Below are 57671 nucleotides of genomic sequence, written 5' to 3' on the forward strand. Positions count from 1 at the left end.
TAAAAATAAATACAAGGGCGATAATTTCCCAATTCTAAGTTCTGAATTAGAAAAAATAGAACAAAAAAAAACTATCGAAAGGTAATTATGAAAAGAAAAAATATTTTAATTTTAGGTTCAATATTAGCAATGCCTTTAATTCCTTTAAGTGCTATTTCATGTGGTAGTGATATAGCTGAATATAAGTGAAGTACAGCAGACAAATATGGTAAACCAATACCAAGAGAAGCAAAAGATTTACATAAATATTTAAAATTTATCCCAATTGAAGAATCGATTCAATCTGTTAGTGCTAAAAACGCACAAGATGTTTTAAACAATGCTGATTTAGATATGAAAGTTAATGCTTTAAAGTCATTTGCATTGCCAGAAAATGAATTAATGCCAGAAGAATTTGACTATGACTTAAAAGCAGAAGCAAATGGGAATTCTTTAAACATAACATTGTTTATCACTGAAAAGAAAAATGGTTCAAAATCTTCAATGAATATTGTTTTAAATGGATTTAGAGATGATTTTGAATTAAGCGATAAAGATCAAGAAATTATTAACAATAATATCTTAGAAATTAATGGATTAAAATACTTAATTGATGGAATTGATAAATCAAAACTTAATGCAACTGAACTAAAAAATAGAACTAATGCATATAAATGAAGTCAAAAAATCATTAATAAATATAATGAATTAAAATATCCAGAAAATCCTATTGCTAATTTCTTTTATGCTTCTACTTACGATAATGGAATTAAAAAAATAGTTTTTGCTAATGACTATTTTAAAAATATTTTTTCTTTATTCAACTCAAACACAAGCGAATTAGTAAAATTAATAGATTCAAAAATAACAAATAAAAATGATGAATTATTAAAGAAACTTAAAGAGTTTGAAACCCAAAAAGATACCGTTTTAAAATTAAACTCAACAGCTAAATATTTAGAAAAAACTAAAGAATTTACTAAATTAATTTCTCCAAGTTCTTTAGACGCTACCACTAAAAAAGAAATATTAGCAAAATTTGCTGATCATTTTACAAAATCGACTATAGTAGAGTTAAATAAGTTTTCAAACGCTAATAATAAAATAGCAACCAATCAAAAAACTTTAAGTCCTAAACTGAATGAATTTAAAACACAAATAAATCAATTAAAAACAAGTTCTGATTTTAATTTACTTGATTCATCTCTTACAAATTTAAATAGTATTATTTCGTTGATTATAGAACAAGTAAATATTGATAATGCAATTAGTATTCAAAATGCAGAATTTTTAGCATTGCAAGGTGCTTATGATTTAATTAATAAAAAAGAAATTCAAGTAGTAAAAAATAATGAAACTGGTGTTATTGTAAATCCTGGTTATTCAGATGCGCCTTATGTAAGAACTGCATTACAAAAAATGTTATTTATAGCACAAGCATATCTAATAAATGAACCTGATAATAAGTTGTATAAAAATCAAGATCTTAAAAAAATAATTATTCAAGTTATGGATGATTTTGCTAAAAAATATTACTTTAGAAATCAACAACAATTTGTTAATTGATGGTTTTATGAAATTGGAATACCACGTGAGTTAACAAAACTTCTAGGAGTTTTAAATAAAGTTTTTAATGAAGAATTAAAAACAAATGAATTTAAAGATAAATTCGAAAAATGAAGTGATGGTATTAACTACTTTTTACCAAATGCACGTTATGGTGGTGCTGCAAAAACAGCCATTATTAATTATGTACCTGTTACTAAAAAAAGAATTCAAACTGGTGCTAATGTAATTGATACTGCTAAACCAATTTTAGCAACTGCTATTTTAAATAAAAATACAAGTTTAATTCAAGATGCTCTTATGGCTATGTATGATAACTTATTTAGAGAATTTGTAAAAACTAAAGATGGTTTTTATAAAGATGGTTCATTTATTCAACACGATAATTTACCTTATGCTGGTTCTTATGGAGAAGTTTTATACACTGGAATAGCTGATATATTTAAGTATTTTGAAAATTCAAGTTTTGATTTATCGAAAGATAAAAGATTTGAAAGAATCTATAAATTCACAGAATTAGCAGTTATGCCTTACGTGTTTAATCTATCAATTTCAGATGGATTAAGTGGTCGTTCATTAGTTCGTTTAGGACATGGAGATAAGCAAAAAGGTATGAATATTTTAGGAGCATTAACTATTATTGTTAAAAATGCACCTGAATTATATAAAGCAAGATTAAATAATTTTATAATCGAACAATTAAGTTTGTTTAGCAAAGAAGATTTAGTTAAATTTGGAAAAGATTACAAAATAAGAGATGTTTATGTTAATAATTTAATTGAATATAAAACTAAAGAAAAAATGACAGTTTTACCTAGAAACAAGGAAGATTGAGAATTTTATGAAACATCTTATTTTAATAAATATAATGAACCTTCAACAAGAACTGATTCACTAAAAGATAAAAACAATGTTCCAGTTGGAAGTGATTTAGCATTATCTAATAACGGTTTGGTTTTTAGTAAAAACCAAGATCGTTATGTTTGAAAAACAGATAATTTTATGTTTAATATCAACTTGCATGGACGCACAATAGGTTTCCCTGAAGCAACTTTAGGCGAAAACTTAGAATCATATTATTATGCCGATGGAGCAACTACATTGCATACAAAAGCAAACAATAATCCTTATGCAAATGAATATTGAACAATTTTAAATCCAGAATTAGTTCCAGGTACATCATCTATTCACACAAGTCAATTTGATAAATTATATGCTTATAACTTCCCTGATCAATTAGGAGCTGATGTTTCTAAATGAACTGATAAAACACTAAAAAAACAATATGACGATTTTACCGCAGCACTAAGAGATAAACAAAAGAAAATTGAAGATAACGTTTCATTACATACAAATGACTCATTTAATAACGGAATCATCTATAAACAAGATGGATTTGTAAAAAGTATGGTTGAAAACTGAAATTCAAGTTTAATCACCAGAAAAGTTTATTTTATGATAGATAATCAAATAATTACAGTAGGAAATGTACATTTTACAAATCCAAACAATATTGTTACAACAACTATTGAAAATAGAAGTCAAGCAAATGAAAACAGTGCTTCATATAAAAAAGAAAAATTCTTAAACAAAGAAATTTTTGTATATGAAAATAAAGATAACAATGAAGTAAATGGTTATGTTGTTTTAGACAATATTGCTTCTAGCAAGCTAAATAAAGAATCTAAATATCCAATATTAGCAAATGTCAACCGTTCATTTGCTAAAGAAAAAAATAAAATAAATAAACTTTATAATACTTTAACAATTGATCATAAAACAAATAAAAAATTTGCTTATTCTACTATTCCTAATTATGACAAAACTAAGAAAAACAATTATGAAACCAACTTAAAAAACTTCAAAATTATTTTAAATAATCATGATTATATAATTGCTTCATATACTAAATTAGTCGATGGAAAAGAATCAACTACTTATTATATAGCTTCATTTGTTGAAGAAAACAAATCAAAAATTGGAAAAGATAAAGACTATGATGCCAAAATAAAAACAGGTATTTATGTACCTGGTTTAGATACTAAAATTTACTTATCCAGTCCTACAACAATGGTTATTGAAACAGAAAAAAATTCTAATAGATGGAACATTATTTCTTCATCAGATTTAAATCTAAAAAATTATGAAATCTATTTTGATAAACAATTTAGTAATTTAGAATCAAAACTTGTTACAAATGACAAAATAGAATACTCAAATAAAGAAAGTAATGAAGTTAAACTTTTTGTTAAAAACGCTACCCAAAGCGGTGTAAGTGTGTTTAATAATTTTGCTTTAAATAACGATATAAATCACAATGCTTGATTTACATTAGAGGTAAAAAATGAAAAATAAATTTAAAAAAATGTCTTTAATTATATCTGCACCTTTAGCATTATTCCCAATTATTATTGCCTCTTGTGAAAACACAAGTTCCAAAAATGGTTCTGGTAATGATTGAAGTATTCCAAGCAATAAGCCTGGAAATGAAAAGAATTTAGTTTTAAGTGAAAAAGTTGATAATAAAACTGTAAATGATTATTTTAATAACGTTACTTTGTTAAGTAATAAACACAAAAATATTGACTCATGAATAAACGGGTTTAATAAGATATTCAACAATCAAGATTATCAATTTTCATTTAATAGAACTAGTAAAGATGAAGCTGTTGATGTTTCAAAATATGCACAAATATCTGGTGAAAAAGTAAATAATCAAGTTCTAAATAAATATTTAAAATTTAGTGATTTTAACTTTCCACAATCAGTAGGAATTGACTTAAAAGCTAAAAAAGAAAACAATAAAATTTCAATTCTGTTTTCTTTATATAACCCTATTGCTAAAACTAATAAGTTAACTGAAAAAACATTAAGTTTTGATTTTACTGAAACTAAAATTACTTATGAAGATTTAATTGAACCAGTTAAACTAAATTTAGAATTATTAAACTCATCTAAAGATTTAAAAAATAATGAATCTACAAAAGCTTCATATGTTAAATTAGAAACTGAAGTAAATAACGCTAAAAAATTATTAGATTCTAAATCTAGTGATTCTGTAAATATTTCAAAGTCGTTAGAAAATATGCAAACGGCTTTAGATGCCTTAAATAATTCAATTAAGACGTTTAAACAATCAGATGTTTTTGCAGAATTAAAACTATTAGTTTCACAAATAAAAAACAAATATACTTTATTTGACCAAAACAACTCAATCAAAGCAATAAAAGCAAAAAATGATGAACTAAAAACTAATGTAGCAAACGCAGAAATATTTATCAATACAAAACAATTTGATGAATCAAAAAACACCAAGTTTTTAAGCGATTTAAATTCAAAATTAACTGAATTAGATACTTTAAATAATGGAGTAGAAGGTAAACTTGATGAATTTATTAAGAATTTAGGTTCTAAATTAAACTATAAAAACGATAATTTAGAAACGGTTGATTTATCAAAAGTGCTTTCAAGTGATTTTATTTTAAAAGAAACTGATAAAGTTGAAGATCTATCTTACACTTTAACTGTTGCTCCAAATTATGCGTATGGAAAAATATTGATTAGTGGACAAGCTAAATACGGAAAATTCAGTAAAGACATAATTCCATTTGGTTCAACTGAACAGTTTAAGAAAAATAATTTTTTGAATGATTGATATATTAAACAAAATTTTTCAGATTTAAATAATGTAAAAAATGGGACATGATCTAAAACTACGTTTGATTCAGAGAAAAAAATTGCCGATGAATTATTGACTAATATAAAAAAATATTTAACTAATAATGAATTAAAAGCAAACTTAACATCTGTTTGAATAATGTCTCAATTATTGATAAAAGACAAAGAAGAATCAAAAGCCTTAAAAAATGTTAAAGAGAATTTTTTAAACTCAAAATCTTCAAAATTAGAGTTTATTCAAAATGCATCAAGATGATATGACTTTAGAAGATTATTTAGAGTTTACTCATATGCAAATTTTAATCCTACTGGTAAAAAAGACAGTTCATTGGATTCATATAGAAATGATGAAACAAAAAAAATTATTAAAGATTGACTAAATGATTTAATATCAAACTATTATAATTCTAAAACCACTGAAGATTCTGGAAAATGAGCATTATTTGAATTCTATGCTCCTTTTAAATTTATAGAACTTCATTTGTTGATTAATGATTTTTTAGATAAAGAATTTAATGATAAATTTTTTAAAGCTATTAATAGATTTGCTCCTTCAGTTTCTAAATACGGATTAGTTGAAGGTGGAACAAGTAAAATATCAAATAGATATATAGATAACTTTTTATATGTACAATATACTTTTTTAGTAAGAAACTATACAAATTTATTTCTTGGCGATTTAACTAAATCATTACAAGATGCGACAGATTATTCAGACTATTTAAAGAATAATGATTTTACATTACTATTTAAAAACAAATCTAATGTTCAACAATTTCAAAAAGATATTGACAAAATAAGATTATTTAACAACATGTATACAGAACTTGCTAAAGATACAAATAAATCTGATTTAGGTATATTCAAAAAAGTTGATTTAACTAAATTGTTAAACTGATTCAAAACTGAATATTTAGCAAAAGAAATATCTTTTGAAAAATTAAATGCTGTTAAAGGTGAAGAGTTAATGAAAAATTTAGGAATAATTTATAGATTATTAACGATTAATACCAAATACTCTACCATGTTTTTAAATGAATTAAAAAATGGAATTTTAAAAGGTAAAAATGAATCAGATTTTAAAAATCTTTCAAAAATAAATTTTGGTTTTGTGATGAACGACTGAAAAAATATTTTTCTTAAAAAATAGCTATGAGTTTAAGTAACAAAAAAGATTTTGCAAATTTATTAAAAAAATTAACTAAACCTCTTTTAAAATATTACTCAAAAAACGATACTCAATTAAAATGAGGAAGTAGAAAAGTAGTTTACAATCAACACATTGTAGGAATAGAAGGTTTTAGTAGAGTTTTATGAGGATATTCTTCTTTATTTACTGATACAGATGAATTTACCAATAATCCTACAACAAAGGCATTTTGATTTAAAACAATTAATGGTTTAATAAATGCTACTTCAACAAATAACACTAAATATAATTGAGAAAAGCCAGAAAATTATAACCAGATTTATGTTGAGATGTGTTCAATTGCAGTTTTTATATTATTTAATAAAGATAAATTAAAAAAAGAACTATCACATAGTCAAATAAGTGATTTGTGTACTTATTTAAACAGAATAAATGATTTTGAATTTAGTAAAAATAATTGACAATTTTTTAGAGTTATGGTAAACATTGCTTTATTAAGTTTAAATTCAGAATTTTATAATGAAAATAAAATGCTAGAAAGTTTAGAAACAATTAATAAGTGTTATATAAAAGATGGTTGATATTATGATGGTAGGGCAAACCAAAAAGATTATTATATAGCTTGAGGTTATCATTATTATGGATTAATTTTTAATTATTTTGTTAAAGATAAATTTCCAAAATGAGCTAATTTATTTTTAAATAGAGCAATTGAATTTTATGATTCATATAAATACTTTTTTAACTCTAAAGGTTGTCAAATAAGATATGGACGTTCATTAATTTACCGATTTGCAGTTAGTTCTTATTTTAGCGCTTTAGCTTTAAACAATATTTACCCAAATGGAATTGAAGAACTAAAATGATTTATTACAAAAAATATTTCTTACTTTACTAATAATAAAAATAATTTTGATTCAGAAGGAAAATTAAATTTAGGATTTGACAAAAAAGATCATACTTTTTTAGAAGAATATAATTCAAATACAAGTCCTTACTGAACCTTAAAAACATTCATTATTTTAGCTTTAAACAAAAATAATGAATTTTGAAAAGCATCAATTAAAGAACCTAAGTGAGATAATATTAAAAAAATAGATGCGCTAAAAAGTATTATTATCAATACAAAAACAAATGAAAAATATTTAATAAATCCTGGACAATATGCTGTTTTTAATCCTAAATATAATCAAGAAAAATATACTAAAGAAATTTATAAAACCAGCAGCGAATTCAAAGTTTATTCTAAAAATTTATCTAATGATTTGGAACTATTCATTTCAAAAGATAATATTAATTTTTCTACTAAAAAACTACCACAAACTATAAATTTAATAAACGACAGTGTTGTATCTGAACACGAAATAGAACAAGTAATAATCAAAACAACAAAATGATTTGAACAAAAAAGTAATACTATATTTATTAAATACGAATTTTTAAATATAGAAAATGATATTTATATAAGTATTAAATTAAAAAATAAAACTTATATTAAAAAAACTATAAATAAGGAAAATAATTCAATTTTAATACCTTATAAAATCTAATAATTAACAAACAAAACCTGGAATATACTAGGTTTTTTTGTTAAAATTTAACTATGTTTAATGATGATAAAAGTGAAGAAATAATTACTAGAATTAAATCTCTTCCAAGTGAACCAGGTGTTTACTTGTGAAAAGATAAAAATGATGCAATTATTTATGTAGGAAAAGCAAAAAAGCTAAAAAATAGAATGCTTCAATATTTTGAAGGTAGACTAAATTCGCATAAAACAAATGACTTAGTTAAACAAATTAATGACTTTGATATTTATATAACAAAAAGTGAAAAAGAAGCTTTAATTCTTGAAAAAAGACTAATTGAAAAATATTCTCCAATTTATAATATTCAACTTTTAGATGATAAACGATATCCATATATAAAAATAAGTTTAGCTAAAAAGTTAAGCATTAAACTAGATCGTAAATTAATAAAAGATACAGAAAATAATACAAGTTATTTTGGACCATTTCCGCATGGATTTGGCGCAAAACAAATTTCACAGTTTTTAGAAAGTGAGCTTTTATACGAAAATGGCTTGCTTATAGACAAAAAAGACAATGATTTTTGATTTAATCAATATCAAAAAGCCATAGAAATTTTATCTTTTAAGGATAAAAAAATAATAGATAAAATTAATCAAAAACGGCTTGCTGCAGAAGACTTATTAAACTATGAACAAGCAAGAGATTATTTAGAATTGAGCAAATATTTTTTAAAACTTAAAGAAACGCAACAAATTGAACTAGAGAAAGAAAAAAATATTGACGTTATTGACTTTATACAAAAAGATAATTATTTACATATTACAGTTTTATACTATATTTATGGTGTTTTAATCAATAAAGATTCATGAACTTTTAAAATACATTCAAATGTTGAAGATGCAATAAGTGAATTTTTAAACTTTTTATATAACAAAAAAGCTTTACCAGATCAAATTTTATTAACTGATAATTTATTAACAAGTGAGTTTATAAGCGAATTCCAAAATAAGATATTTTTCCCAAAAATTGGTGCAAAAAAGGCAATTTTAGAAATTGCTCATAAAAATAATTTAGTTTATATTGAACAAAAAAAATCAAAATTAAACTTAAGAAATATTGAAGCTATTACACAATTAGCAGCACTTTTAAATATAGAAAAAATTCAAAACATAATCGCTTTTGATAATTCAAGTATGAACAATGATGCTAAACTTGGGGTTGCAATTGCTTATAGCAACGGTCAAAAAAACAAAAGTTTATACAAAAAGTTTGACCATAGCAAATATAAAGAACAGCTTTTATTTAACAGCGATGATGAATTTATGTACCAAAATGTTTTAAGATATTTTAAAAATAATTCCTTCAATGTTAATGATTTAGTAATTATTGATGGTGCTATAAGTCAGCTCAAAAAAGCAATAAAAGCTCTAAATGAGCTTAATATAAAAATAAATATAATTTCACTTGTTAAAGATGATAAACATAAAACTAGTCACATATTAAATAGTAATTTTAAAAAAATTGAAATAGTCAATAAAGATTTATATAACTTTTTAGCTTCAGTTCAAATAGAAGTAGATCGTTTTGCTAAAGAATATTTACGAAACAAACGAATTACTAGCACTTTTGAAGGCTCAATTGCTAAAATACCTGGAATAGGTAGTAAATATGAAACTAAATTATTGAACCATTTTAAAACTTATTCTGGTATTTTAAACGCAACACATGAGCAATTATGTAAAGTTGTACCAAAAAATATATGTGAAAAAATTATGAAAACATTAAAAAACAAAAATTAAGCCATTTTTGGCTTTTTTTATTCAATTTTTATCTACAAAACAACTAAAAAATACATTTTATGGAAATTTTACCATATATAATTGGATGCTAAATTTTTTAATATCTAAAAGAATATAATAAAACTTATAATAGAAAATAACTATTATTTAAAATAAAGAAAGGTATTAAAATGAAGTACAAATACGTAATGTCAAATGGAAAAGTTAATGTAATGGACAAACCAGAAAGCATTATTCGTCACTTAGATATAGATGGTAAATTAATTGATAAAAAATATAAACCACAACTAAGTAATGAAAAGCTTGTTGAAGCCTACAAATGAATGGTTTTATCAAGACAACAAGATGTTTATATGCTACAGTTACAAAGACAAGGTAGAATGTTAACTTTTGCACCAAATATAGGAGAAGAAGCATTGCAAGTAGCTACAGCTTTTGCAATGGACAAGAAAAAAGACTGATTTTTACCTGCGTTTCGTTCAAATGCAGCTATGTTAGTTTTAGGAGTTCCAATTCTAAATCAAATGATCTATTGAAATGGAAATGAAAAAGGATCAATTATGCCAACAGATAGCAATGTTATGCCAGTTAACATTGTTATAGCATCACAAATTTCGCACAACGCCGGAGTAGCTTTTGCACTTAAACAACAAAAAACAGGTGGAGTTGCAGTTACTTTTATTGGTAATGGTGGAACAACCGAAGGAGAATTTGCTGAAGGAGTTAACTTTGCAGCTGTTCAAGAATGACCAGCAGTATTTTGTGTAAACAACAATCAATGAGCAATTTCTACACCAAATCATTTTGAATCAATTTCTTCAACAATCGCTGCTAAAGCTCATGCTTTTGGATGTGCAGGATTATTAGTTGATGGAAATGACTTATTAGCAAGTTATGACGTAATTAAAGAAGCTATGGATTATGCAAGAAATGAATCAAAACCAGTTATTGTTGAATTTTTAACATGAAGACAAGGACCTCATACAACATCAGATAACCCAAGAATTTACAGAAGTGAAAACGATGAAAAAGAAAACGAAAAATGAGAGCCAATGCATCGTATAGAAAATTATCTAAAAAGTGTTAAAGCACTTGATGATGAACAAATTAAGAAAATTTGAGAAGAATCATTAGTTACAGTTAAATCAACATATGAAGAAAGTATGAAAAACATCAAAACTGATATTAACGATGTTTTTGATTACACATACGCTACAATGCCAGAAGAATTAAAAGAACAAAAAGATGAAGCAATCAAGTTTTGATCTAAACATGAAGGAGCTAAATAATGTCAGATAAAATTTTAGTTAACAATATTCAAGCTTTAAACAACGCTTTAGATTTAGCTATGAGTGCTGATGAAAAAGTTGTTTTATTTGGAGAAGATGCTGGATTTGAAGGTGGTGTTTTTAGAGCTACTGAAGGATTACAAGCAAAATATGGTGTAAAAAGAGTTTTTGATACACCTATTTCTGAAGCAGCTATTGCCGGAGTAGCATTTGGTGCTGCTGTTGCTGGATTAAAACCAATTGGTGAAATTCAATTCCAAGGTTTTTCATACCCTGCAATGCAACAAATTTTTACACAAGCTGCAAGAATTAGAAACCGTTCAAGAGGTAGATATACATCACCTATGGTTATAAGAATGCCTATGGGTGGTGGAATTAGAGCTCTAGAGCATCACTCAGAAGCTTTAGAAGCTATTTATTCACATGTTCCTGGAGTTAAAGTTGTTATGCCAGCTTTCCCATATGATACTAAAGGATTATTATTGGCTGCTATTAACGATCCTGATCCTGTTATTTTCTTAGAACCTAAAAAAATATATCGTTCAGGGAAACAAGAAATACCTGCTGGACACTACACTATAGAAATCGGAAAAGCAAATGTTTTAATTCCCGGAAATGACTTAACACTAGTAACATATGGTGCACAAGTACACGATGCACTTAATGCTATTAAAAAATTAAGAGCAGCCGGAAATAATATGTCAATAGAATTAATTGACTTAAGATCACTAAAACCTATTGATACAAAAACAATTGTTGAATCGGTTAAAAAAACAGGTAGATTACTTGTTGTACATGAAGCTGTTAAATCATACTCTGCAAGTGCTGAAATTATGGCTAGAGTAAACGAAAATGCTTTTGAATATCTAAAAGCTCCAATGATGAGATTAACAGGTTACGATATTACTGTTCCTCTTGCAAAAGGTGAACACTATCAAGCGATTAATGAAGATAAAATAATTGAAAAATTAAATGAATTAATGTCATTTAAATTCTAAAAATAAGGAGAAACAATGAAATTAAAATCAACACCTATTGCTCGTGCAATGGCTGCTAGAAACGGCATTGATATTGAGCAAGTTACAGGGACAGGAATTAATGGAAAAGTTATGATTGATGACATTAAAAACTTTTTAGCAAATAAAAGCGCTGCTCCAACAGCAACTCCTGCTCCAGTTGCAAGCGCACCTAAAGCTGCTGCTCCAACAGCACCAAGTGCACCAACTAAACCAGTTTTTGTAGCTGAACCTCACTCAGAAGCTGTTAGCCCAATGAGGAAAGCAATTGCAAAAGCTATGACAAATTCATGATCAAATGTTGCTTATACAAACTTAGTTCATGAAATTAACATGACAAGATTGTGAAATCTACGTTCATCAATTAAAGACTTAGTTTTAAAAAACGAAAATGTAAAATTAACATTTTTACCCTACATAGTTAAAGCAGTTTCTATCGCTTTAAAAGAATTCCCAAAATTTACAGCTAAATATAATGAAGCAAAAAGCACATTAGAATACCCAGGTGTAATCAATGTAGGAATTGCTGTTGATACTGAAGCTGGATTAATGGTTCCAGTTATCAAAAATGCTGCATCAATGAGTATTTTAGAAATAGCAAGTGAAGTTGTAAGACTAGCTGGCGCTGCAAGAAAAAGAACAATTAAACCTGATGAAATGAAAGGTGCTGGATTTACAATCACAAACTATGGTTCAGTAGGATCATTATTTGGAGTTCCAGTTATTAACTATCCTGAATTAGCTATTGCTGGAGTTGGTGCTATAATTGACCGTCCTGTAGTAGAAAATGGTGCAGTTGTACCAGGTAAAGTTATGTATATTACTGTTGCAGGTGATCACCGTTGAATTGATGGAGCTGAAATTGGAAGATTTGCTTCTAGAGTAAAAGAATTATTAGAAATGCCAGAAGTGTTAGGAGTTTATTAATATGTACAAATTTAAATTCGCAGATATTGGTGAAGGACTACACGAAGGAAATGTCGCTGAAATTTTTGTAAAAGAAGGTGACAAAGTAAAAGAAGGTGATTCATTATTTTCAGTTGAAACTGACAAAGTTACATCAGATATTCCTTGTCCTGTAACTGGAACAATTAAATCAATTTTAATGAAAGAAGGTGAAACTATTCACGTTGGACAAGAAATTTTCGTTATTGACGATGGATCTGGTCCTGATACAAGTGCTAGTGCAACTGTAAATGAAGCTCCTGCTGCATCTTCAACAAGTGCACCAGTAGCAACATCAACTTCATTTTATTCGTTTAAATTTGCTGATATTGGTGAAGGATTACATGAAGGAAATGTTGCCCAAATCTTCTTTAAAGAAGGTGATAAAGTAAACGAAGGTGATTCATTATTTTCTGTAGAAACTGATAAAGTTACTTCAGATATTCCTTCTCCTGTAACAGGGACAATTAAATCAATTTTAATGAAAGAAGGTGAAACTATTCATGTTGGTCAAGAAATTTTCTTAATCGATGATGGAAAAAGTTATGCTTCAAGTGCACCAGCAGCTAAAAACGATAGTTCTGAAGCTGCTAGTGTGGTTGGTGAAATGAAAGTTAATAATGATTTAATTGACTTTTCTGCATTTGCAGCTGCACCTGCTGTCTCGGAAGCTCCAAAAGTAGAATCACCACAAATGACTACACCACAGTCAAATACAACTAAATCTGCATATGTAGGTGAAGAAGGAAAAGTATATACAGGATCTATTAAAGAAGAATATGATGTTATAGTTATAGGATCTGGTCCTGGTGGATATTTAGCTGCTGAAGAAGCCGGAAAAAGTGGTTTAAAAACCATGATTATTGAAAGATGAAAATGAGGTGGTGTTTGTTTAAATACAGGATGTATTCCTACAAAAGCACTTTTAAAATCAACCGAAGCTATTCATGAATTAAAACATAGTAAAGTTTATGGAGTTGTTGCTAATTTTGATGATTTAAAAATTGATTATGAAAAAACATGAACAAACATACATGAACGTAAAGACAATGTCGTTAATAAAGTTGCTAATGGTGTAAAAATGTTAATGAAATCTTCAAAAGTAAAAACTATTGAAGGTGAAGCACACTTTGTTGGAGCTAGAGAAATAGAAGTAAATGGTGATGTTTATAGAACTAAAAACGTAATTATTGCTACTGGTTCTAGAGCAAAAAGACTAGATATGATTGAAGGTTTTGCTGAAGGTTATGAATCAGGTCAAGTTATTACAAGTAAAAAAGCAATTAATCACAGCGTTAATCTTCCTAAAACAATAGTAATTATTGGTGGAGGAGTTATTGGTGTTGAATTTGCTCAAATTTTTGCACTAAGTGGAACTAAAGTTACATTATTGCAAAACTCAGATAGAATTTTACCAATGGCTGATCCAGATGTTTCAAAAGAAGCATCAAAAGGTTTAGAAGCTATGGGTGTTAAAATTCTTTACAATGTTCAAACTAATAAACTTGTTAAAAAAGAATTACATTATACACATGATGGAAAAGAACACAAAGTTAAACCTGAATTAATTTTAACTGCTACAGGTAGAGGACCGGTTTCTGCTGGACTAGCTGAAGTAGGTGTTAAACTAGGAAAAATAGGTGAAGTTCTTGTTGATAAACACCAAAGAACAAATGTTAGAGGTGTTTATGCAATAGGTGATGTAACTGGGCAAAACATGTTAGCCCACGTTGCTTATGCACATGCTTTAGCAGCAATCTTTACAATTTTAGGCGATAAAGAAAAATCTAAATATGACCCTAAAGGTGTTCCAGGATGTATATACATTTCACCTGAAATTTCATTTATTGGTAAAACAGAATCTGAAGCAAAAGCAGAAGGTCGTGATGTATTTAGTTCAAAATACTTATTTGATTACTTAGGAAAATCAGTTGCTACAACAAATACACAAGGATTTATTAAACTAGTTGTTGATAAAGAATATGGTGAAATTTTAGGAGCAAGTATTGTAGGACCTAACTCAACAGATTATATTTCACAAATTGGTATGGCTATGGATCAAGAAATTTCAGTTCATGAAATTGCTCACACAATCCATCCACACCCAACATATAATGAAATTATTTGAGAAGCTGCAAGAAGCGCAAGTTTAAAACTTACATTAGATAAAAAATAATTTATTTGACTATACACAAGTGTGTATAGTTTTTTTATCCTCTCACTTTACCGGTTTAATATATGAAATTTATTTCCACAAATTGCACTTTTTTTGTGGTAAATATGGAAATAATAACTTTTTTCTACTTTTTTATTCAATTTTTAAAATATTTATATTAATATTTACTTATTAAATAAAAAAACAAAGAGGTAAAAAAATGTCACAATTAAGACAAGTATATGAAACCGTTTGCCACGCTTGCGACGGTCGTGAAGGAAAAGTATGATCAGATGATGGTCACTTAAAACAAGAAATTGATTTAATTAAAGCTGTTGGTGGAAAAGGTGAAAAATCTAACCCTGAACAATTATTTGCTGCTGGATATGCTGCATGTTTCTCATCAATTGCTTTATATACAACAAAAAGATTCAAACTAAATGTTCCTGAATTACCAGTAGGTGTAAAAGTAAAATTATTTAACCAAGAAGATAACGTATTTGCATTTAGCTTAAAAGTTGAAATTAGTGCAACAATTCCAGGTGTTAGCGATGAAGATGCTGTTAGAGTTATGAAAGAAGCACACAGAAATTGTGCATACAGCAACATTGTTAAACCAGGTGTAGTTGAAAAATTAACAGTTAACGGAATCGATATCCCAGTACACGAATAAAAAATAAAAAGCCATTTGGCTTTTTTTGTTTTCTTTTTAGCTTTATGATAGAGGTTTAAAGTTAGGAATAATTTTCTTTTTGGCTTCTAGAGAAGATTTTAATAATTTTGGAGAAATAATATTTTTTAATTTTTCGTTAGGCACTCAGAGTAACTTATTAAAAATTTCTTTAAGTTCTAACTGTGAATGATTTTTAAAATGTTCATAAATTAAAAATAAATCGTTATCTCACAAATTAAAATCTTTTTTATTGAATCCTTGTTTACCATTGTCAAAAAATACATCCATATGTTGTTCATAAAAATGAATACTTCCAACATTAATATCAAATTTTGCGGATAAATGTTGCTTTTGGTATTTTCACATACTTCTTTCTTTAGATGGAAGTGAAGATACATACATAGCCGCAATTATGCAATATAATTTATTCATTTTTTCGTTAATAGTCTTTTTCATACGAATATTATATACAAATGATTTTTCATGCGAAATCAATTTCGCTTTAGCAAAAAATTAAATAAAAATTCACAAAAATATTAATTGTTTAAAATAATTAGAAAAAAATTAACAAAAAAATACTATTTACATAGAAAAAAATAAAATTTTATGCTACAATAAAAATACAGCACACGCTGTATAAAAAGATGTAATACCCTTGAGGATTTCTTTTTATTATAAAATGTAAAATAAATCGCAGAAAAAAGAGCCTTGGCTCTTTTTTCTTTACTTGTGATTAATAAAAGCGTTTGAATTTATTAACATTGCATAATAAATATTTGCATAGTAAATAAGTGCTATTAAACCGCCAAATGTTTCTTCATTAAAGGCATCAATGGTTACTTCTAAGATTTTTATATTTGCACTAAATGAGGATAAATAATTTCTAAAAACTAAATACGAATCTTTTTTAAATTTATTTAGTGAATTAATTTCTAAGTGTGTAAATCCATCATTATGATCAACTTCACTACTTGGCTGATAATCGATTTTTTCTTCATTGATTGTAAAGTACAAAATAGATTTATTCTTGTTTCCATCAACTAACATTTGCCCTTGTGTATAGATGTTTTCGTTTCCATAAAAACCTATAGAAGCTATATCTTTGGAAATATTAAGAATGTTTTGATTAAACAAGTGTAAGTCTAATAAATGTTTCATATTTTTAGAATCAGAAGCAATTATATTTAAATGTGTTCGATCTAGGCCTAAATTATATAAATCATGAAATAAATGTGAAGCAAAACGAAGGGCTAAATTATTTTCTAGGTCTATACTATAGGCATTTAAACTAATATCTTTATATCCTTTTACAAGTTTCAGTATATCAATACCACATAAAGCAATTGGAAATAAACAAGACTCTGTAAAAAAAGTATTATTATCTGCTATGTTATCTGAGGTTACAAAAATATTTGAGCTATTTATATTAATATTTTTAAACAATTCTACTGTTGAATATTTTCCAATTATAAAAACATTTTTCTTTAAAAAACGAGCACCTAAATTCGATTGTACATCACTAAGTGACCTTTTTATTATTTTTTCAAAAGAAGGATTTTTCTTTAAATCTCCTAAAATAATAATTCCAAAATCTCTACGCGTTTTTGTATTTAAATAATCAATTTTTTCTTGTAGTGATGAATAAGACTCATGAAATTCTAAAAATGTAATTTTTAAAGCATGCTTTTTGTAAAAATAAGACTCACCTAAAACAAAATTTAATGCAGCCATTATATTATTTATTTGAAAAGATGGTGCAAAAATAAATAATTCTTTAAGCGATTCAACACAATTGCTTTTTAAATTATTACACATTTTTATAATTCTTTTTATTCCTGTAATTGAATAATTAAAGGCAATATCGTTAAATTCTAAATATTCAAAATCAGTTAAATTTTTACTTAGAAGCATTTTATTTGTTTCAATTAAATCATTTTGCACATCACTATTTTCGTTTTGATGTGAAGTAAAATTAATTGTTTTTAACTTTATCATCTTTATATTCCTTTATAGTTTGTTCAACACTTAATTTTAATTGTTTAAATCCACCAGCTGTTTCTTCAAGATCGTATTCAAAAGGACTACGGCTAAATTGAGGATGATTTAATTTAAATGAAGCTATTCCTTGTTTTTTGCTTTCTTGTTTTAAAACAATAAAATTAATTTTTTCACCAATTTTAAATTCAGAGAGTAAACTATTAACTTTTCAATCTGTAATATTATTTTTAGTAATGATAAAATTGCAACCGTCTTTAGTTGTTGCAATAATTTCTTTTTCATTTAATGTTGTTATAGTTCCATAAGCAACAGAATTTGGTTTATAAATCATAATTAAATTATAGTTAAAAAAGTTCTTTGTTGTTACTTTTTAACCAAATTAATATAATTTAAATAACTACTTATACATTTTTTGCATTAAAATAGGTGAATAAGGAAATGTTTAAGTATTAAAAATTTTTTATTTTATTCTTTTTAAAAACTACTATATTAATATAGTTAAATCATTAATAATAAATTGTAATTATAAATGGTCTAAAATTACACAAAAGAAATAAAAACTTGAAAAAATATTTATTTTAAAACCAAGTATTTCCTTTTATGCCTATGATAAAGCACTAAAAGGTTAAACAATTTATAATTAGATAGTAATATAATAATTATGTTAAGCACAAAAGTGTATTACGAAGGAGATATTATGAGAAGATTACAATGTACATACTCACCTGAAAAAAACAAAAAATATCCATGACAACTAAAACACCCTAAAGTTAAAAAAGCACTTGCTCACTTTAAAACTAGACCAGAAGCCATGGATTGATTCTTGCATCAAGAAATCGAATGTATTACTTGATTCCAAAATGAAGAAGGAATTTGAGGTGGTCAAGTAATTTCAGAAAAAGATGAAAAAGGAGTAATGGAACACGAAGTTGTTGTTGAAAACTTTGATGGATCAATTGGTTATGTTGAAACATTTTTAGAATTTCGTATAAACCCAAGAAACTGAACAAGAGACGAAGAAAAAGCAAAACCAAGATTTGAAGCAGTTAATGCAGATTATAAAAGAGTATTTGAAGATCCAAACACAGTTAATTACTTCCCACCTGAAGATAACTTTGAAAGACCAAAAAGAAGATCTAAAAAAGATGTTGAATTAGATCAAGCTAAAAAAGATATTGAATTATTAATTTTACAACTTAAAGAAAAATCTCAAGGTAGTGATCAATCAGACAAAATTAAAGCTCTAGAAGAACAAATTAAAGAATTAGAAGAAGCTGAAAAAATTAAAGTTGTACCAACAGAATTTATCGCTGTTCTTACACACGTTTCTGATGTTGAATTAAGAAATAAAATTATCGTTTTAGATATATATGTTTCTAAATTAGAATACATCACAAAACACCTAACTACAAATGAATGTTGTAAATCAGATGCTATGTTAATTAAAAGCAATTTTGATGGAGTGTTCAACTACTATTCATCACTTGCTAACACAGTAAAAGATAAAAAAGAAGAATCAGAACAAATTAAAGTTCTATTAGAAAACTTTAAAGTTCAAACAAACAAGTTTTCAAAAGCTGTTAAACCAAATCCAACACTTGAAGATACAGAAGCTAATGCAGTATACTACAATGATGAATTTAGTGAAAAAACTGAAAGAGTTGCACATGCTACATCATTTATTTTATTAGATGACAAACAAATAGTATTTGTACCTTTAGCAAAATACGAATACGAAGTTGTGCACTACAATCCAGGTAACATGCCTAAATATGGTTTAGTAAACGGAACACACTTAACAAAAGAAGTTGAAGCAGAACCTGTTAAAGAAAAAATCTTTAAAGTAGTTCAAGTTGCAGCACCAGCTCCACAAACACCAGTTGTTGTAAATCAAACAAAAGTTGTTGAAAGATATGTATACAAAGAAGAAAAACCTGCTAAAAGATCAGATATGATTCAATACATAATTCTATGAACACTACTAGTTATATTTATAATAATCTTAATTCTATTAATATTAGAATTAACAGGAGTTAGAATATTCTAATAATAAAAAGGCCAAATTTTGGCTTTTTTTATGCCTTTTTTAAGACTTTTAAAATTTTCAAAAATGTGGTAAATTATGGAATTACAATTCTATTTTTTACCCTTTTATATATAATATAAATAGTCATTTATATATTTAAAAAATGACATCAAAAACAAGAGGATATTATGATAAAAACTAAAAAAATATTACTTACATTAGGAACAGTTAGTGCATTAGGGCTTGTTTCTGCAGTTGCAATTTCATGTTCAAGTGGACTAGAAGGTGCAGCAAGTAAATTAGCTGACAAAGAAATTGGTACAGTTAAATTATTAAACGACGGTAAAAAAGAAGATGCTACTGTAAAAAATTCAGTAGTTATGATTACTGATGCTGGACACGTTAATGATAAATCATTTAACCAGTCAACATATGAGGGTGGATGATTAGCAGCAAATCAATTTAATATGTTGCCAAAATTCCATAATTTAAGACCTACAGGTCACGACAAAATTTCAGAACAATACGTTGAAGCATTATCAAACAACGTTAAAGTATGATTAACAAGTGGATTCTTACATGGTGAACCTGTTCAAAAATTCTGAGAGCAAAACAAGGCTGCTTTAGAAAAAAATGAAACAATTATTGTAGGAACTGACTTTGTTCCCGCTGTTACAGCTGGACATGGAATTGGAATTACATTTAAAGTTGAACAATCAGCATTTATCGTAGGATATGCTGCTGCAGATTACTTAGCAACAACATACCCAAGCGATGCTGCAAAACGTAGTGTTTATGCTTTTGGTGGTGGTGCATTTGATGGTGTTACAGGATTTATTCGTGGATTCTATGAAGGAATTAAAGCATTCAACAAAGCAAACAAAGGTAAAGAAACAGAAATTAAACTTTCTTCAACAGGAAAAGTTGACTTATCTTCAGGATTTGATCCTGCTGACCAAAAAATGACTGCTGCAGTAAATGCTGCTGTTGCTTCAGGAGCTACAATTATTTTACCAGTAGCCGGACCAGCAACAGGAGTATTGTTAAACAGCTTAAAAGGTGATGCTCAAAAAGATAAATTAGTTATTGGAGTTGACGTTGATCAATCATTATCATACACAAATGATTCAGCAAAATTCTTCAGTTCAATTACAAAACGTATTGCACAAGCTAACTATGATGTTTTAGCAGAATTATACCAAGGGCCAGCTAAATATGACTTATTAAAAGGTTTTGAATTAGGTAAGAAAAGCCATGTTGTTTTAGGAACATTTAAAGACAACTTAGTTGGATATGCTCCTTCTGCACTAGCAGGTGCTGAAAAAGGTAAAGCTGATGCTTCACTTGAAAAAGGTAAAGCTGCTTTAGAAAAATTAACAGATTTAGCTAAAGATTTAGATGATGCAGGTTATACAGCTGCAACAGCTGATGGTGCAAAATTAGTTGATTATTTAAGTAAATTAGCAACAGACGCAAAAGCAAAATAATAATTTTATAAATAATGAGATAAATTATGTCCATAAGCATAATTTATCTTTTATATGGAGGGGAATGCAAACAAAAATCGAAAATGCAGTTGAATTTGTCAATATGACTAAAGATTTCCCAGGTATTAGAGCCAATGATGATGTAAGTTTTAAAGTAAAAAAAGGTTCTATTCACGCTATTATAGGTGAGAATGGAGCTGGAAAAAGTACTTTAATGTCCATTTTATTTGGTCTTTATGAACCTACAAAAGGGTATATTAAAATAAATGATGAAGCTGTATTTATTAAAAATCCTAATGATGCAAATCGTTTAGGAATTGGAATGGTACACCAACATTTTAAATTAGTAGATATTTACACAAATTTAGAAAATATTATTATTGGTAGTGAATACAATAAATCAATGGTAATGGATCAAAAATTATCGAGAAAAAAAATAGAAGCTATTCAACATACTTATAATTTAAATTTTGATTTAAATCAAATAACTTCTGAATCTACAGTTTCAACTCAACAAAAAGTAGAAATTTTAAAAATGCTTTATAGAGACAGCGATATTTTAGTATTTGATGAACCAACTGCGGTTTTAACCGATGCTGAAATTCAAGGGCTTTTACAAACGTTTAAAAGATTTAAAGAATTAGGAAAAACAATTTTATTTATTTCACATAAATTAAATGAAATTAAAGAAGTAGCGGATACAGCAACAGTTATTCGTCACGGAAAAGTTATTGGAAATTATGATGTCAAAAAGACATCAATTCCCGAATTAGCTAAAGCAATGGTTGGAAAAACGGTTGTTTTACCAAAAAATACTTCAAAAGCAAACTTTGGTCATACCGTTATGAAATTTCAAAACGTCTATGCTAAAGCAACTAAACAAGTTACAGATTTAAATTTTGAAATAAAATCAGGACAAATTTTGGCAGTAGCTGGAGTTGAAGGTAATGGACAAGAATTAATTGAGTTTCTATGTTCAGGACTTTTAAAACCTAATAAAGGTAAAATACTATTTTACAAACAAAAACAATTAGCTAAAAATGATAAAGATCTTAAAAAGGGATTCTTCACACAAGAAGATATTAATCAAAATCCTTTGCAGGAAATTGATTTAACACATGCTTCAGTACAAAAGAAAAGCGAACAAGGAATTTCGTATATTCCTGGAGATAGACATAAATACGGTTTAGTTTTAGATTATACAATTAGCGAAAATGCAATTTTAAGACGTTTAAAAGATCCATTATTTAACAAATATAGCATTATTAACTTAAAAAATAGAAATGACTTTTCTAACGAAATAATCGAAAAATTTGACGTTCGTGGTTCTAGAGAGGGACGTTCAAAAGCTAGATCTCTTTCTGGTGGTAATCAACAAAAAGCTATTGTTGGTCGTGAAATGCTAACACCACACGATTTAATTATTGTTGTACAACCTACACGTGGTCTTGACGTTGGTGCTATTAATCAAATTCACCAAGATATTATTAAGGAAAAAGAAAATGGTAAAGCAATTTTACTAATTTCATATGAACTAGATGAAGTTTTAGCACTAGCTGATACAATAATGGTTCTTTCTGGCGGAAAAATTCAAGGTATGGCTAACAAAGAAAATGTAACAAGAGAACAAATAGGACTATGAATGGCCGATATAAAGCAAGGAGATAAACATGAATAAAATTAAAAATTTTAATGATAAATTATCTTCTTTCTTACTAAAAGGAGTTCATAACTTCAAAAGTGAAGAAAAAGGTTATGCAAGAAGAAGAATGTATAACTCACTATGAGCAGTTTTCTTTGGATTATTAATTTCTTCTATCTTTATTATCTTTTTAAAGAAAAATCCATTTGATATTTTTTCATTAATGTTAACAAAATCAATTTTTACAAACTTTTCATTAATCAGAAATCTATTTGCAATTAACTTAATTGTCTTAATTATAGCAACTTTAGGAATTTCCATAGGTTTTAAAGCAGGATTGTTTAACATTGGTATACCAGGTCAGATGATGGCTGGTGGAATGTTATCAATGGTTATAATCTTAACCTTCCAAAAAAACGGAATAACAATCAATGGTGGAATTTTTATTTTATGTTTAGTTCTATCATTAATCTTTACATTTGCTATAGGAGCATTTGTAGGATTCTTAAAAAGTTTTTTAAATGTGCATGAGGTTGTTGCAACAATTTTATTAAACTGAATCATTTTATATACATCATCATTTTTATTTAGTAATGGACCTGCTGGTTTTGGTAGAACTGATAATATAGGAAGTATTGCTATGGAAAATGCTAGTGCCTTTTCATATGGTAATGTTTGACCAATATTTTTAGTAGTTGCAATCGTTTTAGCATGTGCTGTATGATTTGTCTTATCAAAAACAACAATCGGTTATAGAATAAAAATGAATGGATTAAACAAACATGTAAGTAAATATGCAGGAAGCAATGAAAAAGTTTTAACCATTACTTTAATGGGAACTTCTTCAATGTTTGCTGGTTTAGCTGGTGTAATTTACTATGTTATTTTTAAACAACAATTTCCAATTGAAACACAACCTTTATTAATTGGATTTAATACTATTCCTATTTCTTTATTAGCTTATAATTCACCAATAGGATTAATCTTTTCATCAATTCTCTTTGCAATTATGACAACAGCTAATTTACAAGGTGCAGGAATTACAAATGAATCAACACAAGTTATTGGTGGATTAATAGTTTATCTAGCTGCTTTAAGTAATATCTTCTTTAACTTTAAAACAGTACAATTCTCACATAAATATATTTTATTAATGATTAGTAAAGCTTATTGAGAAAGACGTTATCACTATTTAACATTCAAGAAAAAAAGACATGCTCTTTATAAAAAAGATTTACATGATCTTAAATTAGAACTAAGTCACTCAAAAGAAGAAATTCATGACTTAAAAACTAAATTAGCTAAATTAAACAATGGAGTTAGTTTAAATCTAAAAATTGAAGATGTAAAAACTCATGAAGATTCACTAAACTACTTTACAGAGATTTCAATTGCTAAAAAAGAAATTACCAACCGTTTAATTGATCTAAAATATTATCATTTACAAGAAATTAAAATGGCTTATGCAGCTGATTTAAAAATTGCAAAAGATACTTATTCTAAAGAACTAGAAGATATTTATAACTTCCGTGTTAATTTAGATAAAAAACATAAAGCTCTTTTAAAAGAACTAAAACTTAAATTATCTAAAGATGAATATATTTCGGAAAAGAAAAAAGCACAAGAAACTAGAAAACAAACAATTTTAGAAAATAATAAAGCTGCACAAGCCTTACTTGATGCTGCTAAAAAAGAAAATCAAAAGGAGCAAAGTAAATAATGGAAACCTTTTTTATAATATTAATTAGTTTCATGATTCTATACTTCTGCATTCTTTCGATTGGTGGACTTAGTGGTCTATTTTCTGAAAGAGTCGGAATTATCAACATTGGTATTGATGGAATGATGATAATTGGTGCATTAACTTATGCTATTACTGCTCGTTTAATGGTAGGACCTTATGCAGCAGCATTTGGAAATTCTCGCCCTGGATGATTCCAAATTCCTCTGTTTGCTATAAGTATGGTCGTTTCAATGGCCTTTTCATGATTACATGGTTTAGCTACAATCAAATTAAAATCAGATCATACTATTTCTGGAGTTGCTATTAACTCATTAGCAGCCGGAATTGCACTAACAATGGTCTTTGTAGTTGCAAGACAAGACAAAATTGACTTTGCTATAGATGAATTAGCAGTTAGTCAAGATAGTATTGGAAGTTTTTTAAGTTCTATTTCACTTAAAATATTTATTGTACCTATTATTGGTATAGCAGCAATTTGAGTATTAAAATACACAAAATGAGGACTAAGATTTAAAGCTATTGGAGAAAATCCACAAGCAGCTGACGTTGCTGGGGTAAATGTTAACCGTTACAAATGACAAGGAATTAGTATTTCTGGTGCATTAGCAGGATTAGCAGGTGCTTTTATGGCTCAATATCTTGGGGCTCAATTTATCGGAAACGTTCAAGGTTTAGGATTCTTAGCAATAGCTATTTTAATTATGGGTCAATGACGTGGAGGATTAGTATTTATTGCAGCTTTAGGATTTTCATTTATTTATGGATTTAGTATTGCACTACAATCAGCACAATGAGAAATATTAAAACCAATAGTGCCTTATAAAGGTTTATTCACATTAATTCCTTACTTAATGACTCTTATTGTTTTAATCTTTACATCACGTAAATCTAAAGCTCCAAAAGCAGCTGGTATTAATTACGATAAATCAGTACGTTAGCAATAAATACTCAAAAATTTAATTATCAAAATATTTGGACTCAGTCCAGATATTTTTTACTTTCCAACTTAAAGATATTGAATTTACGAATAATCCTATACCATTGCAAAAAATGGAAAAACCTTATAAAAAATTACTATGTAAAAATCAATATATTATTCTTAAGAAGGAATGTGTTGACTTTCCAACTTAAAGACATTTAATTTACATATTTACCTATAATATAGGCATATATAATTTTTATAACTAATTATTACTATTGAATTATAATAAAAATCGCTAAAATATTCCAAGTTGTTTATATTATAAATTCTAAAAGCGCTATAACATAGACATTTTAGTTTTTTATCCGCAAAAATTACTATGTAAAAAAACTTCAAATTATTAAATATATATTGCAATTTTTAATGCAATAAATACCATAATTTTTAAGCAAAAATTAAGATTAAATAACTATGTTTTTTTAATATTGGTAAAATAAATAATACACAAAATAAGGTAAGGAGAATTATGCTAATAGGAATAAGTGGAATGATTAGTAGCGGAAAAAGTGTATTAACAAAACGTTTAAACTCACACTATACTAGTTCAATGATGTTAAAAGAATTTGAAGAAAATGATGAAGTTTTTAACACTTTTTTAAAATGATTATATGAAAAACAACCTAATTTAACAATTGGATTCCAATCATATGTTGTAGAAAATCATACAAGCAAATTAAATGAATTAATGAATGAATTTAATAATCTTAATTTAGACAAAAAAACAAATCATATCTTTTTAGATCGCTTCAGTATTGAACATTACATATTTGCTCATGTTAATTTACAAGTTAAAGGACAAAAATACTTAAATGGTTATGATGCTTTATTTAGCAAATTAATCACTAAAAACGAAACACCAGATTTAGCTATATATTTAGATATGAGTTTTGAAACATTTCAAAAACGTCTTTTTTCACGAGGAAGAAATGTTGAGGTTGATAACTTTAAACAAAATTATGATTATTTTTTAAACTTATATACTGTCTACAAAGATCTTTTTATAAAACAAGCAAGTAAATATAAGTTAAATTACGTAATAATTGATACTGATAATCTTACAGAAGCAGAAGTTTTTAATAAAGCAAAAACTATAATCGATCAATTCCAAGCAAAGGTTAATAATTAATGATTATTTCAATTAGTGGAATGATAGGTTCTGGGAAAAGTACACTTAGTTCAAAATTACATAATCATTTTCAAAATTCAATTATTGTTGAAGAATTCCAAAAGGATGATTTAATTTTTAACACTTTTTTAGATTGATGTTATCAACAAAAACCTAACATCGATATTAGTTTTCAAGCATATATTGTAGAAGCGCTAAGTCAAAACTTTTATGATCACCTAAAAATTTATAAAAACTTAGACAAAAACAGTAATAGATATATGTTCTTAGATCGTTTTACGTTGGAACATTATGTCTTTGCAAAAGTAACACTTCTTAAAAAAGAACCTAAATACTTTGAAGCCTTTGAAGCTTTATTTGAAAATATATTAGATGTAAAGACCAATCCTGATTTTGCAATTTATTTAGACGTAGACTTTTTAACTGCAAAGCAAAGAATTTTTAAAAGGCAAAGAGCAAGTGAAGTTGATAATTGAGATGCTAATGAAGCGTACTTTAAACAACTATCAGACATGTATAAGCAAGAATTTATTAAACTAGCCTTAAAATACTCTATTCCTTTTGCTATAATCGATGCTAATTCCTTAAATGAAGAGCAAATATTAGAACTGGCAATTAATAAAATTGCTTTATACAAACAAAAACAAATAAATTAATAATAAAACGTATAAAAAATATTCACTCTTGTGAATATTTTTTCAATTTTCTTATATTTTTTTAACATAAGGATACAAACTTGCTTTAATTAATTCATTATTTGTGATTAATATAAAGCTTTAAAAGAACAATTTTATTAATAACCTGTGTGTAAACCTGAAGGAACAAATCCAAAAGTTAATCTTAATGAGATTCTTTTTACTTTTCCTTTTATTAATTCAGCGACTTTTTCACGGTCAAAGTATGGTGTTACGTGTGGTACGTATTGTGATGAGAATTTAACTATTTGGAACAATAATTTTAATTTAGGTTCCGTTACAAAAGTATCTATGTGGTCTATTATGTCTCTTGTTTTTTCTAATATTCCATCTACATCTTTTATTCAGTAGAAGTATTTATCTAAAACTTTTAAGTATTCTTGAGTTTCTTCTTCAGTAAAGTTTATTCAAAGGTTAGCTCCTCATCATTCTGTACTGAATCTTGTTTTAGGTTGTACAAAACCTAATTCTTTAGCCACTTTTGTTTTTAGAGCATCAAAGTAGTAGTTTTCTTCAAATGTTAAACCTCTAGTTGCTGCTGCTTTTGTATAGTAATCTAATTCTTCTTGGTGTTTTGAAAGAGCTTTTGTAAAAGCTTCAAAGCTAACGTCTTTACGTTTTTCTTCTACCTTTCTAACATTTTTAACTGTTGTGCTTGTATCTGTATGTGGTGCCACTGCTGGTGGTAAGTATAAAAACATATTTTTCTCCTTTTTTTAGTAAATTTATGGTTATATTTTCATAACCCTATATAAATTATATTAACAATGTGTAATTTGACAATGAAAAACAACTTTTTATTAGTTTTTAGCTAAAATATAGCCAAATATTTTAAAAAGTTTAAATAAAATTGAATTTTTGCCATAAATTACCAAAAAAGAATGTAATAATTAATTTTTATAAAAATAATTTCAATAAAAGCTATTAATATCAAAAATTAATTTCAAAAAAAATTAAATTATAATAACTATTTTTAACAGTATATCTTTAAGGAGATAAAATCATTACATAACAGCTTTAAATTTAACAAAAAATAAATTTTTTTAGTACTAAAATATCTGTTAAACATTATTTATTTTTTTTAAACAAAATTGTTCTTAAAGACCTTGTTTATAAGGAATTAAAGAAAAATTTTCAAATTGTTTTTTCAATTAATATTAACTTTCAAAACACAAAAAATAATGACTAATAATTATTTAAAAAATAATTAAAAAAATATTTACAAAATTAAATTTTTTATGTATAATAGTAAAGCAAATAACAAATGCCCAGGTGGCGGAATAGGTAGACGCAAGGGACTTAAAATCCCTCGGTCGCAAGACCGTGCTGGTTCAAGTCCAGTCTTGGGCACCACCAATGTTCAAACAATGGAACATTATGCGCTCTTAGCTCAGCAGGTAGAGCAAATGGCTTTTAACCATTGGGTCAGAGGTTCGAATCCTCTAGAGCGTACCATTTCAAGAAATTGACCAAAATCACCTTCTACTTAGGGTGATTTTTTGTTATCTTATAATTATAATAACAGAAGATAAGTTTTTACCATAAAAAGCAAATATTAAATATTATTGAAAGTAAGATTAAAAATTACTAAACTATTTAAATAAAAGTTCTAATGTGATAATTTAATAATAAAAAACAACGTTTGAGCGTTGTTTTCCTGTGTTTCCAAGTTATTAAAGAAATTACAATTGGTGTATATCTATAGATATACATTTTTTTATTTTTTTAAAAAATATACATTGTTTACTATTGAATATGGTATAATAAAGGTATGCATGATAAATGAATAATAATAAAAGCTAAAAGAAAAGATAAAGTATACGTAAGCGCTTGTATATCAAAAGGATTTGGTAAAGGTGTTTTTCGAACTATAGGATTAGGCAGTTTAGAAGAATTAACTAAATTGAACAAAGAAGCTATTGCAACATTGAAAAATAAATGTCTAGAACTAAGCACAGAAACTCCTAATGAAGTTGTAAAACAAGATCTACTAAATTCACTCTCTTCATCTGTATTTGAGCATGAAATAGTTAATTATGGAATTTCTAGTTTATACAAAATGATTAATAAATTAAATTTATTTAGAGATTTGCCAAAAACAAAACACAAAAATATAGAAGAAATAATTGAATATATTATTGCAAAGAGAATAATCGATCCATCGTCTATTATTCAATCATTCAAGGATAAAGATAAATTTCAAAATGACATTAAAAATAAAAAAACAACATTTTATAATTGTTTAGATTTTGTAGAAAATCATAAAGATATAATTTTTAAATCTGTTAATAATGTAATAGCAAGTGAAACAAATCGAAAAGTTAATATTGTTTTTTATGATGTTACAACAGTTTATTTTGAAACATTTGTAAGAAACGGATTTAGAAATCCTGGTTATTCAAAAGACGGAAAATTTAAAGAAGATCAGTTAGTAGTTGGTATGGTTACAGATTTAAATGGAATTCCTATTCACTATAAATTATTCGAAGGCAATAAACCTGAGATGAAAACATTTGTTCCGTTTATTGTGGAAATGAAACAAAAATATAACTTAAATAATGTAACAATAGTTGCTGATAGAGGAATGAATATTAACCCAAATTTAAGATTTTTAGAAAGCAATAATATTGATTATATTATTTCATATCGTTTAATGTCTGCAAGTAAAGAAATAAAGGAAAGTGCTTTATCTATAGGTGAATATGAAAAAAATAATTCTTTTTTATCTAAAGAAGTTTTGTATGAATCTAATTGAAAAAAAGGACGCTTGAATGGAAAAATTAGAAAAAAAGTTTATACATATTCCAGCAAAAGAGCACTCAAAGATGAAAATGATAGAGAAAATTTAATAAATAATTTTGTTAAAAAGCAAGATAAACATGGAATAGTAAACATAGATAAAATGTTAGGTTCTAAAAAATGTAAGTATTTTCAAAGTGTTGGTGATTCGAAATTTATGTTAAATCAAAATAAAATATTGAATGATGAAAAATTCGATGGTTATTACGTTTATGAAACATCTAGAATAGATATGACTCCAATTCAGATTGTTGAAACATATGCCAAACAATGACAAATAGAAGAAAATTTTAGAACTTTAAAATCAGCTATACAAATTAGACCGGTTCATGTTTGAACTAATGAACATATAAAAGGTTATTTTACATTATGCATATTATCATTAATAGTTTTTAAATACTCTCTTTATATAGTTAATGATTTTTTAAATAAAAATGGAGTTATCGACAGAATAACTAACGATAGATTCAAAAATGCTTTAGCAAATGCTAATTATACTGTTGATAAAGTTAACGGAAAAATAGTTGATACTAAAAAGATTACAAACTCAAACAATCCTTTATTAAATGATGATTATTCAATAATTAATATGTCATTTAACAAATATTTCAATAGTAAATAAATATCAAAAAATACACATTCGCCTATTTTATAGGGGAATATGTATTTTTTTATTCTCTAACTTGGAAACTCAGGTAAGTTTTTACCATAAAAAGCAAATATTAAATATTATTGAAAGTAAGATTAAAAATTACTAAACTATTTAAATAAAAGTTCTAATGTGATAATTTAATAATAAAAAACAACGTTTGAGCGTTGTTTTGGACATAAATGATATGGTGCGAACAAATGGACTTGAACCATCGACCTCACGATTATCAGTCGTGTGCTCTAACCAGCTGAGCTATGCTCGCATAAGCAATACCTATAATGTAAAATAGATATTGAATTATTGATAAAATTAACGTTTTGAGAATTGTCTTGCACGACGTGCAGCTTTTAAACCTGGTTTCTTACGCTCTTTAGCACGTGCGTCTCTTGTTAACATTCCTTCAGGTTTTAATTTAAGTCTGTACTCTTCATTAGCTTCAAGTAATGCTCTTGCAATACCTAATCTAATTGCACCAGCTTGACCGCTTAATCCTCCACCTGCTACTTTAACAGATACGTCGAATTGTCCAACTGTTTCTGTTAAACCAAATGGTTGATTTGCGTCTTTTAAGTAAATATCAGATGTTAAATATTCTCTAGCATCACGACCATTGATAACAAATGTACCTTTACCTGGTCTTAAAATAACTCTAGCTACTGATGATTTTCTTCTACCTAATCCACGGTATTCAACAGTTGTTTTTTTTGTTGCCATAATTATTTAACCTCTAATCTTTCTGGTTGTTGTGCTTCATGTTTGTGGTTTGTTCCAGCATACACAAATAAGTTACGACGTTGTTTGTCTCCTAATTTTGTATGAGGAATCATTCCATAAATTGCTTTTTCTACTAAAGCTGTAGGTTTTTTTTCTCTTAATTTAGCAGCTGTAATGCTTTTTAATCCACCTGGATAACCTGAGTGTGAGTAATAAACTTTGTCTTCTTCTTTGTTTGCTGTTAAAACGATTTTTTCAGCGTTGATAATGATAACATTATCTCCCATGTCTGCATTTGGTGTAAATGTAGTCTTGTGTTTTCCTCTTAAAACGTTTGCAACAAAAGCAGCTAGACGTCCTAAAACTTGACCTTCTGCATCGACAATATATCATTTTTTAGTAGCTGTTATATTAGTAACTATTGTAGTTTGTCTCATTGCATTCTCCTTTTGTTAATTTTTTATTAAATTTATGCCAATGTATAAATTGCTTATTTATTATAACATGAAATTAAAAATACAAAATTTATTTTTATTAATTATTTTCATCAAGCTGACTTAGCAAATATATGCTTGCGGTTTCAGCTCTTAAAATTCTCTTTCCTAAATAAATACACTTGTAATTATTTTCCAGAGCATAATCAATTTCACTTTGATCATAGCCTCCTTCTGGTCCTACAAAGAAAATAACATCGCTTTTAATTTTGTCTAATTTTGAAGTTTTTTGTAGATCGATTTCATGTGCAATATATTTATTATTTATATATTTATATTTATATATAGCTTTTTTGTAGTCCATAATCGGGTCTAAAGTGATTAATTTATTACGAAATGATTGTTCAGTAGCAGATTTTATAATGGTATTGAAACGATCATATTTCTTAGCAAATTTATCATGCTTATAAATTGAACCATCAGTATGTTTTGAAATAATTGGCACTATTTTTGTAGCACCTAACTCTATAGCTTTTTGAATTAGCCACTCATAACGTTCGATTTTTATAATACTAGCAGCTAAAATAACTTCATATCCTAGTTCATTATTTATATCTAAAGGTTCAATAATTTTAGCTAAATTATTTTCTAAGCGACATAAATAAAACTTTTCTAAGTAATTAATAATAAAAGGTTTTTGTTCAATTCTTATTACAGCTAAATGTTTTAATGTTTCTTTATCAAGCTCAAAATAATTTTCATTTATTTGACTAGTAGCAAAAAATCTATTCATATTTATATTGTACAAAATAAACAAAAAACGGCTAGAAACTAACCGTTAAATAATAATTAATCTAAATTAAGAATTAATTCTCTATTTTATAATAAAGTCTTCGAAACATCAACTGGAAATATTATTAAACGTCGAATCAAAGTCCTGATTTTTCTTTATTATCATTTGCTTTTTGTTCATTATTTTCATTTGCTTGCGTCTCTTCAAAGTTAACATAATTGTTAATCTCTGATGTTGTAGCTTGTTTGTCATAAGTTCTTGCACGTCTTTCAACTTCTTGATTATCTTCAAAAACGTCAAAGCCTCTAAAAGTTTCAACTACATCGATTTTTTCTACTTCTTTATTTAAAGTGGCAGCAAAATCAGGTTGTACTTTGTTTGAATTATCTTGTTCAGTAACTTTTCCATCAACTCCAGCAGCAACAATTGATACTTTAAAATATTCAGAAACATCAGGAATTGTTTCATGTCCAAAAATGATATCAACATCTTCATCGTCCTCGTCTACTCCTAAGTGTTGTCTTATAGTATCCATGGCTTTTGACATGTCTCTTCCTGTTGCTTTAGCGTCATGTTGAATGTTAACTAAAAATCTCTTAGCACCTTGAAAATTGTATGTGTAAAGATTGTTTGCAAACGCTTTATTAATTGCTTTTTCAGCGCGATCTTTACCAGAAGCTGTTCCTAGAGCCACAACTGCAAGTCCTGAGTCATCTAGGATTTTTCTAACGTCAGCATAATCAATGTTAATTTTACCAGTACGATAAAGAATATCGTGAATTGCAATAATAGTTGTTTTAAGACTATTGTTTGAAGCTTTATAAGCATCTTCAATTGGAAATTCTCCGAAAAGTTCGTCTAATTTCTGATTTGATATAACTATATAAGCATCAACTGATTTTTTTAGAACTTCTATTTCTCTTAGAGCAATATTTAATTTTTTCTTTCCTTCATATTTAGCTGGTGTAGTAATTACGGCTATTGTTAGTGCGCCTACATTTTTTGCTATTTGAGCAATAACTGGAGTAGCACCAGTACCGGTTCCTCCACCAAATCCTGCTGTTAAAATAACAACGTCTGAACCTTTTAAATTATCTTCTATTTCTCTTGATGATTCATTAGCTCTTTTTTTCCCTACATCTGGATCAGATCCAGCACCTAATCCACGACTATCTTTGCTTCCTAATGCTATTTTTTTTGAACAACTATTTTTTGTTAGAGCTTGTGCATCAGTATTAGCGACGATAAATTCAATATTAGGATATTTGTCTTTAAGCATCAATTCAACTGCGTTGTTTCCAGCTCCACCGACTCCTATAACTTTTAAAGAAATTCTAGCAGCGTTTTGGTGTGCTGAATTATCGTTTGTTCCATTGCTAAATGGATTTTGATTTGTTTCTTGCATAATGCTCCTTTATAAATTATTAGTTTTATTAATAACAAAGAAATCTTTAAGTCTTTGCATTGGGGTTTTTTTGGGATTAATTGAGTAATGAGAGGTTAATGTATCAATTTTACTCATGCTTTCTATACTATAATTATTTGCTAAATTTAATGCACCAGTTGTACTTAAATCACTACACTCAAACAACATTAGATTTTGATGAGCTTCAAGAGTTTGAATTCTTTTATGTTTAAGTTCAGATAAATTAAAGTTATTACTTAAGTATCTTGCTAGAACACCACTAAAAGCAATTACATTAAATTCTATCTTGTTTTTTATCTGTTTTAGATCAACGAATTCATAGATAAATTTTTCTAAATCTTTTAAAAAATAGTTTAATTCTTCTTTAATGATTTGTAAATTTTTTATATCAAAATTTTGGCTGTATGTAGGATTTTGTTCTAATGTTTTAATACGATTTAAAACATCATTTGCCTTTAGATTAGTAGCTTTAGATAAACGATTTAAAATTTTTCTTGAACCAACTAAGGTTTTAGAATATTTAAGTGCTGATCCTTTGTTGCATATAGCAACAGCTAGATAGTCTTGATTTAAATCGATTACTAAATTGTATGAATCATAGGCTTTTAAGTGCGATGTTAGTGTTAATGTTTTAATATTAAAACTAACTTGACCAAATTTATAGTTATTAAAAAGTTTTTTTAAATTGTCTAAATCGCTTGCCTGATCTGCGTGTAAAACAGAATATAGGACTTCTAGAGACTTAGCAGGTTTGTTTAAAGGGAATTGATCATATTCTTTATGATCATCTTCAATTGTTGTTACTTTATATAAGTAAGGATTGTAATTTAAAACATTTGAAAAGTTTAAATTAAATGAATTTTCTAGTTTTGTAGTAAGTTCATTTTTAACATTGATTTTTGCTATATTGTTAGGCATAGCTAATTTAACATTTGTTGTTTTTATTGATAAACCTTGCAATTGATCATCATCAAAAACAACAGTTGTTTTAATTTGTTCAGGAGAAGCATGACTTAGCACAAATTTTTCAATGGTTTGCAAATTTTTATTTAGTTCATCGACACTATTAACTTTGATTGAATCTTGCTCATTCAATAGAAAGTAATTAGCATTTTTGTACTTAATAAAAGATCATTTAAAATTTTGCTTAGAAATTCTAAAAATTAAGAAAAATCTATTCATCACACCTCCTTATTTTAATCAAGTATTTTTGTTAAGATTCTAAGTTTTGCACTTCTAGAACGCTTATTTTCTTGTATTTCATTGCTTGAGGGTTTGACTTGTTTACTCAAAAAGGTTTTTTTATCAGCGATTGGCATTTTTGCTGGTATTTTTGAAGCTGTTAAGCTGGCAAATTTATGCTTAACAAGCCGATCTTCAATTGAATGAAAAGTAATGATACTCAATGAAGCATTGGTTTTTAACAAACTAACTGCATCATCAAGCATTGTTTTTAAAGAATATAATTCGTTATTGACTTCGATTCTTAGAGCCTGAAACACTGCTTTAGCAGGATTTTTTGCTCTTAATAATGCTGCAGGATAGGCAGATTTGATAACTTCTACTAATTGCATTGTTGAAACAATTGGTCGATTTTTTTCTATAGCTTTCGCAACTTGACTAGCATGCTTAACATCAGCGTATTTAAGAAAAATATCTCTTAAATGTTCAACTGAATAAGTATTAACTACTATTTCTGCATCTAGTTCTTGACTAGTATCCATTCGCATATCTAATTTAGCGTCTTTGTTATAGCTAAATCCTCTATTGGCATTGTCAATTTGTGGAGATGATATTCCTAAATCAGCAATAATTCCATCAACCTTATAAATATTATGGTTTGCAAGTTGTGATTTTAATTGACTATAATCACTTTTTATCAAAATAAACTTATCACTTATTGAACTTAAACGTCTTTGGCTTATTTCCAAAGCATAATCGTCTTTATCAAATGCGATTAGCATCCCATTTTTATTTAATTTTTCTAGAATTTTTGCTGAGTGTCCACCCATGCCAAGTGTTAAATCTACATATATACCATCTGGTTGAAGATTTAAACTCTTGATTGTTTCTTCTAATAGAACTGAATAATGAAGTTTTTCCATTATTTTGATTCTTTTCTAGATAAACTTTGGGCAATACTTGCAATATCATCAGCACTGTATTGACTTTGATCATCATCAAATTTTTCTTTCGATCATAATTCAATAACAGATCCAACTGGAACAAATACAACTTCTTTTTGGATAGTAAGAGCTTCGAGAATGTTTTTAGGTAAAATAAAACGTCCTTGAGAATCTAAAGTAATTAAAACAGCTTTACCTATAATATGTCTTCTTAAAACTCTCGCGTTTTTGTCAAACATATCAAGGTTTTCAACGAAACTTGAATACTTAGCAAATTCATCATTGCTTCGTATTTCTGCGTTGCCATCAAAACCTAAAGTTAAATAGAAACTTGAGCCTAAAGCATCTCTAAGAGAACTTGGCAAAATAATTCTATTTTTGTCATCAAGTTTACGTTCAACTAATCCTAGCATCCACTTTCCTCCACTATCCTCCATTATTCTACATATAAAAGTATTAGAAGCGCATAAAAAAGTTAAAATATTTTTAGTAAAAATAGCAACGAGTTAAAGTTAATAACATTACTGAAGTTAAATATTTTTTAAAAATGCATTTTTTAATGAAAAAAACAACCAAAAAGTTGCTTTTTTAAAAAAAATAAAAGTTATTAACAAAATTAAAATGTGAAAATATTATTTTTGCATATTGCATATTAAAAATATTTATTTTTTCTGAGTTGACTTGAACTTATCTAAAAAAATCAAAATAACTTATAAAGTAATATAATATAAATGAATTTTATGCATATATATAATATATATATTAATAGTAGGAGAATTATGAAAAAAAATACAAAAAAAGTGATTTTAGCTAGCTCAATAGCTATACTGGGAGCAAGTGCAATAATAAGTGCAATTTCAGCTACATATAAAAAAGAAGAAAATGGCAAAATTACATACTTAAATCGATTAAGTATGGATAAAGATTTAAGTGTAGTAACAAATGGATTTGAATTAATTCCTTCATTAGGACCTAGCCGAGCTGATAAAGACCCAAAATTAGCTCTTGATGGTAAGGATGAAACATCTTGAGGTTCAGGAAGTGGAATTTATCCAGAAGTAATTGATAGAAATAGAAAATCTTTTGAAATAAGTTTTAACCAAAATGACGTTTCAGGTCGTTTAATGCAAATTATATTTAAAGATAAAAATGTTACTCAAATTAGTTTAGATGTTTTAGGAGAAGCAGATAAAGTTTTACTTAAAAAAGAAAGAATTAATGTTACTTCAAAAAATAAAGATTTAGAAAACTATTTTGTTATTAATTTTGATGGCAAATTAGACAAAATTAAAAAATTAAAAATTCATTTTGATATTTGATCAGTACCAAATAATTTATTTATAAGCGGTGGACGTGAATCATCATTTTCAATTAAAGAAATTAAAATGTTTGAAGGATCAATTAACTTAGATTATTATGACAAGGCAAAAAGTAACCTTGCTAGTCTTTCATCTAATGCTGAATTTCAAAGATATTCTCTAGCAAGTATAAAAAATATTGAAAACTTTATACTGAAGAAATGACTAGAGCATTAAATGATTTTAATAATGAAGTTTCATTTAGTCCAAATAGCTTAAAAGTTGAAGAAACAAAAACTACTTATGATTCAAGAATACAAGAAATAGAAAGTAAAAAAACAACTCTAGTTTCAAATAAAGATGATATTAATAATTTAATTTTTTATCGCATTAAAGAATTTAAAGATTCTAACGCTTCTGATGCTGCCAAAGTTGAATATGAAAAGCTTCTGCAAGCAATAAATGCCAAGGCAACTACATCAACAACTAGAGATGAAGCTGAAAAACTTAAAGAAGAAGTTAAAAAAGTTGATCAACAAATGTTATCCCCAAAAACAAACACAATTATTACGCTTGAAGGATATAAAACAATTTTATTAGAAACAGCTGAAGAAAATTCAGCAAAAACTTCAATAGCTGAAATTAATAAGTTAATCGAAGCAGCACGTGCTGAATCAGATTCAAGCTTTAATGAAACTAGAAAAACATTTTATTTAGAAACTGAATTAAATAAAATTAAAGCCAAAACAATCTTGTATAAAGATAAATTAGTAAGTGAATTACAAAAAGAACATGACTTAACAAGAGAAGGTTTTAGCACTGATTCGATTAATAAATTTAAAGCAGAAATTAATTCTTTACTTGCTCAAATAAAAGCTTTAGCAAGTGCAAATAAAACAATTTATTTTGAAACTATTGAAAAAGTTAACAAACTTAAAGAATCTACTTTAAGTACTCGTAAACAAGATTTATTAAATAAACTTAATTTAGCTAAATCATTAATAATGTCTACACATTCAAAGGATAGTATTACCCTATACAGAAGCCGAATAGATGAATTATTACAAGAAGTAAACGATATAGTAGGTGAGGTTACCGAAATTAAAAGTAATGATATTTTAAAAAGACTTCAAGAAGCTAAAAAAATATTGATTACATATAAAGAGCAAATCATTAGAGATTTAGAAAAAAATAAAACACTTGAATTAGTAGGTGCTGAAGAAAACGTAAAAAATACTTTTAAAACAACATTAGAAAACTTATTAAAACAAGCAAATGAATATCAAATAATTACTGAAGCATCATTTAACAATTTTAATTCGCAATTAAATGAGGCTAAAAAACTTGTTTTACTTAATAAAGAAGTAATTACAAATCTTTTTAAAACTACATTAGATAATAGAAATAGGTATACAAGTGAAAGTCTAACAACATTCGATAAAAAAGTTGAAGAACTCAAAAAAGCAATTGGAACAAGTGAAAAAATTTCTCTAGACAAATACGATGAATTACAAACAAATTATCAAAACCTTAAAAAAGACTTAATTACCTATAGAGAACACTTAAAAGGTCTTTTAAGAAAAAAAGCTGTTTCAGATTTTCAATATTTAACAGTTGATTCAAAAAATAAATTTGTAAGAGAATTTACTGGTATTAATAATGATTTAAATAATTTAGATAAAGTATATGATGAATCAAACTTTGTTGTTGAAAAAGAAAGAATTAATTCATTACCAAGACTACAAACAAATGCTGAAAAATTTAAAGAAGTGATAGCTGAATATCAGAAAAAATTTATTGAAGAATCAAAATTCTATGTTCCTAAATACTTAGATGCCTTTAAAATTGCACTAAAAGATAAATCATCTAGTCTAGATAAAGCCCAATTAACAGTTGAAGAATTCGATCAAAGCGAAAGAGCTTTAAAAGTCGAAAGTGAAAAAGTTTGAACATATAACGATTTATTTAAAGATGAACTAACAAGAGTTAAAGGATTAAACTCAACAACTTACTACACCCCTGAATCATTTGATTTATTTGTAGATGGACTAAATCGTCTTGAACAAAACATCCAATCAGAACAATTAACTGTTCAAACATACTTAGTTTATGTAGAAAATATTAGCGAATTAGCTAATGAAAGACTATACACTCATGCTGAGGCATTACACAAACAATTAGAAGAAATTAAGAAAAGACATGATCCGTCATTCTATTCTAAGTCATCTTATGATGAATATAAAAATGAAATAGATACCTTTGAAAACACCAATTTCCCTACAGATAAGGATAAAACGGAATTTACTTTAAGCCAATATCGTGCTAAAAAGGCTGAATTAGAGGCTATTGATATCAATTTATTAGATAAACAAACCCCTTGAAAGCCATGAGTGCTAATTGGAGCAGCTGTTTTAGACTCAATTGCTATATTAGTTGTATTAGGCTTATTAATAGCAAAAATTGCTAAAAAGTAGAACTTAATTTTTTAAAAAATGAAGACCCAATTTAAAATTGAGTCTTTTTTTTGCAAACTAAATTAATACAAAAATGCCGAATTTATGGATAAATAAGGCAATTTAGCAAACAAATGCCTTCATTGCTAATAATATTTTTTTTCTAACATTTATTGAAAATATAATATTTACATTTATTTAATTTATCTATAATTTATTATGGATTGAATAAGAGAGCGATTGATTTATTCAATTTAAGTAAAATAGGAGAAAAATGAATAAAAAAACAAAAAGAATTATAGTGGCTTCAACAGCACTACCAATAATTACTGCTGCTACAGCATTGTTAACAGGTTATTCAGCTACTTATGTTGAAAACGACTCTAATAAAATTAAATATTTGAATAGACTTCAACATGGTGCCGGAGTAAGTATTAACATTGAAGGTTTTAATACACTTAATGCACAAACAGATGCAATAGATGGAAACCTAAGTACTGCATGAGTTACTGGTCCTAATAACTATCCAGGAAACGATACATCATTGGCAGGTAAAAGATACGTAGATATTTCATTTCAAGAACAACCGGCAGTTGGTAGATTTTTCCAAATAATGTTTAAAGATAGAAACGTTACACAACTTTCTCTTGAAGTTTTAGGAAATAATGACCAAAAATTATTTACAAAATATCATTTCGGACCTACTGCAAATGTTGAAAGTCAAAAAAATAAATTTATAATTGACTTTAAAAATAAAATAACTGGTATTAAAAAAATTAGAATATTAATAGAAGTATGAGATACAAAAAATTATATTTGAGATAGTACAAGTGTAAATACATCAATTGGTATAAATGAAATAATGATGTTCGAAGGATCTATTGATTTAGATTATGTTGACAAGGCAGAAAGCAAAATAAAAGATTTAAAAAACTTAAAAAATCAAGAATTTTATACTTCTGATTCTGTAGCGAGTGTATCAGGTAATCTTAATTGATTAAGATCTAAACACCAATCTGCATTCAATAATGAAGTTTCTAATCCGACTAATTTTATTAAAGTAGAAGAAAAAAAACCTAATTATCAAGGTGTTCTTAAATCTATAGATGATTCAATCAATCTTTTAAAAACCAATAAAGAGGCTTTAGATGAATTAATTGACGAAAGAAAAAAAGATTATGCCGCTACTGCTGGTGCTAATAATAAATTAGCAATAGATATTTTCAATAAAGCATTAGATGCTATTCATGCTAAATATGTAGATAAAGAAAAACTAACTAGAAATGAAGCTGAACCATTTTTCAGTGAAATTAAGAAATTAACAGCTGACAAACAAACACCAAAATTCTTTGTATTAAGTGCTTTAAGAGAATATAAAAAACAATTAGATGATACTGTTGAGGAAAAATCAAGACAAGATATTATGAAATGAGTCGATACTGAAATTAATTCAGTAACAAATGAAAAAAATGAAGGTTTTGATGAGAAAAAGAAAAAAACTTACATGGATCGTTTAGGTTTAATAGACAAAAGTAAAGTTACATACAAATCACATTTAGAAAAGGAATTAGAAACAATTCAAAACGAAAATAGAGACTTATACACAATTGAAGCAGAAAAACAATTTTTAGATGCATTTACAAAAATAAGAGAAAGAGTAAGTAAATTAACTTCTCTAAATAAAAATGATTATGAAAAAATTAAAAATGAATTAAATGAACTTAAAAAGAATACATTAGTAACAAAATCGCAAGACTTGTTAAATAAACTAAATCTTGCTAAATCTAAGGTTTCAATAACAGACTCAAAAGAAAGTGTTTTAATATACAGAAAAAATATTGATAAATTAATTGAAGAAGTAAACAACTACGGTGGTTCAATTGATAACAATAGACATGGTGAAATTTTAACAAGATTAGGTAAATTAAAAGAACATTTAATATCATATAAAGACCAACTAAAAAAAGCTCTTGATGAAGCTGAAAAAATAAGTTTAGAAGGAGTTGAAGGAACGTCTACAACAACTTTTAAAGAAGAATTAAAAGACTTAAAAAAACAACTAGAAACTTACACTGTTATCGATGAAAAAACATACAATGCATTTAACAAAACTCTAACTAACGCAAAAGGTAATGTTGTATTTAATAAAGACATTATTTTAAAACACTTAGATTTAAAAATTAATGAAGAATTATATACAAAGTCAAGTGTTGATATATTTAAAAATAAAGCAACTGCTTTAAAAGATGAAGTAAACAAAAAAACAACTTTAAATTTAAATGAATATGACTTGTATAAAGTTAAATATGAAAATATTAAAGAAGAAAATTTAGTAACATATAGAAAATATTTACAAGATTTAATAAAAACAAAAGCTCCAGCATCATTTGAATATTTAACAGCTGAGTCAAAAACTCAATTTGTAAGCAAATTTACTGAAATAGTTGCTGCAATTAACAAACCAGAAACTATATTTACTGCATCAAATTATAAAGCTGAAGAAGCAAAAATCAATAATCTTCCAAAACTACAATCAAATGCAGAAAAGTTAAAAGAAGTTATTGCTAACTACAAATCTAAATTCACTGGTAAATCATCTATTTATGTAGGTAAATCAATTGAAGATTTCAACAGAGTTCTTGATCAACAAAATAAAGCTTTAGACAAAGCTCAATTAACAATAGAAAAATATGATGAAGCAGAAAGATTATTAAAAGAACAAAGCGAAAAACTTCAAACTTATAATGCATTATTTAAAGATGAAGTTTCAAGACTAAGAACTTTAAATAAATCAACATACTATACATCAGATTCATTTGATTTATTTGTCGAAGGTGTAAATAGATTAAATGATAGAATTGCAAACGATCAATTAACAAATGAAACATATGTAAGAAATACAGACAAAATTAATGATTTAGCATTAAATACACTTGTTACACATGACGAAGTATTAAGAAGCTTATATAATGAAATTAATGATAGACATGCACCAACATTCTATTCAAAATCAACATATGATACATTTAAACAAGAAATGGAACAATTTAGAGAAGAAAACTTCCCCGAAGGCGAAGAAAATAAAAACTTTACAAGTTCACAATTTAGAGCTAAAAAAGCCCAACTAGAAGCATTTGATATTAATTTATTAGATTCTAGATTACCATGAAAACCATGAGTATTAATTGGAGCAGCAATTGCTGATTCAATCGCTATTTTAGTAATAGTAGCATTATTGATTGTTAAATTTCTTAAAAAATCATAATTAAATTTATTACTTCATTCAAAAACACAATCTATTAGGTTGTGTTTTTTTCACTATGCTTAAGCTGAATAAGGAAAAATAAAAATACAATCACGTATTTGATTGTATTTTATAAACCATTTCTTTTGTTAACAGCTATTATATAATTAACTAGTCCATAACCAGGAAAGTCCATTGCAACTACTCCAAGTTTTTTATAATTAATATTTTCCATTAAATGTCTAAATGTAAATTCATTAATCTCTTTAGAATAGTGTCAGATTGCTCTAAAGAATGAAGCAGCAACATTTAAATAATTGACATATGTTTTTTGACCATGATTGTTAAATTGTTCGCTTGCTCTTTTAAAATGGTCAACAATATAATTCTTTTTATCTACAACACTAGCCTCATAATAATCTTGTAGTGTGTCAGGGTAAGTATAATCTCCTTTTCAATTTATTCCATAAGGTAAACGTCCTACTATTCTATGATGCATATGATTTAAAATTACTATTTTACCGCGTACATCGCCAACATTAATATCTCTTGAATCTTTATGATTAACATATAAGTATTTACGATATTTATCTTTGTTTAAAACGTCTAATAAATCTCTTCTTCATTGTCCTTCATCATCACCTATGCTTTCATTTTCATCTTTAATCTTCATTAAAATAAATTCAGTTGGATTTTTTTCTAGGAATTTAATATATTCATTTAATGAATCTTCAAGAGATGTATTTGATCTAACAATTCCATGATAAATTCAATTTTGACGGTTTAATCTAACATCAAACCATCTTATACCAAGTTTTAATTGTTGATCTCAATTCATTGATTGAGTTTTAGAATAAGCACTTAAGGCTACATTCCCATACATTCCAGCATCATGAGTTCCTGGAATACTTAAATCATGAATTGAGCTACTATTTTTTAATGAAGCCATTCAATTTGAATTATCAACTTCTGTATATTCTCTATCTCATCAGGCTGGTGCAATATTATTGTTAATTTCATTATTTAAACCAGAACCACGTTTAATTGCTTGAACAAACTTTTGTATATTTAAATCACTTTTAAAGTTATCTAAAGAATCTCGCCCTTGATTTAATATTTCTAGATATCTAATAATTCCACCAGCTTTAGATATTTCTAAAATTTTTACTTTAAATAAAAGTGAATCATAGATAGGGTCATATATTTTTTTCAATTTATCATAAATTGTATCTATAAAACGTCTTTCTAATTCGTTTGCTAACTTAAAGTTATTTAAAAGAGTTTCTACATTATTTTGATTAGTATTTTTTAAGGTGTTTATATTAGAACTTAAATCCTTTAAAGTATCTTTTAGTTTATATTCATCATTTCTTAATTCAGATAAATTTTTATTCAATTCTTCAAGTTTTTTAAGAGCTTGATTAATTCTTTCCCTCAATCTATCTTCTAACATTTTTACTTTTAAGCTTACAGAACTTGTTTTAACACTATTTTCAGCTTTTAAAATATGATCTCATATTCCTTTTGTTAAGGAGTTTCTTAGTCATCTAGCTTCTGATTCAAAACTATTTATTTTAGAATATCAATCATTATTATTTCGATCCTTAAATTTATTGTAAAGATTCATTAATTCACTTGCTCTATTATTGATTGTTTGACTTTTTTCATTTCATAATGCAACATTTTCTTTAGCTATTTTAATATCTTCTAATACTAATTTTCACTGCTCTTGAGCAATTTTTTCATTAATATCTCTTAAAAAATCATCGTCATCTAGTCGATCAAAGTTTGCAAAACGATTTTTATCATACTCTTTATAAATGTTTAGTCTTGCATAATCATCTTTTAAAAGTTGAACTTGATTTCTATATGAATTTATATTTTCAAAAATTCAATCTTTTACTCTTTCTTTTTCATTTGATAAATACTCTTTTGAAAGCTCTGCAGCTTTTTTAATTGTATCTTGGTTATATTCGTTAATTTTATTTTCAAGATTTACTAACGAGTCTAAATCATTATATAAATCTGGATTTATTTTATCTATTTGGGCTTTAAATTCTTTTAAGCCTTGCTCATAGTTGTTTTTGATATCTTTTAATTCTTTATTTATTAACAATTTAACATAATCACTTGCACTTTTATAAGCACTTAAGAGTGATTGATATTGATTTTTAATTTTTTCTCTAAATTCCTTAAGTAATTCGTCATATTTTTCAATAGTTTTTTTAGCTTCTTCAGCAGCTTTTGCTACATTAATTTGGTCATCGTTAATTAATTCTTTTTTAGAAATATTTACGAAACTATCAATATTGCTTTCATGTTTTGCAAGTTCTTTTACATTTTTAAATTTTTCTGCATATTCTGTTAATAGATCTAATTTATCTAAGTATTTAGAAACATCTTCAGACTTTTCAGAATTTTTTAAGTTTAACAACTTTTCAGTTTCAAAGTACTTGTTAAATAACGCATCTTTTGCTTTTTGAATATCTTCAATTTCTAAAGCAAACGAATTAACTGAAGTGTTAATTTTCTCTTCTAATTCTTCTTTAATTTTTTCATATTTAGAATCAGTTATTGAAAGAGCTAGTTCTCTTGCCTTATCAACTAAATTATACAAATCAAGAGTTAATGAACTTTTTAAAACATCACGATATTTATACGAGATTCTTTAAGAGTTTTATCGACTTCAATAGTTCCTTTTTTATACGCTTCAAATAAAAGTGATGGATCAGTCTGATTTTTAAGTGCTTCAATTTTTTTATTATTTTCACGAATATTGTCAATAATATTATTTTTAATTAAATTATATGAAACATCAGCATTTAATGTGTTTTCAATAAACTCATTAGCTGCTATAACGCTTGAATTATAATCAAGTCTAACATTAGAAACTGCTTCTTCAATTCTTTTTGTGTCAACAACTTCTCTTCTGAATCCGCTTAAAACTTTTGCATCTTTTTTCTCTAGAGAATTATGAACAACTTTAAAATAAACTTCTACTTCTCCTAATTCATCATTAGGAATGATTGATAAAGTTTCAACATAGTAGCCTCTTTGTATGTTTTCATACTCTATTTCATCTTCTTTAACTTCTGATGCTAAAACACGATTAGCATCATTAACTGAATTAAAAAAAGGATTTATCCCATAAAAAGTTCTAACAAAATTTAATTCTTCAGTTTGAGCTCCATATTCAGTGCGGTATGAAGCACAAGAAGTAGAAAAAAATGCACTTGTTCCTAATACTAATGATGTTGTTAATAAAATTTTAATTTTCTTTTTTGCCATTTATATATTCCTTAAATTAATTTTCTTTATTATAAATTTTCAAATAGAAATTTTTATAATTTCTCAAAAAATGTAAAAATTTCCATATTGCATGTAAAAACGAATATATTTTCTTATAATTTTATAAAAATATTTTCAAGATTAATGAAAAAACATTAAAAACCATTAAATTCAAAAGATAAAAAATAAATTCTAATTGTTCATAATTAGAATTTATTAATGTTTATTTAAAGTTTCCTGCTCGTTTATTTATTTCAATAGCCATATTAGCTAAACCAAAACCAGGAAAGTCCATTACTATTACACCAATTTTACGATAATCAGAGTAAGTTAATAAGTGTTTAAATATTTCTTGGTTTATTTCTCTAGCATAATTATGAAGAGCTTTTCCAAATGGAGGAGTACTTGCTACATTAAAGTAGTTAACAAAGCTTTTTTCGTTTTTATTATATAAATTTGAATTAGCTTTATCAAGCATCTTTTTAATTTGTCTTATCTTATCTCTTACAGAAGCTTGATAATCATCTTGAATGTTATCATGGAATTTATACTCAGAGTGTCAGTTTAATCCATAACCTAAATGATTTATTATTTTATGATGCATGTGGTTTAAAATAACAATTTTTCCACGCACATCACCTACATTTATATCGTTACTATTTTTGTTATTAACATATAAATATTTTTGGTACTGAGGACGTTTTAAAATTTCTAAAATATCTCTTCCTCAAGCAGATTCATTATCTCCAATTCTTTCATTTTCATCTTTTATCTTCATAAAAATAAATTCACTTGGGTTAGATTCTAAAAATTTTATATATCTATTTATTGAGTCCTCTAGAGATGTATTTGACGCTATTATTCCATGATAAATTCAATTTTTTCTATTAATACGAACATCAAATCATCTAATTCCCATTTTAAGTTGGTTTTCTCAGTTGTGTGCTTGAGTACGTCCTCATGAAGAACCAACAAAATCATCATACATCCCTGAATCATGAGTTCCTGGTAAACTTAAATCATGAATAGAAACAGAATCTTTTAAACGAGACATTCATTTAGAATTATTAATTCCTACACTATTTCCATAATTATATGCTGGTGAAATATTTCTATTAACTTCACTATTTAATGATCTTACTTCATTTATAACTTTAACAGCAGCACTAATATCTAACGAATTTCTAAAGTTATTCATTGTATTATCAACACTTCGTATAATGTTTTGGTATCTATCTGTCCCACCTGCTTGAGAGTTAACTAAAACAGTTACTTTAAATTTTGTTTCTTCTGCAATTCCATTGTATGCATTAGTTATAGCATCAGAAATTTGTTTTGTAAATTTGTCATAATCGCCTTGTAAATAGTTGATTGATTGCAATGATTCTTGTACATTATTTCTGTTTTGACCATTATGTCAACTGATTGCTTTTCTAATTTCATTTGAAATATTTGGTAATCTAAACATTTCTTCACTTTGAGAATCAAGTCTGTTTTTTAAATCAGAAAGTTTGTTGATATACTCTCTAACTTTAACGTTTAGAGTATCACGCATTGAATTTTCTTTCTTTTCAATATTATTACGCTTTACAAAGTCAAAATTTCTTAATATTTCATTATAATCAGCACCAGAAGCTTTACTTCTTATTAATTTTGCTTCACGTGTTAAATCATTGAATTTATTTAAGTTATTATTTGGATCAGTAGACATTAACTTTTTATTTAGTTCCTCGAGTTTATCAGCGTAAGAATTCAATAAATCAATTTTTTCTTTTCAATTTGTAATATTTGTTTTTGCTGTTTTAATATCTTCTAAAACTTTATTTCAATAATTTTGTGCATCTTGTGAAGTCATTTTGTCAAATTCAACTTTGTTTGCGAGTAATTCGTAATTTTCAAAACGATTTGTATCATATGAATTAATGATTTTTAAAGTGATGTATTCTGATTTTAAGTTTGTAACTAAATCTTTATTATCTTTAACGTTTTGAGCAACTCATTCTTTTAATTTTTCATCAGCTATTGCTTTGTTTGCTGCACTTATTTCTGCAACTTTTTCGCTAGCTAATTTATAATCAGTTTCCATTGCTGTTATTGTTTGATTAATTTCTGACAAAACATGAAGATTATTTGGATCGATGGATTTAATTTTTTCATTTATTTTTAACATTTTAGAAAGTAATAGCGATTTAGTTCCATTATAAAGTGAATCATCTAAAGCATTAGCATATGAAGTAACTTGTTTATATTTTTCCAACATAGCTAAATGTTGATTTGCTATATTTTGTTTGTGATTTTTTAATTTTAAGCTTATTTCATCATTTTTAGATTTAATATTTGCGTATAAAATTTCTAGAGCATCATTGCTCTCATCAAAGAGATTCTTTTTGTATTTATTAGCAGCTATTTTTAAATTTTCAGCATCAGCATTTAATTCTTTTATGTCTTTAATAAAATTAATGTTTTCTTCTAATTTATTAATTTCACTAAGTATTTTTTTAATATTGATAGTGTTTTTATCATCAATATTTTTTATTTTTTTGATTGTGTCAAAGTACTTTTCAAATAATTCTTGTTTTGCTATTACTATTTTTTCATAAGGTTGATTATAAGCTGCTGAAGCTTTATCAATAGCATTATTTAATTCTTTTTTAGCATCAATATATTTAGCTTCTGTTATGCTTGTTGCTAATTCATTCGATTTTTCAACAAAGAAAAATAAGTCTAAAGTTGTATTATCTTTTATGATTTTTTCATATTCTTTTTTAGCACTTTCATAGTATTCAATTAATAATTTCTTTTTATCTTCATACTCTTTAGCTAAATTTATAGGATCATTTAAAATTTTGGCATTCTCGATATTTTTTTGTTGAGCCTCAATTTTTTTAATCATTTCATTTTTTAAATTAATAAATGAATAATCTTCACTTAATCTGGTATTGATAAATTCATTTAAGGTATTTAGTGCGGTTTCATAATCGTTAGCTTCAAACTTATTTGCTACTTCAAAATTATTATTATTGTTAATTGCTTTTTTAAATCCTACAAGAGTAACAGTATCACTTTTTGATAGGTTTTTTCAAGAAACTGAATAAGTTACATTAATACTTCCTTCTGAATTATTTGCTTTTATATTGTCAATTGAGGGTTTGTAATCACCATTAATGTTTACTAATTCTAAATCAATATCAGTAACCTCTGAGGCATTGTGCTCTTTTTTGTCAAAATCACTTCTTAAAACAACATTTATTTTGTAAAAATTTGCATAAAAATTTGCCTCTTCAGAACGAGTTGCTACATCATTTTTAAGATAAGAACATGAAGAAAATAGCAATGGAGTAGCCACTAATGATAAAGTTGAAAACGTTAAAATAATTTTCTTTTTCATTTTTAAACCTCTACTTTTGCACTGAAGTATCGTTACATCAACCAAGTGCATCGGTTATGTCCCGAACATCCCCTATCAACGTTACTAAATCGTGTTCTTTTAAAACAACATCTCCAGTAGCTCTCATTGATGTTGAACCACGTTTAATTAAAACAACAGAAATCCCGCGATCATTAAAACTTAAATTTTTAAGTGGTATTCCAATAATTTTTGGATTTCTAATAATTGTAGTTCCTAGAACAAATCCTCCATCTAATTCTTGCAAGTTATTTGAGTATTTTATGAAATTGTCATTAGCGGCAATAAGCGCAGTACGAATTCCGCTTTCTTGTTCTGGACGAATAATAACATGCACTCCAATTTGTTTTAAAACACGAGCATGTCTTTTACTTGTAGCACGAGCAATAATATTTTTAATTTTTAATTCTAAAAGTGCTGCAACAATTTCAATGTTATCAGCAACAGCTACTACAACTGTTTCAAATTGGTCAATTTCAAGAGATTTTAAAACACGCATATCAGCAGCATCAGCTATAACTATTCTTTGAACCTCATCTGAAAAAACTTGAGCACTTTTTTCCTCTTTGTCAAGGATAAAAACACTTTTGTCCATTTTTAAAAGTTGACTAATAATAGCTGAACCAAAACGTCCTGTTCCAATAACGCAAATATCATCTTTGTGTTTAATTTTCATAACTACTCCTTAAATACCTATCAATATATGTATATTCTACAATAAATATTTAAAATATCTCATGCAAAATAAACTTAAAAAAATGCAAAATAAATTGCATCTTTTATTTATTTTATGATTGGAAAATCATTTTGTATAAGAGCGTAAAGTTCTTGTGCAGAATTTACGAATCCAGCTTGCACAACGGCAATTATGGAACTTTCTAAAAATGGTGTTTTTGCTAAAACTACTCTTTGCTTTTGTTCATCATCTAGCTCAAAATCTAAAGCCATTTCACTATTCATAATTGAACTTCCTAGGTCAGCAAGTATTAATAATTGATCATTATTTTCAATCATGTCTTTTATTTTTTGAGCTACAACGTCTCCATCACTTCCAATTTTTCCCTCTTTAGTTCCGCCTAGAAAATCAAATTTAAAGTCCGCACTTTTCATCTCACTTGCTAGTTCAAAAACACCTTTTGCTAAATTATAAGAGTGAGAAATAATTAAAATATTAACCATTAACTACCGCATTTAATACTTCAAGAATCAAGCAAATCGTTGTGCTTCCAGCGTCATTTACACCAATACTGCGTTCACCTAGATAAGATGCGCGACCACTTCTTGCAGCAATGCCTTTTGTATATTCATTTTCTTTTAGCGCTGCTTCATAGGCAACTTTGGCAAATTCAGAAAGTGAAGACACTTGCTTTGTTGCTAATTCTGCTGCATATAAAATGTCATACATTGTTTTATTTCTATATTCTGTTTTTCCACGAGTTTTAAGATTTTCATTAGCAAAACTAAATGCTTCTAAAAATGTTTTAACATTAAGTTCTTGATCTTTAAGTTTTTTAGAAAAAGCCATTAATCACGTACCAAGCAATGGCCCTGAAGCGCCCCCAACATTTGAAATTAAAAGCATAGCAGTTTTTCCTATTTTTTGGTCTAAAGTTAAACCAGCAAATGAATCTAGTGCTTCAACAGTTTTATTTAATGCTCTTGAAACGTTTGTACCATGGTCTCCATCACCAATTTTAGAATCTAAATCACATAAATAATCTTTGTTTTCTTCAATTTTTTTAGCAATATTTTTTACTAATAATTCGTATGTCATTATTACTTAACCACCTTGAATGCAGGCGTATTAGCTTTATCTTTTAATAATTTTTCTAGTTGTTCATCAACTAATAACATTGTTAAACTAAATCCTGGCATATCAATACTTGTCATAAAGTTTCCTACTTGGAAATCAACAATTTCTAGACCTGCTTTTTTAGCTAATTGATCAAACTTTCTTGCAATAATATATTGTTCCATTAAAGGTGTAGCCCCTAATCCGTTTACCATAAGTGCAACTTTTTGTCCTTTAGCTGGTTTGTGGTGTTTTACTAAGAAATTAAATAATTGTTCAGTGTGTACATCTGCTGATTTTAATTCTTCTCTGTGTGTACCTTTTTCACCATGAATTCCTAATCCGATTTCTACTTCTGTAGAGCTAATTTCAAATGATTTTTTACCATTTGCTGGAATTGTACAAGCATCCAATGACATTCCATAACTTGCCATATTATCAATAACTTTTTGAGCAACAGTTTTAACTTCTGATAATGAAGCACCTTGTTCTGCTAATGCACCGGCAATTTTATGAACATAAATTGTTCCAGCAATACCTCTTTTTCCAATAGTATATTCGCTATTTTCTAAAGCAATATCATCATTAACTACAACATAGTCAACTTCTAGTCCTTCCATTTCAGCCATATCTTTAGCCATTTCAAAATTAAGCACATCACCAGTATAATTTTTAATTACTAAAAGTGTACCTTTTTTTGAATTAACAGCTTTAATAGCTTCAAATACCATATCAGGTGTTGGACTTGTAAAAACTTCTCCAGCTACAGCGGCATCTAGCATACCATAACCTACAAATCCTCCGTGTGCAGGTTCATGACCACTTCCTCCACCACTAATTAAAGCAACTTTTTGCTTTGAATTATCAGCTCTTAAAATAATGTTATGTGTAGGGTGTTTTTTTACCAAATCACCGTGTGCATAGGCAATTCCTTGACACATTTCTTCAACAATATTTTCTACTTTATTTATTAATTTTTTCATAATTTCCTCCATTGTGTAGACTATAAATAATTATAAAGAACTTATTTTTAAAGTGTTTTATTTCCACATTTTCCATATATGTGGAAATTATGAAATATATTAATAACTTATTAATACGCGTATAAAATATTTAAAATTAAATAATAGTTTATAATATAAAAACAAGAGGTGATAATGAACAGAAAACAGAAACAAATAACGATTATTACTAGTGCAATTTTGCTTTCAATTTTGCTAGTTTCTTTTGTTTTGATGATTAATTTTAATCAAAACGACTTATATTGAAAAATTTATGGAACGCTAACAATACTCTTTTTTGGAGTTATGGCGCTATTAGTTTTTTATTTAATCCTAAATAAATTTATAAACAGAAAAGATTTAGTTAAAAAATCCTTTAATAGTTATTCACAAGCAGTTATTTCAAACAACAATATTGGGATTATTATTTATGATAATTATGAAAAAATAATTTGAGCAAGTGAATTTATAAAAACTAAATTTAATCCAAATTGTATTGGAATAAATATTAGAAACTTTTTTAAAAATTATTCAGCTAATTTAGATCAAATTAACAGAAATACCTCATTTCAAATGGAATATAAAAATTGTTTTTATGAAGTACAAATTTGACCTATTAAAAATACTATTTCGATTCGTGACATTACAGTCGAAGTAATTATTAAAAAGGAATCTCAAGATCAACAAATAGTTATTGGTGAAGTTGAAATAGATAATTTCCAACTTTATCAATCAATTTTATCCGAAGAACAATTATTCAACATTAATAAATCAGTGATTAATGCAATTGAAAAAATAATTAAACAGGATGATAATAACTTAATTTACCGTCAATACACAAATGGTAAATTTATAATTATTACCAACCAAAAAACTATTGATTTGCTTCAAGAAAAAGAATTTCGAGATTTAGTCGATATTGATAGCGATGTTTCATTAAGTCAAGGAAATAAAGTTACTTTATCCGTAGGTTTTGCTACTGGTTGGTCTAATTTAGAAGTAAAAATAGAACAAGCCAAAAAAGCTTTATTGCAAGCTCAAAACCGTGGTGGAGATCAAGTTGCAATTTTTTCAAACTCGGCAAATCCTGTTTATTATGGTTCAACAAGTTTAATTTTAGCTGACAATAATAGAACCACAATTAAACTAATCGGTAATAAATTATTAAACAAAATCAAAAGTCCAGATATTGATAACATAATTATTTACGGGCATGCTGTAGCGGATTTAGATGCTGTTGGAGCTGCTTGAGCTATTTACGATTTAGCTAAAAAATTCAACAAACATGCTTTTATTGGTATCAATACTTTTGATTTAACTTCAAAAAGAGTATTTAGCACTCAAGAAATAAATATCAAATTAAATGCCGCTCCATTTATTGATCCGGCACGTGCCGCTAAAATAACAACACCTAAAACGCTAGTTATTTTAGTAGATAATTCTGATATCAAACGTACAGATAATAAAGAAGCAATTTTAAACACAAAAAGTGAAAACATATTTATTTTTGATCACCACCGTGTCGGTTCAAGCATTGATTATTGTCCTCGTGAAAACCGTTATATTGATCCTAATGCTTCAAGTGCTTGTGAAATAGTTACTGAATTAATAACTTTTATTGATCAATATGGTCAAATAGACAAAAAAACCGCACAACTTTTACTAAATGGTATATATTTAGACACAAGTCAATTTACCAAATCAGTTACACCAAGGGCTTTTTCAGCCGCTAGTTGATTACAATCAAAAGGTGCATCTGGAAGCATAAGTAATGAATTGCTTAAAAAAGATGAAGCAACCATGAAAAAAATTGAATCACTATTAGAAAATACTATCGAAATAAAAGAAGGATTCTATTTAGCTTACAAAGATGAACAAGCTGATAATGATGTTATTTCTATGGCAGCTAATGAAATTTTAAATATTAGTGATAGAAAAGCAAGTTTTGTAATCGCAAAACTACCAAACTCAAATACATATAAACTAAGTGCTCGTGGAGTAGATACAAATGTTCAAATAATTTGTGAAGCAGTTGGAGGTGGAGGTCACTTTGGTACTGCTGCTGCTGTAAGTAACGAAAAGCTTGAAGTTTTTGTTGATAACATTAAACAAGCAATAGTTGGAAATAAGGAAGAACATGAAAATAATATTAATAAAAGACTGTAAAGAAGGAAAAGCAAATACAATTATTGAAGTTAGTGACGGATTTGCTAAAAACTTTATGATTCCAAAAGGTTTTGCTTTGCCTTATAATCAAGGAACTGTTAAAACTTTAGAAAAAAAACTAGACCAATTAAGTGCTCTAGAACATGAAAAAAGAACTCAAGCTCTTAAAGATAAAGATAAACTTGAAAAAGTAAATTTATCATATACGCTTGAAGCAAATATTGATGCAAATCAAAACTTAAACGTTCATGGTTCAGTTTCAACAAAAATTGTTGAAAAAGATTTAGTTAAACTAGGATTTAAACTTGAAAAACACTCACTTGAAAAAATACATTTTGTTAGTGAAGGCACACATGAAATTCAAGTTAAAGTTTACAAAGATATAGTTGCTAAACTATTTGTTAAAATTACTATTAAACAAGTCAAATAGGTAAATATGGAAAAGACAAATAATAATTTTGCACCAACTATTCACCAAAATCAAAATATTGAATCATCAGTATTAGGATTAGCACTAAGCAATCATGAAATACAACAAGAAATGGTTACTTATATTTCAGAGCAAGAATTTTATACCAACGAAAATCGGGAATTATTTAAGATAATTTCTATTTTAGTTACGAAATTAGGTGCTGTAAACATAGATGAAATTGCAGGTTATTTACACCAAAACACAAATGATTTTTACTATTTAAATAATGAAATGATAAACTCGTTTCTAAATAAAGTAATTCTAAGTGCTGGTTATGCAAAAAACCGTATCAATTACTACAGAGAACTTACTAATTTGAGTAGTTTAAGATTGATTGAATCTAAGCTAAAACAATTTGAGCATTATTTAAAAGAAAACAAAAAACTTGATTCAGGCGATGTTATTAGGAAGTTAGAAGTAGATTTAACACACGTAAATAACAAACGTGAAATAAAAGAATATGAAGATTCTCGAAAAGTTTCAAATGAATATTTTACAGACTTACTAAATCGTTCACAACTACATGATTCACAACTAGCTGGTATCGCTTCAGGATTCCCTGTTTTAGACAATTTAACTCAAGGTTTTAAGGGTGGTGAATTAATCATTTTAGCAGCCCGTCCAGCAATGGGAAAAACTGCATTTGCCTTGAACATAGCCACATATGCCGCAGCAAATAATAAAAATGTCGCTTTTGTCAGTCTTGAAATGTCATCGGTTCAATTAATGGGAAGAATTTATTCATGTATTTCAGGAATTCCTGGAGAAAAATTCAAAAAAGCCTCGTTATTAAATGAACTTGATTGAGAAAATGTAAAAAATACAAAATACCAAGTTGATGAATTAAAACTATTTTTAGATGATTCAACCACTTCCCATCTTGATGAAATAACATGAAAAGTGGGAAGACTTCATCAACAAAACAAACTTGATATGTTAGTTATAGATTATTTACAATTAATCACATCACCCGGTATTAAAGGTGAAAACAGACAAAATGAAGTCTCAAAAATTTCTAGAACTCTAAAACAATTAGCTCGTGAATTTAATATTCCTGTTGTTGCTTTATCACAACTTAGTCGTGGTGTGGAACAACGTGAAGATAAAAGACCTTTAATGTCAGATTTGCGTGAGAGTGGTTCTATTGAACAAGATGCGGATATGGTCTTATTCTTATACCGTGATGAATATTACAAAAAAATGAAAAAAGGTTCATCAACACTTTCTTCTGATAGAGAACCTGGCAGCGAAATTTGTGAACTTATAATTTCAAAACATAGAAATGGTCCAACCGGAAAAATCAACTTAGGAATTAACTTAAGTGCCTCGAAATTTATCCACATTGATCAAGATAAAGTTTATGAACATGATAATTAGAAGCCTGTGCTTCTTTTTTTGATATAATATAAAAAAATTTAAGGAGACTAAATGGATTATGATTCCCGAATAGCTTTTACTTATTTAGCTATACAACAATCAAATAAAGAAAATATTGGAGGTGAAGATGGAACTTTATCTTAAAATAATTTTTCTTGTAATTTTATTCATACTCTTTGTTTTAAGTAGTATTTTTAGCGGTTGTGAAACAGCATATACATCAATTTCACCTGCAAAAGTCCAACAAATGATTAATAATAAAGAAAGCGGTCATAAAATAATTAGCCGTCATATCAAAAAATATAATCAAACTTTAAGCACTATTCTAATTGCTAACAACATAGTTAATATTTCAGCTAGTGCTTTAACATCATTTTTACTAAGTTTAATTATTACAAATCATGGAACAGTTGCAATTGTTGCTACTGTTGTTGTTACACCTATTATTGTTATTTTTGGAGAAATACTACCTAAAATTTTTGCAAAACAAAAACCTATATTATTTTTAAAAATCTTTGGATATATTATAGAAATATTTTATTGATTATTTTTTGTATTTACCTATCCACTAAACAAATTAAGTAAAAAAGTTTACGTTACAAATTCTGAAAATGAAATCAAAACCATGTTATCTATGGCTAAAGAAGAAGGTGTTTTAGAAACACATGAAAGCATCTTGGCACAAAAAGCACTTGATTTAGATTCATCAAAAATCTCACAACATTATATAAGACTTAAAGATGTTGAT

At 26.8% G+C, this 57671-nt stretch carries 42 protein-coding genes and 3 tRNA genes (1 of these 45 running past the window's edge); 26 read left to right on the forward strand and 19 right to left on the reverse strand.

Going from position 1 to position 57671, the window contains the following annotated elements; genetic code table 4:
• The first annotated feature begins 87 nt into the window (after positions 1 to 87).
• From MALL_RS00015 to MALL_RS00055, 9 genes are all read left to right on the forward strand, one after another.
• Entirely contained in the window at positions 88 to 3900 is a 3813-nt protein-coding gene (locus tag MALL_RS00015; RefSeq protein ID WP_005683145.1) for a polysaccharide lyase family 8 super-sandwich domain-containing protein, read from the forward strand.
• On the forward strand, positions 3890 to 6373 hold the full coding sequence (locus MALL_RS00020) for a hypothetical protein (protein ID WP_005683157.1): 2484 nt from the start codon (positions 3890 to 3892) through the stop codon (positions 6371 to 6373). Before MALL_RS00015 ends, MALL_RS00020 begins: the two co-directional genes overlap by 11 nt.
• Positions 6374 to 6375: 2 nt before the next feature.
• Positions 6376 to 7923 (forward strand): DUF2264 domain-containing protein, encoded by a 1548-nt coding sequence (locus MALL_RS00025; RefSeq protein WP_005683075.1) that lies wholly within the window; start codon positions 6376 to 6378, stop codon positions 7921 to 7923.
• A gap of 53 nt (positions 7924 to 7976) precedes the next feature.
• Positions 7977 to 9704, forward strand: a complete 1728-nt coding sequence (locus tag MALL_RS00030; protein ID WP_005683155.1) for a GIY-YIG nuclease family protein — start codon at positions 7977 to 7979, stop codon at positions 9702 to 9704.
• A 170-nt stretch (positions 9705 to 9874) separates the two neighbouring features.
• Complete coding sequence (pdhA, locus tag MALL_RS00035) at positions 9875 to 10993, forward strand: pyruvate dehydrogenase (acetyl-transferring) E1 component subunit alpha (RefSeq protein WP_005683148.1); 1119 nt, start codon at positions 9875 to 9877, stop codon at positions 10991 to 10993.
• Positions 10993 to 11991, forward strand: a complete 999-nt coding sequence (locus MALL_RS00040; protein ID WP_005683085.1) for an alpha-ketoacid dehydrogenase subunit beta — start codon at positions 10993 to 10995, stop codon at positions 11989 to 11991. Before pdhA ends, MALL_RS00040 begins: the two co-directional genes overlap by 1 nt.
• A gap of 15 nt (positions 11992 to 12006) precedes the next feature.
• The gene (locus tag MALL_RS00045) at positions 12007 to 12936 is read left to right on the forward strand and encodes a 2-oxo acid dehydrogenase subunit E2 (RefSeq protein WP_005683147.1); all 930 of its coding nucleotides are present in this window, start codon (positions 12007 to 12009) and stop codon (positions 12934 to 12936) included.
• Between the two features lies 1 nt (position 12937).
• Positions 12938 to 15130 carry a dihydrolipoyl dehydrogenase gene (lpdA, locus tag MALL_RS00050; protein WP_005683160.1) on the forward strand — a complete coding sequence of 731 codons (2193 nt, stop codon included), beginning with the start codon at positions 12938 to 12940 and terminating at the stop codon, positions 15128 to 15130.
• Positions 15131 to 15329: 199 nt separating this feature from the next.
• Positions 15330 to 15782, forward strand: coding sequence for an Ohr family peroxiredoxin (locus MALL_RS00055; protein ID WP_005683151.1), 453 nt, complete (start codon positions 15330 to 15332; stop codon positions 15780 to 15782).
• Between the two features lie 42 nt (positions 15783 to 15824).
• On the opposite strand, the gene MALL_RS00060 is transcribed toward MALL_RS00055, so the two are convergent.
• From MALL_RS00060 to MALL_RS00070, 3 genes are all read right to left on the reverse strand, one after another.
• A complete protein-coding gene (locus MALL_RS00060) occupies positions 15825 to 16238 on the reverse strand; it encodes a hypothetical protein (RefSeq protein WP_005683150.1) in 414 nt (137 codons plus the stop codon).
• Positions 16239 to 16505: 267 nt separating this feature from the next.
• On the reverse strand, positions 16506 to 17777 hold the full coding sequence (locus MALL_RS00065; protein ID WP_005683136.1) for a glucose-6-phosphate isomerase: 1272 nt from the start codon (positions 17775 to 17777) through the stop codon (positions 16506 to 16508).
• Positions 17755 to 18111, reverse strand: coding sequence for a hypothetical protein (locus tag MALL_RS00070; RefSeq protein WP_005683137.1), 357 nt, complete (start codon positions 18109 to 18111; stop codon positions 17755 to 17757). Before MALL_RS00070 ends, MALL_RS00065 begins: the two co-directional genes overlap by 23 nt.
• A gap of 366 nt (positions 18112 to 18477) precedes the next feature.
• On the opposite strand from MALL_RS00070, the gene MALL_RS00075 reads away from it, so the two are divergent.
• The 7 genes from MALL_RS00075 to MALL_RS00105 all read left to right on the forward strand — a co-directional run bounded on the left by MALL_RS00075 (position 18478) and on the right by MALL_RS00105 (position 27443).
• A complete protein-coding gene (locus MALL_RS00075; protein ID WP_005683158.1) occupies positions 18478 to 19827 on the forward strand; it encodes an MAG3090 family protein in 1350 nt (449 codons plus the stop codon).
• Positions 19828 to 19994: 167 nt separating this feature from the next.
• Positions 19995 to 21293 carry a BMP family ABC transporter substrate-binding protein gene (locus MALL_RS00080; RefSeq protein ID WP_005683107.1) on the forward strand — a complete coding sequence of 433 codons (1299 nt, stop codon included), beginning with the start codon at positions 19995 to 19997 and terminating at the stop codon, positions 21291 to 21293.
• A gap of 64 nt (positions 21294 to 21357) precedes the next feature.
• Positions 21358 to 22971 carry an ABC transporter ATP-binding protein gene (locus MALL_RS00085; RefSeq protein WP_005683133.1) on the forward strand — a complete coding sequence of 538 codons (1614 nt, stop codon included), beginning with the start codon at positions 21358 to 21360 and terminating at the stop codon, positions 22969 to 22971.
• Positions 22964 to 24655: an ABC transporter permease gene (locus MALL_RS00090; RefSeq protein WP_005683079.1), complete on the forward strand. Its 1692-nt coding sequence runs from the start codon at positions 22964 to 22966 to the stop codon at positions 24653 to 24655. Before MALL_RS00085 ends, MALL_RS00090 begins: the two co-directional genes overlap by 8 nt.
• Positions 24655 to 25617 carry an ABC transporter permease gene (locus MALL_RS00095; RefSeq protein WP_005683127.1) on the forward strand — a complete coding sequence of 321 codons (963 nt, stop codon included), beginning with the start codon at positions 24655 to 24657 and terminating at the stop codon, positions 25615 to 25617. Before MALL_RS00090 ends, MALL_RS00095 begins: the two co-directional genes overlap by 1 nt.
• Positions 25618 to 26127: 510 nt before the next feature.
• Positions 26128 to 26787: a deoxynucleoside kinase gene (locus MALL_RS00100; RefSeq protein ID WP_005683090.1), complete on the forward strand. Its 660-nt coding sequence runs from the start codon at positions 26128 to 26130 to the stop codon at positions 26785 to 26787.
• Positions 26787 to 27443 (forward strand): deoxynucleoside kinase, encoded by a 657-nt coding sequence (locus MALL_RS00105; RefSeq protein WP_005683081.1) that lies wholly within the window; start codon positions 26787 to 26789, stop codon positions 27441 to 27443. The genes MALL_RS00100 and MALL_RS00105 overlap by 1 nt, the downstream gene beginning before the upstream one ends.
• Positions 27444 to 27580: 137 nt before the next feature.
• On the opposite strand, the gene MALL_RS00110 is transcribed toward MALL_RS00105, so the two are convergent.
• Complete coding sequence (locus tag MALL_RS00110) at positions 27581 to 28183, reverse strand: hypothetical protein (RefSeq protein ID WP_005683063.1); 603 nt, start codon at positions 28181 to 28183, stop codon at positions 27581 to 27583.
• 565 nt (positions 28184 to 28748) lie between these two features.
• Between MALL_RS00110 and MALL_RS00115 the strand changes: the two genes are divergently transcribed.
• From MALL_RS00115 to MALL_RS00125, 3 genes are all read left to right on the forward strand, one after another.
• Positions 28749 to 28835 (forward strand) — tRNA-Leu (locus tag MALL_RS00115).
• 26 nt (positions 28836 to 28861) lie between these two features.
• Positions 28862 to 28937, forward strand: a tRNA-Lys gene (locus MALL_RS00120).
• A gap of 316 nt (positions 28938 to 29253) precedes the next feature.
• Positions 29254 to 30903: an IS1634 family transposase gene (locus MALL_RS00125; RefSeq protein WP_005683140.1), complete on the forward strand. Its 1650-nt coding sequence runs from the start codon at positions 29254 to 29256 to the stop codon at positions 30901 to 30903.
• A 215-nt stretch (positions 30904 to 31118) separates the two neighbouring features.
• On the opposite strand, the gene MALL_RS00130 is transcribed toward MALL_RS00125, so the two are convergent.
• The 8 genes from MALL_RS00130 to MALL_RS00165 all read right to left on the reverse strand — a co-directional run bounded on the left by MALL_RS00130 (position 31119) and on the right by MALL_RS00165 (position 36839).
• Positions 31119 to 31195: transfer RNA gene (locus tag MALL_RS00130), tRNA-Ile, on the reverse strand.
• A 47-nt stretch (positions 31196 to 31242) separates the two neighbouring features.
• A complete protein-coding gene (rpsI, locus tag MALL_RS00135) occupies positions 31243 to 31647 on the reverse strand; it encodes a 30S ribosomal protein S9 (protein ID WP_005683125.1) in 405 nt (134 codons plus the stop codon).
• A 2-nt stretch (positions 31648 to 31649) separates the two neighbouring features.
• Positions 31650 to 32084, reverse strand: a complete 435-nt coding sequence (gene rplM / locus MALL_RS00140) for a 50S ribosomal protein L13 (protein ID WP_005683109.1) — start codon at positions 32082 to 32084, stop codon at positions 31650 to 31652.
• Between the two features lie 97 nt (positions 32085 to 32181).
• Positions 32182 to 32874, reverse strand: a complete 693-nt coding sequence (locus tag MALL_RS00145; protein WP_005683112.1) for a 16S rRNA (uracil(1498)-N(3))-methyltransferase — start codon at positions 32872 to 32874, stop codon at positions 32182 to 32184.
• 124 nt (positions 32875 to 32998) lie between these two features.
• Complete coding sequence (gene ftsZ / locus MALL_RS00150; RefSeq protein WP_005683121.1) at positions 32999 to 34279, reverse strand: cell division protein FtsZ; 1281 nt, start codon at positions 34277 to 34279, stop codon at positions 32999 to 33001.
• 9 nt (positions 34280 to 34288) lie between these two features.
• Entirely contained in the window at positions 34289 to 35482 is a 1194-nt protein-coding gene (locus tag MALL_RS00155) for an MAG3720 family protein (protein WP_005683073.1), read from the reverse strand.
• A 14-nt stretch (positions 35483 to 35496) separates the two neighbouring features.
• Positions 35497 to 36405 (reverse strand): 16S rRNA (cytosine(1402)-N(4))-methyltransferase RsmH, encoded by a 909-nt coding sequence (rsmH, locus tag MALL_RS00160; protein WP_005683122.1) that lies wholly within the window; start codon positions 36403 to 36405, stop codon positions 35497 to 35499.
• Positions 36405 to 36839 (reverse strand): division/cell wall cluster transcriptional repressor MraZ, encoded by a 435-nt coding sequence (locus MALL_RS00165; RefSeq protein ID WP_005683094.1) that lies wholly within the window; start codon positions 36837 to 36839, stop codon positions 36405 to 36407. Before MALL_RS00165 ends, rsmH begins: the two co-directional genes overlap by 1 nt.
• A 366-nt stretch (positions 36840 to 37205) precedes the next feature.
• On the opposite strand from MALL_RS00165, the gene MALL_RS00170 reads away from it, so the two are divergent.
• From MALL_RS00170 to MALL_RS00180, 3 genes are all read left to right on the forward strand, one after another.
• Positions 37206 to 37961, forward strand: a complete 756-nt coding sequence (locus MALL_RS00170) for a hypothetical protein (RefSeq protein WP_005683102.1) — start codon at positions 37206 to 37208, stop codon at positions 37959 to 37961.
• On the forward strand, positions 37946 to 40198 hold the full coding sequence (locus tag MALL_RS00175; protein WP_005683115.1) for a synaptonemal complex protein 1: 2253 nt from the start codon (positions 37946 to 37948) through the stop codon (positions 40196 to 40198). Before MALL_RS00170 ends, MALL_RS00175 begins: the two co-directional genes overlap by 16 nt.
• A 253-nt stretch (positions 40199 to 40451) precedes the next feature.
• Positions 40452 to 43442 carry a rhoptry family protein gene (locus MALL_RS00180; RefSeq protein ID WP_005683084.1) on the forward strand — a complete coding sequence of 997 codons (2991 nt, stop codon included), beginning with the start codon at positions 40452 to 40454 and terminating at the stop codon, positions 43440 to 43442.
• Between the two features lie 109 nt (positions 43443 to 43551).
• On the opposite strand, the gene MALL_RS00185 is transcribed toward MALL_RS00180, so the two are convergent.
• The 7 genes from MALL_RS00185 to dhaK all read right to left on the reverse strand — a co-directional run bounded on the left by MALL_RS00185 (position 43552) and on the right by dhaK (position 52890).
• Positions 43552 to 46038, reverse strand: a complete 2487-nt coding sequence (locus tag MALL_RS00185) for a hypothetical protein (protein ID WP_005683108.1) — start codon at positions 46036 to 46038, stop codon at positions 43552 to 43554.
• A 20-nt stretch (positions 46039 to 46058) separates the two neighbouring features.
• Positions 46059 to 46709, reverse strand: coding sequence for a hypothetical protein (locus MALL_RS00190; RefSeq protein WP_005683105.1), 651 nt, complete (start codon positions 46707 to 46709; stop codon positions 46059 to 46061).
• 223 nt (positions 46710 to 46932) lie between these two features.
• Complete coding sequence (locus tag MALL_RS00195) at positions 46933 to 50097, reverse strand: lipoprotein 17-related variable surface protein (RefSeq protein ID WP_005683159.1); 3165 nt, start codon at positions 50095 to 50097, stop codon at positions 46933 to 46935.
• A 10-nt stretch (positions 50098 to 50107) separates the two neighbouring features.
• Entirely contained in the window at positions 50108 to 50791 is a 684-nt protein-coding gene (locus tag MALL_RS00200) for a potassium channel family protein (RefSeq protein ID WP_005683116.1), read from the reverse strand.
• Between the two features lie 107 nt (positions 50792 to 50898).
• Positions 50899 to 51294 (reverse strand): dihydroxyacetone kinase phosphoryl donor subunit DhaM, encoded by a 396-nt coding sequence (gene dhaM, locus MALL_RS00205; protein ID WP_005683161.1) that lies wholly within the window; start codon positions 51292 to 51294, stop codon positions 50899 to 50901.
• On the reverse strand, positions 51287 to 51889 hold the full coding sequence (gene dhaL / locus MALL_RS00210; RefSeq protein ID WP_005683086.1) for a dihydroxyacetone kinase subunit DhaL: 603 nt from the start codon (positions 51887 to 51889) through the stop codon (positions 51287 to 51289). Before dhaL ends, dhaM begins: the two co-directional genes overlap by 8 nt.
• Before the next feature lie 2 nt (positions 51890 to 51891).
• The gene (dhaK, locus tag MALL_RS00215) at positions 51892 to 52890 is read right to left on the reverse strand and encodes a dihydroxyacetone kinase subunit DhaK (protein WP_005683078.1); all 999 of its coding nucleotides are present in this window, start codon (positions 52888 to 52890) and stop codon (positions 51892 to 51894) included.
• 174 nt (positions 52891 to 53064) lie between these two features.
• Here dhaK and MALL_RS00220 point away from each other — a divergent pair, with 174 nt between their 5' ends.
• The 4 genes from MALL_RS00220 to MALL_RS00235 all read left to right on the forward strand — a co-directional run.
• The gene (locus tag MALL_RS00220; protein WP_040545398.1) at positions 53065 to 55074 is read left to right on the forward strand and encodes a GGDEF domain-containing protein; all 2010 of its coding nucleotides are present in this window, start codon (positions 53065 to 53067) and stop codon (positions 55072 to 55074) included.
• Positions 55046 to 55504: a 50S ribosomal protein L9 gene (gene rplI, locus MALL_RS00225; protein WP_005683153.1), complete on the forward strand. Its 459-nt coding sequence runs from the start codon at positions 55046 to 55048 to the stop codon at positions 55502 to 55504. Before MALL_RS00220 ends, rplI begins: the two co-directional genes overlap by 29 nt.
• 6 nt (positions 55505 to 55510) lie before the next feature.
• Positions 55511 to 56923, forward strand: coding sequence for a replicative DNA helicase (gene dnaB, locus MALL_RS00230; protein ID WP_005683087.1), 1413 nt, complete (start codon positions 55511 to 55513; stop codon positions 56921 to 56923).
• A gap of 127 nt (positions 56924 to 57050) precedes the next feature.
• On the forward strand, positions 57051 to 57671 hold the 5' portion of the coding sequence (locus tag MALL_RS00235; protein ID WP_005683083.1) for a CNNM domain-containing protein. The gene runs 612 nt beyond the window's last position; only the first 621 of its 1233 coding nucleotides appear in the window; it begins with the start codon at positions 57051 to 57053; its stop codon lies off the right edge, out of view.

This window comes from Mycoplasmopsis alligatoris A21JP2, assembly GCF_000178375.1.
Taxonomy (GTDB): Bacteria; Bacillota_I; Bacilli_A; order Mycoplasmatales; family Metamycoplasmataceae; genus Mycoplasmopsis; species Mycoplasmopsis alligatoris.